This window comes from Ensifer sp. Root127 (assembly GCF_001425225.1).
Taxonomy (GTDB): Bacteria; Pseudomonadota; Alphaproteobacteria; order Rhizobiales; family Rhizobiaceae; genus Ensifer; species Ensifer canadensis.
Genome location: NZ_LMDX01000023.1, coordinates 516710 through 574380 on the forward strand (window position 1 = coordinate 516710; position 57671 = coordinate 574380).

The 57671-nt window shown below is 60.7% G+C and carries 47 protein-coding genes and 1 pseudogene (2 of these 48 running past the window's edge); 36 read left to right on the forward strand and 12 right to left on the reverse strand.

The genetic code is table 11. From position 1 onward, the window contains the following. Together ASD03_RS24590 and cysG are read left to right on the forward strand one after the other, a co-directional pair. Positions 1 to 435, forward strand: partial view of a nitrate reductase gene (locus ASD03_RS24590; protein ID WP_057217059.1) — the 3' end only. 2223 nt of this gene lie to the left of the window's left edge; the window shows 435 of its 2658 coding nt (coding positions 2224-2658); its start codon lies beyond the left edge, outside the window; it ends in the stop codon at positions 433 to 435. Beyond that, positions 407 to 1540 (forward strand): annotated as a pseudogene (cysG, locus tag ASD03_RS24595) (siroheme synthase CysG); the annotation flags it as partial. The gene ASD03_RS24590 and the pseudogene cysG, both read left to right, overlap by 29 nt. A 208-nt stretch (positions 1541 to 1748) precedes the next feature. Here cysG and nadE read toward each other — a convergent pair. Further along, positions 1749 to 2591, reverse strand: a complete 843-nt coding sequence (gene nadE / locus ASD03_RS24600) for an ammonia-dependent NAD(+) synthetase (protein ID WP_280137633.1) — start codon at positions 2589 to 2591, stop codon at positions 1749 to 1751. Between the two features lie 66 nt (positions 2592 to 2657). After that, positions 2658 to 3041, reverse strand: a complete 384-nt coding sequence (locus ASD03_RS24605; protein WP_057217064.1) for a GFA family protein — start codon at positions 3039 to 3041, stop codon at positions 2658 to 2660. A 456-nt stretch (positions 3042 to 3497) separates the two neighbouring features. On the opposite strand from ASD03_RS24605, the gene ASD03_RS24615 reads away from it, so the two are divergent. The 8 genes from ASD03_RS24615 to ASD03_RS24650 all read left to right on the forward strand — a co-directional run bounded on the left by ASD03_RS24615 (position 3498) and on the right by ASD03_RS24650 (position 16784). Beyond that, entirely contained in the window at positions 3498 to 5192 is a 1695-nt protein-coding gene (locus tag ASD03_RS24615) for a SulP family inorganic anion transporter (protein ID WP_057217068.1), read from the forward strand. A 290-nt stretch (positions 5193 to 5482) separates the two neighbouring features. Then, positions 5483 to 7174: an aspartate-alanine antiporter gene (gene aspT, locus ASD03_RS24620; protein ID WP_057217069.1), complete on the forward strand. Its 1692-nt coding sequence runs from the start codon at positions 5483 to 5485 to the stop codon at positions 7172 to 7174. A gap of 271 nt (positions 7175 to 7445) precedes the next feature. After that, the gene (locus tag ASD03_RS24625) at positions 7446 to 10172 is read left to right on the forward strand and encodes a decarboxylase (RefSeq protein WP_057217071.1); all 2727 of its coding nucleotides are present in this window, start codon (positions 7446 to 7448) and stop codon (positions 10170 to 10172) included. 216 nt (positions 10173 to 10388) lie between these two features. Beyond that, positions 10389 to 12080 (forward strand): aspartate-alanine antiporter, encoded by a 1692-nt coding sequence (aspT, locus tag ASD03_RS24630; protein ID WP_057217073.1) that lies wholly within the window; start codon positions 10389 to 10391, stop codon positions 12078 to 12080. A gap of 133 nt (positions 12081 to 12213) precedes the next feature. Next, on the forward strand, positions 12214 to 13395 hold the full coding sequence (locus ASD03_RS24635) for a porin (RefSeq protein WP_082557394.1): 1182 nt from the start codon (positions 12214 to 12216) through the stop codon (positions 13393 to 13395). Positions 13396 to 13510: 115 nt separating this feature from the next. After that, positions 13511 to 15115, forward strand: coding sequence for a bifunctional aspartate transaminase/aspartate 4-decarboxylase (locus ASD03_RS24640; RefSeq protein ID WP_057217074.1), 1605 nt, complete (start codon positions 13511 to 13513; stop codon positions 15113 to 15115). 311 nt (positions 15116 to 15426) lie between these two features. Continuing rightward, positions 15427 to 16575, forward strand: coding sequence for a DUF2092 domain-containing protein (locus ASD03_RS24645; protein ID WP_309141657.1), 1149 nt, complete (start codon positions 15427 to 15429; stop codon positions 16573 to 16575). Beyond that, positions 16572 to 16784 carry a hypothetical protein gene (locus ASD03_RS24650; RefSeq protein WP_057217078.1) on the forward strand — a complete coding sequence of 71 codons (213 nt, stop codon included), beginning with the start codon at positions 16572 to 16574 and terminating at the stop codon, positions 16782 to 16784. Before ASD03_RS24645 ends, ASD03_RS24650 begins: the two co-directional genes overlap by 4 nt. Positions 16785 to 16984: 200 nt before the next feature. Here ASD03_RS24650 and ASD03_RS24655 read toward each other — a convergent pair whose 3' ends face one another. Continuing rightward, complete coding sequence (locus ASD03_RS24655) at positions 16985 to 17908, reverse strand: LysR substrate-binding domain-containing protein (protein WP_025430158.1); 924 nt, start codon at positions 17906 to 17908, stop codon at positions 16985 to 16987. Positions 17909 to 18020: 112 nt separating this feature from the next. Here ASD03_RS24655 and ASD03_RS24660 point away from each other — a divergent pair, with 112 nt between their 5' ends. The 4 genes from ASD03_RS24660 to phnY all read left to right on the forward strand — a co-directional run bounded on the left by ASD03_RS24660 (position 18021) and on the right by phnY (position 23738). Further along, positions 18021 to 19679, forward strand: a complete 1659-nt coding sequence (locus ASD03_RS24660) for a Na/Pi cotransporter family protein (protein WP_057217080.1) — start codon at positions 18021 to 18023, stop codon at positions 19677 to 19679. Between the two features lie 101 nt (positions 19680 to 19780). Then, on the forward strand, positions 19781 to 20983 hold the full coding sequence (locus ASD03_RS24665; RefSeq protein WP_057217082.1) for a 2-aminoethylphosphonate--pyruvate transaminase: 1203 nt from the start codon (positions 19781 to 19783) through the stop codon (positions 20981 to 20983). A gap of 21 nt (positions 20984 to 21004) precedes the next feature. Further along, on the forward strand, positions 21005 to 22273 hold the full coding sequence (gene phnA, locus ASD03_RS24670) for a phosphonoacetate hydrolase (RefSeq protein WP_057217236.1): 1269 nt from the start codon (positions 21005 to 21007) through the stop codon (positions 22271 to 22273). 10 nt (positions 22274 to 22283) lie between these two features. After that, positions 22284 to 23738 (forward strand): phosphonoacetaldehyde dehydrogenase, encoded by a 1455-nt coding sequence (gene phnY, locus ASD03_RS24675; RefSeq protein WP_057217083.1) that lies wholly within the window; start codon positions 22284 to 22286, stop codon positions 23736 to 23738. On the opposite strand, the gene ASD03_RS39310 is transcribed toward phnY, so the two are convergent. Next, on the reverse strand, positions 23739 to 24074 hold the full coding sequence (locus ASD03_RS39310) for a hypothetical protein (protein ID WP_156408062.1): 336 nt from the start codon (positions 24072 to 24074) through the stop codon (positions 23739 to 23741). Positions 24075 to 24084: 10 nt separating this feature from the next. Between ASD03_RS39310 and ASD03_RS24680 the strand changes: the two genes are divergently transcribed. From ASD03_RS24680 to ASD03_RS24690, 3 genes are all read left to right on the forward strand, one after another. Then, a complete protein-coding gene (locus ASD03_RS24680) occupies positions 24085 to 25095 on the forward strand; it encodes a putative 2-aminoethylphosphonate ABC transporter substrate-binding protein (protein ID WP_200957356.1) in 1011 nt (336 codons plus the stop codon). Positions 25096 to 25263: 168 nt separating this feature from the next. Beyond that, positions 25264 to 26439 (forward strand): putative 2-aminoethylphosphonate ABC transporter ATP-binding protein, encoded by a 1176-nt coding sequence (locus ASD03_RS24685; protein WP_057207260.1) that lies wholly within the window; start codon positions 25264 to 25266, stop codon positions 26437 to 26439. A 2-nt stretch (positions 26440 to 26441) separates the two neighbouring features. Next, positions 26442 to 28448, forward strand: coding sequence for a putative 2-aminoethylphosphonate ABC transporter permease subunit (locus tag ASD03_RS24690; RefSeq protein ID WP_057217087.1), 2007 nt, complete (start codon positions 26442 to 26444; stop codon positions 28446 to 28448). Between the two features lie 78 nt (positions 28449 to 28526). On the opposite strand, the gene ASD03_RS24695 is transcribed toward ASD03_RS24690, so the two are convergent. Beyond that, complete coding sequence (locus ASD03_RS24695; RefSeq protein WP_057217089.1) at positions 28527 to 29576, reverse strand: GlxA family transcriptional regulator; 1050 nt, start codon at positions 29574 to 29576, stop codon at positions 28527 to 28529. A gap of 213 nt (positions 29577 to 29789) precedes the next feature. On the opposite strand from ASD03_RS24695, the gene ASD03_RS24700 reads away from it, so the two are divergent. The 7 genes from ASD03_RS24700 (at position 29790) to ASD03_RS24730 (ending at position 37359) form a co-directional block, all read left to right on the forward strand. Further along, positions 29790 to 30572, forward strand: coding sequence for a DeoR/GlpR family DNA-binding transcription regulator (locus ASD03_RS24700; protein ID WP_057207335.1), 783 nt, complete (start codon positions 29790 to 29792; stop codon positions 30570 to 30572). 83 nt (positions 30573 to 30655) lie between these two features. Beyond that, entirely contained in the window at positions 30656 to 33106 is a 2451-nt protein-coding gene (locus ASD03_RS24705; RefSeq protein WP_057217091.1) for an FAD-dependent oxidoreductase, read from the forward strand. Between the two features lie 291 nt (positions 33107 to 33397). Beyond that, positions 33398 to 33631 (forward strand): AbrB/MazE/SpoVT family DNA-binding domain-containing protein, encoded by a 234-nt coding sequence (locus ASD03_RS24710; RefSeq protein ID WP_057217093.1) that lies wholly within the window; start codon positions 33398 to 33400, stop codon positions 33629 to 33631. Continuing rightward, a complete protein-coding gene (locus tag ASD03_RS24715) occupies positions 33628 to 34038 on the forward strand; it encodes a type II toxin-antitoxin system VapC family toxin (RefSeq protein WP_057217095.1) in 411 nt (136 codons plus the stop codon). Before ASD03_RS24710 ends, ASD03_RS24715 begins: the two co-directional genes overlap by 4 nt. A 671-nt stretch (positions 34039 to 34709) precedes the next feature. Beyond that, a complete protein-coding gene (ppk2, locus tag ASD03_RS24720) occupies positions 34710 to 35549 on the forward strand; it encodes a polyphosphate kinase 2 (protein WP_057217097.1) in 840 nt (279 codons plus the stop codon). Positions 35550 to 35648: 99 nt separating this feature from the next. After that, the gene (locus ASD03_RS24725) at positions 35649 to 36119 is read left to right on the forward strand and encodes a hypothetical protein (RefSeq protein ID WP_025430143.1); all 471 of its coding nucleotides are present in this window, start codon (positions 35649 to 35651) and stop codon (positions 36117 to 36119) included. A 73-nt stretch (positions 36120 to 36192) separates the two neighbouring features. After that, positions 36193 to 37359 carry an AI-2E family transporter gene (locus tag ASD03_RS24730; RefSeq protein WP_025430142.1) on the forward strand — a complete coding sequence of 389 codons (1167 nt, stop codon included), beginning with the start codon at positions 36193 to 36195 and terminating at the stop codon, positions 37357 to 37359. Between the two features lie 192 nt (positions 37360 to 37551). On the opposite strand, the gene ASD03_RS24735 is transcribed toward ASD03_RS24730, so the two are convergent. From ASD03_RS24735 to ASD03_RS24745, 3 genes are all read right to left on the reverse strand, one after another. Continuing rightward, a complete protein-coding gene (locus ASD03_RS24735) occupies positions 37552 to 37785 on the reverse strand; it encodes a BrnA antitoxin family protein (protein WP_057217099.1) in 234 nt (77 codons plus the stop codon). A 506-nt stretch (positions 37786 to 38291) separates the two neighbouring features. Continuing rightward, entirely contained in the window at positions 38292 to 38969 is a 678-nt protein-coding gene (locus tag ASD03_RS24740) for a phosphoribosylanthranilate isomerase (RefSeq protein WP_057217101.1), read from the reverse strand. 19 nt (positions 38970 to 38988) lie between these two features. Next, positions 38989 to 39846 (reverse strand): MurR/RpiR family transcriptional regulator, encoded by an 858-nt coding sequence (locus ASD03_RS24745; RefSeq protein ID WP_082523560.1) that lies wholly within the window; start codon positions 39844 to 39846, stop codon positions 38989 to 38991. Positions 39847 to 39994: 148 nt separating this feature from the next. On the opposite strand from ASD03_RS24745, the gene ASD03_RS24750 reads away from it, so the two are divergent. From ASD03_RS24750 to ASD03_RS24790, 9 genes are all read left to right on the forward strand, one after another. Further along, entirely contained in the window at positions 39995 to 41248 is a 1254-nt protein-coding gene (locus ASD03_RS24750; RefSeq protein ID WP_156408064.1) for an extracellular solute-binding protein, read from the forward strand. 73 nt (positions 41249 to 41321) lie between these two features. Further along, positions 41322 to 42224, forward strand: a complete 903-nt coding sequence (locus ASD03_RS24755) for a sugar ABC transporter permease (RefSeq protein ID WP_057217103.1) — start codon at positions 41322 to 41324, stop codon at positions 42222 to 42224. Between the two features lie 3 nt (positions 42225 to 42227). Beyond that, positions 42228 to 43064, forward strand: coding sequence for a carbohydrate ABC transporter permease (locus ASD03_RS24760; protein WP_025430137.1), 837 nt, complete (start codon positions 42228 to 42230; stop codon positions 43062 to 43064). A 47-nt stretch (positions 43065 to 43111) separates the two neighbouring features. Beyond that, the gene (locus tag ASD03_RS24765) at positions 43112 to 44314 is read left to right on the forward strand and encodes an aminotransferase class I/II-fold pyridoxal phosphate-dependent enzyme (RefSeq protein WP_025430136.1); all 1203 of its coding nucleotides are present in this window, start codon (positions 43112 to 43114) and stop codon (positions 44312 to 44314) included. A gap of 10 nt (positions 44315 to 44324) precedes the next feature. Next, the gene (locus tag ASD03_RS24770; RefSeq protein WP_057217106.1) at positions 44325 to 45311 is read left to right on the forward strand and encodes a carbohydrate kinase family protein; all 987 of its coding nucleotides are present in this window, start codon (positions 44325 to 44327) and stop codon (positions 45309 to 45311) included. A 387-nt stretch (positions 45312 to 45698) separates the two neighbouring features. Then, the gene (locus ASD03_RS24775; protein ID WP_063963258.1) at positions 45699 to 46805 is read left to right on the forward strand and encodes a polyamine ABC transporter substrate-binding protein; all 1107 of its coding nucleotides are present in this window, start codon (positions 45699 to 45701) and stop codon (positions 46803 to 46805) included. Between the two features lie 36 nt (positions 46806 to 46841). Then, complete coding sequence (locus tag ASD03_RS24780; protein WP_210177772.1) at positions 46842 to 47912, forward strand: ABC transporter ATP-binding protein; 1071 nt, start codon at positions 46842 to 46844, stop codon at positions 47910 to 47912. Between the two features lie 12 nt (positions 47913 to 47924). Beyond that, on the forward strand, positions 47925 to 48809 hold the full coding sequence (locus ASD03_RS24785; RefSeq protein ID WP_057217111.1) for an ABC transporter permease subunit: 885 nt from the start codon (positions 47925 to 47927) through the stop codon (positions 48807 to 48809). A gap of 9 nt (positions 48810 to 48818) precedes the next feature. Further along, positions 48819 to 49613: an ABC transporter permease gene (locus ASD03_RS24790; protein ID WP_057217113.1), complete on the forward strand. Its 795-nt coding sequence runs from the start codon at positions 48819 to 48821 to the stop codon at positions 49611 to 49613. Between the two features lie 65 nt (positions 49614 to 49678). On the opposite strand, the gene ASD03_RS24795 is transcribed toward ASD03_RS24790, so the two are convergent. Then, complete coding sequence (locus ASD03_RS24795) at positions 49679 to 50575, reverse strand: helix-turn-helix transcriptional regulator (RefSeq protein ID WP_162250537.1); 897 nt, start codon at positions 50573 to 50575, stop codon at positions 49679 to 49681. A 201-nt stretch (positions 50576 to 50776) separates the two neighbouring features. Here ASD03_RS24795 and ASD03_RS24800 point away from each other — a divergent pair, with 201 nt between their 5' ends. From ASD03_RS24800 to ASD03_RS24805, 3 genes are all read left to right on the forward strand, one after another. After that, positions 50777 to 52498, forward strand: coding sequence for an amidohydrolase (locus tag ASD03_RS24800; RefSeq protein ID WP_057217117.1), 1722 nt, complete (start codon positions 50777 to 50779; stop codon positions 52496 to 52498). Positions 52499 to 52574: 76 nt separating this feature from the next. Then, positions 52575 to 52952 carry a cupin domain-containing protein gene (locus ASD03_RS39315; RefSeq protein ID WP_158268916.1) on the forward strand — a complete coding sequence of 126 codons (378 nt, stop codon included), beginning with the start codon at positions 52575 to 52577 and terminating at the stop codon, positions 52950 to 52952. 15 nt (positions 52953 to 52967) lie between these two features. Beyond that, complete coding sequence (locus tag ASD03_RS24805; RefSeq protein ID WP_156408065.1) at positions 52968 to 54362, forward strand: FAD-dependent oxidoreductase; 1395 nt, start codon at positions 52968 to 52970, stop codon at positions 54360 to 54362. A gap of 116 nt (positions 54363 to 54478) precedes the next feature. Here the strand turns inward: ASD03_RS24805 and ASD03_RS24810 are convergent, their stop codons facing one another. From ASD03_RS24810 to ASD03_RS24820, 3 genes are all read right to left on the reverse strand, one after another. Then, complete coding sequence (locus tag ASD03_RS24810; RefSeq protein ID WP_057217119.1) at positions 54479 to 56281, reverse strand: NAD(P)/FAD-dependent oxidoreductase; 1803 nt, start codon at positions 56279 to 56281, stop codon at positions 54479 to 54481. Between the two features lie 77 nt (positions 56282 to 56358). Then, positions 56359 to 57435 carry a 2,3-butanediol dehydrogenase gene (locus tag ASD03_RS24815; RefSeq protein WP_057217121.1) on the reverse strand — a complete coding sequence of 359 codons (1077 nt, stop codon included), beginning with the start codon at positions 57433 to 57435 and terminating at the stop codon, positions 56359 to 56361. A 161-nt stretch (positions 57436 to 57596) separates the two neighbouring features. Further along, positions 57597 to 57671: the end of a sigma-54-dependent Fis family transcriptional regulator gene (locus tag ASD03_RS24820; RefSeq protein WP_057217122.1), read on the reverse strand. 1824 nt of this gene lie beyond the right edge of the window; 75 of the gene's 1899 nt are visible here — the last part of the coding sequence; its start codon lies beyond the right edge, outside the window; it ends in the stop codon at positions 57597 to 57599.

The following is a 57671-nucleotide window of genomic DNA, read 5'->3' on the forward strand; positions in this document are numbered from 1 at the left end:
TGGGTGGCGTGGTGCCGACGCATCTTCGATATCCCGGCGGATATCGAACCAATCGGCTATGCCGACGGGCCGTCCGGCCATCGCCGGCTTGCCTTCTTCGATGGCGCCAAGCTGTTGCTGGCGCTTTATCTCGCGCTAGAACCCGTCGCCGTTGCCCGCAGCTGGGCGGTGGAGCAGCTCGGGGCCTCGCATGCCGATCTGCGACTTCGCTTTGCGCTCGTGGCCGGCCGACCGGGTGCGGATAAGCCCGATCCGGGAGCAACCGTCTGCTCCTGTTTCAATGTCGGGATCAACCAGATCGTTGCTGCCGTCCATGGCGGCTGCCGCTCGGTCGAAGCTATCGGCCAGACGCTGAATGCCGGAACCAATTGCGGCTCGTGCCGCGCCGAGATCAGGGGGATCGTCGATGGATGCCTTGCTGCTGCCGCGGAATGAAATGCGCCCGCGCGCGGACCCGCCGCGCATGATGCCTTTAGCGAAGCTGCCCGTGTTCTTTGCGCTCGAAGGCCGCCGTGTCGTTGTGGCCGGCGGCTCCGACGCCGCTGCCTGGAAGGCGGAACTGTTGGCCGCCTGCGGTGCCGAGGTGCATGTCTATGCACCGCCTGAGGAAATCGGAGAGGCCTGCGCCCGCCTGTTCGAGGGCGGTTCCTCTCACCCAGGCGGCAGGTTCACTCATCACCGCGAGGCCTGGACAAAGGAAGCGATCGCTGGCGCGGCGCTTGCGATTGCCGACTGCGAGGGCGATGAGGACGCGCGGTCCTTCTTCGAGGCGGCCAATGCGGCTGGCGTGCCGGTCAACATCATCGACAAACCGGCCTATTGCCAGTTTCAGTTCGGCTCCATTGTCAATCGCTCGCCGGTCATTGTCGCAATATCGACTGACGGCGCCGCGCCCATTCTTGCCCAGGCGATCCGTCGCCGCATCGAGACCTTGCTGCCGCCGGTTCTGAAAGATTGGGCGTCGCTGGCACAGGCGATCCGCGACAAGGTCAATGCGCGCCTCAAACCCGGCGCGGCACGCCGCGCCTTTTGGGAGCGTTTTGTCGATCGTGCCTTTCAGGAGACACCGGAGGAGGGTGTCGAGATGCGGCTGGTGGCGGAGATGGATCGCTTCGCGGCGAACCGGACCGACACCGGCCGCGTCACGCTCGTCGGTGCCGGGCCGGGTGACGCGGAACATCTGACGCTGAAGGCGGTGCGTGCTTTGCAAGCGGCCGATGTCATCCTTTTCGACGGTCTCGTTTCCGATGAGGTGCTGGAGCTTGCCCGTCGCGAGGCCAAGCGTCTGCTGGTGGGCAAACGTGGTGGGCGCGCGAACTGCAGCCACGAAGACCTCAACGACATGATGGTATCCTGGGCACGCGCCGGCAAACGGGTTGTCCGGCTGCAATCCGGTGACCCGGCGATTGTCGGCCGTGGCCGCGAGGAGATCGCCCGGTTGGAAGAAAGGGGCATTGCGGTCGATGTCGTCCCGGGCATCACGGCGGCGAGCGCGATGGCGGCACGCCTGTGCGTCCCGGTTGGAGACCGGGATCATAGCGGTCCCATCTCCCGTTGGGCGTGACGACGGAGACCGCCTTTATTGACAACGATCGCAAGGCGACAGTTGAGGGACGCATCCTACATGCGCATTCCGCACTGTGGTTCTATAGGCAGCAAACCGCCAGCAGCGTCGTCACTTCCTCTGGGACCGGCCGCTGCAGCATCTCTGTCATTCGCCCTGGGCGAAGCGCCACCATGAACTCTGATCAAGGCGCCGCTGCGGGATCCGCGACGAAAGCAGGGCCGATCGGCAGCGCACGTTTATGTCCGCTCCCCCGATACGCTGCAAGAATTCGCTCGGCGGCCGACTTGCTTATGGTCTTTCCTTCGAGGAAGTCATCGATCGCGTCATAGCCAATTCCATAGACCTCTTCATCGGGCTTCAGCGGGGCGTCTGTCTCCAGATCGGCTGTGGGGACCTTGGAGACGAGATCGGACGGTGCGCCCATGTAAGTGGCGATGGCGCGTACCCGTCTCTTGTTCAGCCCACTGAGAGGGACGACATCTGCGGCGCCGTCTCCGTGCTTGGTGAAGAAGCCCATCAGGGCCTCGGCGGCATGGTCCGTTCCAATCACCAGCCCGTTTGCGGCACCGGCGATCGCGTACTGGTAGATCATCCGCTGACGCGCCTTCACATTGCCGAGGTGGAAGTCGTCGCGCGCCGTGCCAAAAAGATCGCCAGCGGATTTTCGAACCTCAGTGAACAAAGCGTCGGCAGCCGGTTTGACATTTGCTTCCAGGCCAAGATCGGGGTTGATCACCGCCAGACATTCGAGAGCGGCCGCTTCGTCAGCCTGTGTCCCATAGGGCAGCCGAACGGCGATGAACTGCGCGAGATAGCCGTCCTCGCGCAACGCCCGGACGGCCGCTTGTGCAAGCAATCCGGCAGTCAAGGAATCGACCCCACCGCTGATTCCCAATACATAGGCCCGGGCATTTGCCTGTCGCAAATAGCCGGCCAAAAAAGCAATCCGCTCTCTTGCTTCCATCTCTGCATCGAACTCGTCCGGCACGCCGAGTGCCCGAATGATCTCGAATTGCTCGTCCACTGACCAATTTCCGGTCAAATCTGCCTCCCATTCGCCGCGTCCGCGTCAAGTGCTTTCATCGTCGGCTCATCTTTTGTGGCGGTCCTCCCAATGTTGCTCGGCGCCCGGCACTGGGGCAAGCCAGGGTTCACGTCTCTTCACCCACAATTCATAGGTCGGAACCAGGTTGGTCGGTGCATCGCTCAAGCTGCCAAGTTGGACCTCGGCTTCATCTTCGTCATAAGCAAACATGTGGGAGCTGCAGCGCGTGCAGAAACGCTGTCCGTTATGGGCAAGCGTTGTCTCCCCGGTAGCGTCGAAATCGACTCTGGCCCAAATGGCGTAGAATGTGAACGCCGATCCGCTCTCTCGGCGGCAATTGGCGCAATGACAGATACCAACTCGGATGGGTTCGCCTTTCACCTCGTATTTGACCTGCCCGCAGAGGCAGCTACCTGATCTCTTCGTCATGGTTGTGGCTCCGTTTCCTCCACAGGCGGGGGCTGGTTCGATCATCAATGACTCACCGGGATCCGGATTGCCATTGCTAAGGGCGTCGTACGTGTTTCCGCTGCCACCCTCATCGCGCGTAACGAACGCCGTCAAATCAATCAATGACCGACTGATGCAGCACGTACAACGGCACCGTGAATGGTGCGGAAAACAAGGAGCATCGCTTTCTGAAACTGAACCTGAGAGCGCTCGCCTCTGCCTTCTGCGCGATTCTCGCCGTAGTCTTCCTGATGGGCGTAATGGCGCGGATACTACAATTTGTGCTGGCCGCATTATTGTGGGCTTGGCGAACGATCGTGATAGTGTTGAGATTGTTGCGCGTGGGGATCTCCAGGATGGCGAGCGGATGATCCTGTGCTGTTGGGGCAGGCTTAATCGTTCCGACCTGGCACATAGCCGTATGAGGGCAAAGTCATGGTCCCGTTACCGCATACCGACCAATCCATCCAGCCATCGACCGGCACACTGCGACCGGATATCATCGCGGGCCTGACGGCCGCGGCCGTGGTGCTGCCGAAGGCCATGGCCTATGCGACCGTTGCCGGCCTTCCTGTCAGCGTCGGGCTCTACACCGCCTTTGTGCCTATGATCGTCTATGCCCTGCTCGGCACCTCGCGCGTGCTCAGCGTCAGTTCGACGACCACGCTTGCGATCCTGACCGCAAGCCAGCTCGCGCTCGTCGTGCCTGATGGGAACCCTGAGAAGCTGATCACCGCAACCGCAACGCTGACGGCGCTCACGGGCCTGCTTTTGATCGCGGCTTCGGCCCTTCGTTTGGGTTTCGTGGCAAATTTCATTTCGTCGCCGGTGCTCACGGGTTTCAAGGCCGGGATCGGCCTCGTCATCGTGTTGGACCAGGTGCCAAAACTGTTCGGGCTGCATTTTACCAAGGAGGGGTTCTTCCGGGATATCCTGAACCTCGTCCACCATTTGCCCGAGACGTCGCTCGTCACATTCGCGGTCGGGGCCACGGCACTGGTGCTTCTACTCCTCCTGGAAAGCCGTTGGCCGCATTCTCCGGCTCCGCTCGCTATCGTCGCAGCGGGAATTGCCGTTTCGTGGTTCGCAGGCCTTGGCCCGGCCGGCGTTGCCATCGTCGGGCACATTCCTCAAGCCCTGCCTTCGCTTGTGCTTCCGGATATCGACCTGATCGTGCAACTCATTCCGGGTGCGTGCGGCATCGCGTTGATGAGCTTCACCGAGACGATTGCTGCTGGACGGGCTTTCGCAGTCGCGGGTGAACCGCCCATCCGCCCAAACCGCGAACTGGTAGCGACCGGCGCCGCCAATTTTGCCGGCGGGCTTTTCGGCGCGATGCCGGCAGGCGGCGGCACATCGCAGACGGCGGTGGTACGCGCCGTCGGGGGACGCACGCAAAAGGCATCGCTGGTGACGGCGGCGGCGGCTGCGGCGACAATGCTCGTTCTTGCACCGCTCCTCGGGCTTTTGCCGCAGGCTGTGCTCGCGGCCATCGTCATCGTCTACTCCGTCGGCCTCATCCAGCCGGCCGAGTTCGTCTCGATCCGCAAGGTTCGCCGGATGGAGTTTCGCTGGGCACTCGCCGCCTTCCTCGGCGTGCTCTTGTTCGGCACGCTCCAGGGCATTCTCGTCGCTATCACCCTGTCGCTCGTCGGCCTCTCGGCGCAGGCGGCAAACCCTCGCATTCACATGGTCGGCCGAAAACGCGGCGCAGACGTTCTGCGGCCGCTTTCGGCTGAGCATCCAGACGACGAAACCTTCGAAGGCATGCTCATCCTGCGCCCGGAGGGGAGGCTCTTCTTCGTGAACGCCCAGCAGGTCGGCGACCGTATTCGCACGCTGGCTAATGAACAAAAGCCACGCGTTCTGATGCTTGACCTCAGCCGCGTTGTCGATATCGAATACTCGGCACTCCAGATGATCATCGATGGAGAACGAAGCCTTGCGCGCGGGGGCATCGAACTCTGGCTCGCAGGCCTAAACCCGGATGTGCTCGCCTATATCAGGGCGTCAGGGTTTGCCGACCAGCTTGGGCCTGACCGCATGTTCTTCAACACCCGCACTGGTATCCGCCGCTACCAGGACAGCCTTGCAGTCGCGCCGCCACAGCCCGGTGCGGCAACGACCTGATGTTCCGTTTGTTTTCGCGCGGAGAGTTCTGCAGCGCAATGCTAAGCTGCGGACCCGATATCTGATCGAGATTGTCAAGTAATGGTATCGACTATGTCGAACTGTCTGAAAATTATACAAAAAGGCACCCGTAGCTTTAGTTTTACGGCTCCTTTTAAAGTTTAGGATATAATATTATTTAATGCCGAATGGCACCTTGAAACGAGTGTGTAAGGGTGTATTCTCGCAGAAATAGCGATGAGCATTTAGTCAGATTTGGTTCCCGATTTCCGAGTAATGGGGAAGGCACTATGATTGACTGGTTCGTAAACACGCTTCGCACTTATCCTGAAATTGCAATATTTCTCTCCTTGGCGCTTGGGTATTACTTTGGGTCGTTCACGTACAAAGGCCTCGGCCTCGGTGCGGTGACAGCCACACTGATTGCTGCTGTCATCATCGGGCAGCTCGGGATCACCATATCGCCACCGCTCAAGGCCACGTTCTTTCTGATGTTCCTGTTTGCGATCGGTTACGGTGTCGGGCCGCAATTCGTGCGGGGCATCGCCAAGGATGGCCTCCCGCAGGCATTGTTCGCCGCGGTTGTCTGTGTCTTCTGCCTCGGAGCACCCTATATCGCCGCGAAGATAGCCGGCTACGATGTCGGCTCAGCGCTTGGGCTATATGCCGGTTCGCAGACCATCTCCGCGTCGATGGGTTTGGGAACGGACGCAATCAATCGCCTCGGTCTGGCGCCGGAAGAAACCAAGAAGCTGCTGGATGCGATGCCGGTCGCCTATGCCGTCACCTATATTTTCGGCACGATCGGATCGGCTATTGTGCTGGCCCTGATCGGCCCCGCGCTCTTGGGTATCGACCTCGAGGCGGAATGCAAACGCTACGAGGCGGAGCAGGGCGGCAAGAAGGAGACGGGCGGGGCGGGAACCGCCTGGCATCACTACGAGTTGCGCGCCTATCGCGTTCGGGAGGGAGGGCCGGTCGTCGGCAAGACGGCACATGACGCCGAATCCATGATCCCCGAGCAGCGGGTTTTCATCGAGCGTATCCGCCGAGGATCAAAGATCGAGGATGCAACGGCGGACACGGTCATCCAGGCGGGCGACGTCGTTGCCGTGGCAGGCCGACGCGAAGTGCTGGTGAGCCTGATCGGCCATGCGGCAGAGGAAGTCGACGATCGCGAGTTGCTGGCGGTGCCCGTCGAGGGTGTCGATGTCCTTGTCACCACCAAAGAGGCGAACGGAAAGACGCTGGCCGAACTGGCACAATGGCCGTCGTCCCGCGGCGTGTTCCTGCGGCGGATCGCCCGTGGTGCCACGGCGACGGAAATCCCGATCCTTCCGAACACACAAATCCATCGTGGCGATATCCTGACTATCGTCGGACGGACGCAAGATACCGCGGCTGCCGCCAAGGCACTTGGTGTAGCCGATCGTCCGAGCGACGTTGCCGACGTCGCGTTCATCGGCGCTGCGATCGCCATTGGCGCCTTGATCGGAGCACTCGTCTACAAGGTCGGCGATGTGCCGTTTACACTGTCCACGTCAGGGGGAGCGTTGATCTCCGGTCTCTTCTTCGGCTGGCTGCGCTCCGTGCGGCCGAAATTCGGACGGATTCCGACATCGACGGTCTGGTTCATGAATTCGGTGGGCCTCAACGTCTTCATCGCCGTGGTCGGCATCTCGTCGGGGCCAGGCTTTGTTGCAGGCTTACAGCAGCTTGGTTTCAGCCTGTTCCTTTGGGGCATATTCGCAACCACCGTGCCGCTGGTGCTGGCAATGTATGTCGGGAAGTATGTGTTCCGGTTCCACCCTGCCATTCTGTTGGGATGCTGCTCCGGCGCGCGCACGACGACTGCCTCCCTCGGCATGATCAATGATCGTGCCAAGAGCCAGATCCCGGGGCTCGGCTATACCGTTACCTATGCCGTCGGCAACACCCTGCTGACGATCTGGGGCATGGTTCTTGTGATGATGATGACCTAGAGCATTTCCAGGAAAAGTGTGAAGCGGTTTTCCGTCAGGAAATGCGTAAAAACAAAGAGATAGAGCGTTTCTGTGACTTCGTCTAAATCGGAAACGCTCTAGCGTTTCGGGCCGTCATGGATCGTCTTTCGAAGCTCGGATCGGCAGAAGCCGCGTCGGTTTTCGAAGTGTATCAGTCTCATTTTGCGACCGGAACTGTAGCTGCCACTGAGTGAGAACCGCGGGCTGGTGACAGCGGGCAGCCGATTCAGAACGGAGTTGGGAGCGCGTTATGCCAAACAAGACCACGCATGTTGATCAATTTCTGCTCATCCATTCGGCACGGGCCGATAATTGGCGCGAGATCACGACATTGGCCGATGCCTGGGCCGCTAACCGGGGCGAGCGGACAGCGCTGGAGGCGGCGATCGCCGAAGTGGCACCGGCCGAGGAGTACCACGCCTATCCGGGTGGGCGATTGCTTTCGGCGCTGGCCGAGCGCATCGCCACCAACGATGCCGGCGGGGCGGCGAAACTCGCGCGGCGCATCTCCAACGGGCTTCTTTCCCATTCCTATCGCGGGCGCCCGAGCGAGTGGGACGTTCATGACGAGATGTCGGCGACCGAAGTGGTCGACATCATGCCGCCCGGAACCGGCGAAGCGGGCGGCCGCCGGCCGTATTTCGAAGTTCTGTTCGTCAACAGCCAGCCGGCCGTGCGGTGGGAGGCGTTCGCAGCCGAGATCCGCAGGCTACGCCGGCCCGAGGATGGCTTCATCTACGAGCCTGTTCTGGTGGGATCCTTTGAGGATGCGTTCTGTGCGGCCGCATTGAACCCGGCCATCATTGCCGTCGTGCTCGCCGAGGGTTTTCCCTATCGCTCGCGTCACGACGCGCCGGTGCTCCGCTCCGTGCTTGATCCGCTTGGAGAAGCCGAGGGACCGGACATGTCGGCGCTGCGTCTGGCGCGCGGGTTGAAGCGGATCCGGCCGGAGCTCGACGTCTATCTGCTGTCTGACCGTCAGGTGGAAAAGATCGCCGGCGATCCGGCCGCAGATGCGGTTCGGCGTGTGTTCTACGCGGTCGAGGAACCGCTGGAGATGCATCTCGCCATCCTTGAAGGCGTGCAGGCGCGCTACGAAACGCCCTTCTTCGACAATCTGAAGAAATATGCGCGGCGGCCTATCGGCACATTTCATGCCCTGCCCATCGCCCGCGGCAAGTCCGTCTTCAAGTCGGACTGGATCCGCGACATGGGCGAGTTCTATGGGCTCAACCTGTTCCTGGCGGAAAGTAGCGCGACGACAGGCGGCCTTGATAGTCTCCTGGAGCCTACCGGCACGATCAAGCGCTCTCAGGAGTTGGCCGCACGCGCCTTCGGCGCTGACCACGTCTTCTTCGTGACGAATGGCACGTCCACCTCCAACAAGATGGCGGTGCAGGCGCTTCTGGCGCCCGGCGACATCGCGGTTGTCGATCGCAACTGCCACAAGTCGCACCATTACGGCATGGTGCTGACCGGTGCGCAGCCATACTACGTCGAAGCTTTCCCGATGACGGAGTATTCGATGTATGGCGCCGTGCCGCTCGCCACCATCAAGCGCGCGCTGCTGGCCTTGCGGGCGGAAGGGCGCCTCGACCGGCTGAAGCTGCTTGACCTCACCAACTGCACTTTCGACGGACATATGTACAATGTCAGGCGGGTGATGGAGGAATGCCTAGCCATCAAGCCAGACCTTATCTTCCTCTGGGACGAGGCGTGGTCCGGGTTTGCCCGGTTTTCGCCCTTCCTGCGTCCGCGCACGGCCATGGGGGCGGCAGCCGATATCGAGGATTGGCTGCGCGATCCGGCCTCGGTCGACGCTTATGAAAAGCAGCGCGCCGACCTCGGCAAGGATCCCTCCGATGAAGCACTGCTCGCCGCTCGCCTGATCCCAGATCCGCGCCTTGTCCGCCTTCGGGTCTACCAGACCAACTCGACGCACAAATCAATGTCGGCGATCCGGCAGGGCTCAATGTTGCTGGTCAAGGATGTCGATTTTCACAACGTCGAGGCCCAGTTCCACGAGGCGGTATTCACCCATGCCTCGACCAGTCCGAACCAGCAGTTGATCGCCAGCCTCGACATTGCACGCAGGCAGATGGAACTCGACGGTTACGGACTGGTGATGAACGCGATCGAGATCGCGCTCAAGATCCGCCGGGCGATCAACGAGCACCCGCTGATTTCGAAATACTTCCGTGTTCTTGGTGCCGATGAGATGATCCCGGCGGAGTACCGGCAATCAGGATTCAAGGACTATCTGGCGCCCGGCTCGACCTGGGCCACAGCGGTCAAGGCGATGAACGAGGACGAGTTCTACCTCGATCCCACGCGCATGACGCTGGTGTGCGGGACGGCTGGTTTTGATGGAACGCAGTTCAAGGGATTGTTGGCGAACGAATATGATATCCAGCTGAACAAGACGTCGCGCAACAGTGTGCTGCTACAGTCCAACATCAACAATACCCGCAGCGATATTGCGCATCTAATCCGTGTTCTGGTCGAGATCTGCCGTGGCATCGAGAAGCGCCTGGCCGACGGCGGGGAGGGCGAGCGTGCGGCTTTCGCGGCACGGGTAAAGTCGCTGATGACCGATGTGCCCGACCTTCCCAATTTCAGTCACTTCCACGAGGTGTATCGCGGAGATGCGGGGCGGACGACGCCGGAGGGCGACATGCGCGCTGCCTTCTTCAACGCTTATGACGCGTCTGTGTGCGAATACGTGCCCCTCATTGGTGCCGAATGCGACCGGCGCCTGAAGGACGGGCCGGAAATGGTCTCCGCCAATTTCGTCATTCCCTATCCGCCCGGGTTTCCGATCATGGTGCCGGGGCAGGTGCTGACGCAGGAGACGATCGACTTCATGCGCAAACTGGATGTGAAAGAGATCCATGGCTACGAGAAGGCGCGGGGACTGAAGCTGGTTAAGCCAGACGCAGTCGCCGCCAAGGCGAAGCGTCAACCAAAATCACGGTAGCGCCGGAATGTATCGGCGCTCGATTGTTTCGATTTGGTCATCCCCGTCGTGATCCAGCACGCACTGACGACTGGAGCGGCGGCCACAGCGAGTTGGCCGGGTGATTACGATCCGGCCTGTCACATCGGTTTTTTTGAGGCTTAACTTTTTGCATGAGCGTTTGGGGTTGGCAGTGAAGGCGTCGTCGTCCCGGGGCAAGGGGGAGCTAATCTGGACATGGTTTGGGTCGAGCAATTCCTGATCAAATATCCTGAGCTTGCCGTATTCCTTGCTATCAGCATCGGATATCTGATCGGCGATCTCAAGTTCAGCGGCTACAGCCTCGGACCTGTAACCGGCTCGCTGTTTGCGGGCATCCTGATCGGGCAGTTCGCCCATGTGCCGATTGCCGGGATGGCGAAATCGCTGCTGTTTCTCCTGTTCCTCTTCGGCATCGGCTACTCGGTCGGACCACAGTTCCTGCAAGCCCTGAAGCGGGATGGGATGAAGCCCGTGTTGCTTGCGGTCGTCGTCTGTGTGACCGGGCTGCTCATGGCCGTCGTGGTTGCCAAAATCCTTGGTCTCGACCCCGGTTTTGCGGCGGGACTGCTGTCGGGCTCCCTCACCGAAAGCCCGGCGATGGGCACAGCAACCGAGGCAATCAATGCGCTGCCGCTGCCTGAGGCGGATCGCGCGCGGTTCGTTGCGCACATCGCTGTGGCCGACGCTGTTTGCTACGTCTTCGGCGCGGTTGGCGTCATTCTGTTCTGCAGTGTCGTCGGCCCCAGACTGCTTGGCATCGATCTCGTTGCCGAGGCGTTGAAGCTGGAGAAGGAGTACGGAATTACCCGCAAAGCGGTCGGTGTCTCCTCCGCCTGGCACAGGTTCGAGATTCGCGCTTACCAGATCGCGGACGGCGCGCCAGCTGTTGGTCTGTCGATAGCCGCCGCCGAGGCGACGTATCCAGAACACAGGCTTTTCATTCAGCGCTTGCGTCGAGGGGAAGCAATCATCGAGGCGGCCCCGGAGGTCGTGATCAACCCCGGTGATATCGTTGCCGTATCCGGAACGAGGGAGGCGCTGGTCGGCGTCCTCGGACCGCGCGCCGAAGAGATCGAGGATCGCGAACTGCTCGATGTCCCGGTATCGGTTTCTGATGTGCTGCTGACAAGCCCTGATCTCAAGGGCCGAAGCATCGCGGCTGTCGCCAAGGAAAGCTGGACACGCAGCCTCTACCTGCGCGCTATTACGCGTGGGGGGCAGGATATACCCATCGCGCCGGGGATCACGGTGGAACGCGGCGATATCCTGCGCCTGGTGGGACCGGAGGCCGTCGTGTCAAGCGCCGCCAAGCGCATCGGTGTCGTGGTCGCGCCGACGACGGCGACAGACTTCCTGGTCCTTGGTTTTGCGATCTTCCTTGGCGGGCTTGTCGGCGTTCTCGTCACGTTTCCAATCGGTGACATGCGGATTTCGCTCAGCACCAGTGTGGGCACGCTCCTGGCTGGGTTAACGGTGGGGCACCTGCGCACGCGCTTCCCGCTTTTCGGCCGAATACCGGATGCCGCCGTGTCGCTCATGACCTCGCTTGGTCTTGCCGCCTTTGTCGCGATGACCGGTCTTCATGCCGGACCTGTGTTTGCATCCGCCATCGCCGAAGCGGGCGTCGGACTTCTGTTCGGCGGCATGATCGTCACCATGGCTCCGTTGATTGTCGGCCTATACTTCGGGCGTTACGTGCTTGGCATGAACCCCATTTTGCTGCTGGGCGGGCTCGCGGGGGCACAGACCATGACAGCCGGCATGGCGGCGGTTCAGGACAGGTCGGGAAGCACTGTTGCCGTCCTTGGCTACACGCCGGCGGTTCCCATCGGCCATATCCTGCTCACGACCTGGGGAACGGTGATCGTCGGTATCGTCTCGGGATGAAAAACGGCAAGTTTAATCAATCAGCGGCGACGCTGCTGCATGCTAGAATTCGCAACAGACTTTCATAGTAAAAAGACGAATACTGACTGCGAATCGACGATGCGAATCGCCAATGATCTGAAAGGTGCTTTTGATGCGACAGACACTATACATTGTTCCGCCTGCGCTTCTCATCGCTGCACTGGCGGGCGCAGGGCCCGTGTCGGCGCAGGAGGCGGTAAAACCGGCGGTGCAGCCCACGGAGGCCAGCAAGGCTCCGGAACACTGGATTCCCAAGCTGCGGGTCGGCGACGACAATGCCTATTTTGAATTCTACGGCCAGATCAACAAGGGCCTGCTGGTCTACGATGACGGCGGGGCAACGGATAACTACTTTCCGGTCGACAACGGCAACTCGTCCACGCGGGCGGGCTTTCGCGCATACACCCTCATGGAAAAGGGTTGGTCGTTCGGCGCCAATCTCGAATGGGAATGGAACCCTTATTCGACAACCAACGTCAACCAGTTGAACAAGGACCACTATGATTGGGGGACTGACCTGCTGCGCAAGGCGGAAATTTACCTCGACTCGAAGGAATACGGCAAGTTCTGGTTCGGCCAGGGCAGCATGGCGTCGGACACGACGGCCGAGGTCGATCTGTCCGGCACGGGCGTGGTCGGCTATTCGCTTGTTTCTGATATGGCCGGGGGACCGTTTTTCCGCAACGATGACGGGACGCTTTCGACGGTAAAGGTCAAGGACGCGTTCACCAACTATGATGGTCTCGGTCGCAAGTTCCGCGCCCGATATGACACGCCTTCGTATGGCGGATTCAGCTTTGCGAGCTCGGTCGGCACACAGGTCGTGCCCGAAGAAACCGACGTTACCGTGTGGGACATGGCGGTTCGATACGATGAGACCTATGATGCCTTCAAGGTCGGTGCCGCAGTTGCCTTTTCGAGGCCAGGCGACGGCAACTCGATTTACGACGCGTCCGTTTCCGTCTTGCATATTGATACCGGTCTCAGCCTCACCCTTGCCGCGGCCTATTCCGACAAGGAAACGGTCGATGGACACTATGGCTACGTGAAGGTCGGCTATCAGACTGATATTTTCGACGTCGGCAAAACCGCGTTTTCGGTCGACGCCTATTTCGGCAAGGACATTGCGGGCAAGGGCAGCAACAGCGATTCCTTCGGGGCACAGATTGTCCAGAATCTCGACTATCTGCAGACGGAACTCTATCTTGGAGCCCGGACCTACTCCTTAGATCAAGAGACCGCCGACCTCCAGGATAGCTTCGCTGTTCTGGGCGGCGCCAGAATAAAGTTCTGAAGCAACAGTCGGCAGCGTGCTGCCGGCCGTGCCACACGATCATCGTGCATTCGTTCACTATTGTTTCGACTTGGCCGCTTCGGCGGGCCTTGCAGTTCACAGGGAGGAATGACTCATGGCAGACATCGACTATCGCGAATACGAGAAGATGAGCCCGTTCGAAATCAAGGACGGCCTCATGAAGCTTGCCAAGCGCAGCGCACAGAAATCGACGAATGCTCTGCTCAATGCCGGCCGTGGAAATCCAAACTGGATCGCAACGACCCCGCGCGAGGGGTTCTTCCTCTTCGGCCAGTTCGCCCTGACCGAAAGCCGGCGGACCATGGACAACCCGGCGGCGGGCCTCGGTGGCATGCCCCAGATGAAGGGTATCGCGGCGCGCTTCGACGCGTGGCTGGCAAAACATGCCGAGGACCCGGGCGCCGACTTCCTGTCGAGGATGGTCGAGCACGGCGTCAAGATGTTCGGTTTCGATGCCGACGCCTTCGTTTTCGAACTGACGGACTCGATAATCGGCGACAACTATCCCGTCCCGGACCGGATGCTGGTGCATGCCGAGCAAGTCGCGCATCGCTACCTGATGTGGGCAATGGGCGCAAATGCGCCGATCGGCAAGTTCGATCTCTACGCCGTTGAAGGGGGAACGGCGGCGATGTGCTACATCTTCAAGTCGCTGATCGCCAATCGCATCCTCAAGAAGGGCGACACGATCGCGATGGGCACGCCGATTTTTACCCCCTATATCGAGATTGCGGAACTCGAGGACTATGCGTTCAAGGCCGTCCATGTCAGAGCGACGCAGGAGCACCGCTTCCAGTATTCCGACGAGGAGATCCGCAAGCTCGAGGACCCGAAGATCAAGGCATTCTTCGTCGTCAATCCGGGCAATCCGACGTCGATGGCAATCGATCCGCAGACGATGAAAAAGCTGGTCGATCTGGTCAATACCAAGCGGCCGGACCTCATCCTTCTGACCGATGACGTCTACGGGACGTTCGTGCCGAACTTCCGCTCGCTGATGTGCGAGCTGCCCTACAACACCATCTGCGTCTATTCCTATTCGAAGTATTTCGGCTGCACGGGATGGCGTCTCGGCGTCATCGGCATCAACGAGAAAAACATTCTCGACGATCTCTTGACCAAGCTCCCGGCCAAGGAACTGGAGGCGCTGGACAATCGATACCGCTCGATCACGCTCGAACCGCGCAAGCTCAAGATGATCGATCGCATCGTTGCCGATAGCCGCGACGTCGCGCTCAATCACACCGCGGGGCTCTCGTTACCGCAACAGGTGATGATGACCATGTTCTCGATCAGCGAACTGATGGACACGGACAAGGTTTACCAGAAGGCCTGCATGGCGATCTGCACCGACCGGGTGAACATGCTGCTTGAGGGACTGCCGCTCGACCTGCAGCCGAATGCAAACTTTGCCGGCTACTATGGAACGATCGATTTCGAGTTCTGGCTGCGCAAATATGTCGGCGAGGAGATGGTGACCTGGCTGAAAGCGAATGTGCATCCGCTCGATCTGGTCTACCGGCTGGCGGAGGATCATTCGATCGTGCTGCTCAATGGCGGCGGCTTCGATGCGCCGAACTGGAGCGTCCGCGTCTCCTTCGCCAATCTTCCAGACGATGTCTACGACGACATCGGCCGCGGGGTCCGTGCAGTCGGGCGCGGTTATGTGGATACGTTCAACGCGCTGAAAGGGAAGTAACACTCCCCTTCCGGCATGCCGGCAGATTTTCCAACAGCGGTTCGCAAATTACTGCGAACCGCTCTCGCTGCGCGAGTCACGGCCTCGGCTCGCTGCGGCGCAAGACGTCCGACGAGGTATCTACCGTCAGAGGTAGATGTTGTTCGTACCAGCAAGCAGTGCGCGATAGTCAAATTCACACGTCAGTGAGAAGGAGTCATTCGATGCTAAGCACATCCACAACGATGCTCAACTACAAGGAACACAAAGGTATCGGACAGAGAGCCGGCGGGATCACATCGCGGCATCGCGGGTTGGTCAGACGACTGCTCGTGACGGTCGCCCTTTTGGCGGCCGCCCCCACCTTGGCCCAGAACATGCAGGAGCCTTCCAAGCAATACAGCAAGGAAGAGATGCAACAGGCACTAGAGACCAGGGAACAGTACGACGTTCACGGTCTGCGCTTCGCAATGTCGGAAGCGACATTGCGACCTGGAGCGGAAGGACTTCTTGACGACATCGCTGCGGCGCTCAAGAACTTCCCTGAATGGGGCCTGAGAATTGTCGGCCATACCGATACCAGCGGTAATGAGGAGACCAACCTGCGCCTTTCCGCCGAGCGTGCAGAGGTCATCAAGGCGGCTCTCGTCGAACGCGGAATCGATGCCGCCAGGCTGACGACGGGAGGCGTCGGACAGGCCCAGCCGATTGCCAGCAACGATACGGCCGATGGCCGGGCTCTCAACCGCCGCGTCGAGCTCGTCCGGGTCACCGACTCGGCCGAAGCCAAGAAACTGCTCAAGGCCATGACCGACTACCTGGCGGCTCAGAATGCCCTGTCGTTCGGCTATGATTCCACCTTCCAGGTCGTCACCAACAGTGATCAGAAACTCGGACTGGCAAGCTCGGGGACAGTGACCCTCAGTCGGCCCGACAAGGTACACACGACCCGTTCGGGCGGCTTTGTCGACAGCGAGGCGCTGTTCGATGGAAAGACGCTGACACTCCTGGGCAAGAACCTCAACAAATACACGCAGGTCGAAATACCCGGGACAGTCGATCATCTGATCGACGAGCTGAAGGACAAGTACAACTTGCCTTTGCCGGCCGCCGACCTGTTGATGACCGGTGCATATGACGAATTGATGCAAGGGGTGTATGATTCTAAGGATCTGGGAAGCGGCGTCGTCAATGGCGTGGAGTGCGATTCTCTCGCCTTCCGCAAAGACGATGTCGATTTCCAGATCTGGATCGCGCACGGGGCAGAGCCCTATCCCTGCCGCCTGGTCATAACCTCCGGGCAGGTGAAGGGTGGGCCGGAATACAGCATCCAGATCAGGGATTGGAAATCCGGGGCGGCCGTTGCGCCGGGTGATTTCGACTTCAAGAATGCGTCGAATGCCGAAAAGATCGATGTGAACGACCTCCAGCACAACCTGGGTGAATTGCCAGAGAACTTCAAGGTAGGAGATAAAAAATGACCTTCCGTAAGCGCGCAGCAATTATCTGCCTTGTTTGGGCAGTTCTGTTTGGCATCGGCGAGCTGGCGAAGGATGCGCCAGTTCTCGCGATCCCCACCTTTACCTCTGAGGCCGTTGCCGTAGTCGGCCGGCCGTTGACGCCGGTCAGTGTGGCCGGTGCCGCGCGGCGCACGACCCGGCGCTGTGCCGCAGGCGTTTATAACTGCTAGAAGAGCGCGTGGCCGTTCGGCAGGCATGGCCGATTTCGGATAGGAATTCGGACGGTTGATGCTGTTCGGCCCGCACTATCTCGGCTCCAGCACATTCCGACACTTTTGCCGTCAAGGCTGGAGCGGGTCTTCTGCATGCCTCCAATTGCGTGGTGAACCGCTGCGAAGGCGTTGCTCCTAAAACTGCGGTCTATCGCCGGTCAGGCGCGAGTTGCTGCGCCCGACGGCTTGGCATCGCCTGCCGTGACGTCTTCTGCACTTTGTGTAAGTTTGCGCGCTATTTCATAGAATGCATGGACAAGTTTCCCGTTGCTGCGTTCGCGCAGGCAGATGAGCGCTTCGTCCATCAGCATTTCCGGGGCATCGATCTTGATCGGCACGAGACGCGTGTCCTGGCCGAACTCGGCGGATGAGACGAAACCCACGCCGCCGCCGGCAGCGACGATCTCGCGAACCGCCTCGCGGCCCTCGGCCTCGATCAGCGGCGTCAGCGTGACGCCGCATTGTGCGGCCATGGCCTCGAGCTTCTGGCGGGTCTTGGAACCTCGCTCGCGCATGACGAGCGGATGTTTTGCAAGCTCTGCGAAGGTGGCGCTCTGACATGTCGCCAAAGGATAATCGCGGCTTGCGAAGGCGACGATCGGCGTCGAATTGAGCTTCAGAACGTCGAAGTCGCCGGCCTGCGGGACTTCGCCGAGAACGCCGATATCCGCTTCATAGGCGTGCAGGCTGGTGATGACGGTTTCCGTGTTGCCCGCATCGATCGAAACCTGCACGGTCGGGTAGGCCCGCCGGAAGGCGGCCAGGATGTGCAGCAGATGGTGTGCGGCATCCGCGACGATCCGCAGCTTTCCAGCCCTTAATGCGCGCGACTCCGAGAGAAGATCGAGTGCCTGTTGCTCGACGTCGAACATGCGCCGGGTGACTTCGAGAAGCTGCTGGCCCGCCTGGGTCAGCGTCACCTGCTTCTTGTTTCGATTGAAGAGCAGGACGTCATACTCCTCCTCCAACTTGCGAACCTGATCGGAGACGGCGGGCTGCGTCAGGAAGAGCGCCTCGGCTGCCCGCGAGAAGCCGCCGTGGATGGCCACATTGTGAAAGGCACGGAGCTGGACATAGCGCACGGTAACATCCCCACAGATAAATTCTATCTATGGAACCATCAGAACGAACGATTTGATTTATGTAAAGGGGCAAAAGATAATTTCCGGAGTTAACCCTTTCCGGAGCGCGCCTATGAATCTTTCGGCTGTCGCCCTTGAACTTACCGCCGCAACAGTCCTGCTGCTTTATGCCGTCAGCCTCGTCAAGAAGGGCGTCGAAGCTGCCTGCGGCGACGTGGTCACCCGTGCCGTTGGAGGGGCTGGCGGCAGGCCCCGCGCGGCAGCCTACGGCTGTTTGATTGCAATTGCCCTGCAGAGTTCGACGGCGGTTGCGATGCTCGCCGCCAGCTTTGCCGTGAGCGGAGCTCTGAGCCTCGAAGTCGGGCTGGCGGTCCTTCTCGGCGCGGACCTGGGCTCTGCCCTTGTCGTCAAGATCTTGAGTTTTGATTTGCACTGGCTGGCGCCATTGCTGATTGCCGCCGGCGGCCTCCTGCATCTCAAGGCGTGCGCTCGCAAGCCGGTCGAGGCCGGGCGTGCGGTTCTCGGGATCGGCCTGTTGCTCCTGTCGCTGCAGATGATCGGCCATGCGACCCTTCCGCTTGGTCAAAGCCCATTGCTGCCGGCAGCGATCGACATGCTGAGCAAAGACCCTCTCACGGTCATGATCGTGGCTGCGGTCTTCACCTGGGGCCTGCATTCCAGCGTCGCGGCCATCCTTTTGATCCTGACCTTTGCCGCAAAGGGCCTGCTGCCGCTCGATGTCGGCATTCCCCTGATCCTTGGCGTCAACCTTGGTGGTGGGCTGATCGCCCTGTGGCTGACCCGAGGCCTGCCGGTGGAAGGCAGGCGGCTGCCGCTTGGCAATCTCGTCTTTCGCGCGCTGTTCAGTGCCGCAGTCTTTGCGCTGTTTTCCGCGCAGCTCTCTTTTGCGTGGCTGCCTGGCACGACGGTCGCTGCCGAGCTCGTCAATCTGCACGTGCTGTTCAATGCTGCACTGGTGCTCCTGGGTCTCATATCGTGTGGTCTGATGGCGCGCATCGTTCGCGTTCTCACGCCTGACAACGCTGGGGGAAAAGATGCCGGTCTTGCAGCGCATGTCAGTGCGCTCGACCGGTCTCTGATCGAAAAGCCGGCGCAGGCTTTGGCGGCGGCCGCTCGCGAAGTGCTCCATATGGGCAACCTGATCACGCGTTTACTCGAACCGGTCATGGGGGTAATCGCGTCGCCAACGCCCGAGACGGTCGATGCGCTGCGCCGCATCGACGGCGACATCCATCGCGCACATAGCGAGATCAAGCTCTTTATCGCCGCAGTTAATAGAGGTGTGCTGACGGAGGAGCAGTCCCGGCGCGGCATCGAACTCACCGAGGCGGCCATTCATCTGGAATATGCCGGCGACGTGGTGTCGAAGAGCCTGTTGCGCATGGCGGAGGAGCGGCTGGAAGGGGCGGGCGCCTTTTCGCAAGCCGGCTGGCACGAACTGACGGCGCTGCATGACGCAGTGTTTTCGAACGTGAAACTTGCCGCCAATCTGCTGGTCTCGCCCGAACCGGTGATTGCCCGCGAGATGGTGCGCCAGAAGGAACACGTGCGCCGGCTGGTGCAGGAAAGCAGTCAAAGCCACCTTGAGCGGCTGAGGCAGGGAATTGCTGCCAGCATCCAATCCAGCGACATGCATCTGGAGATCGTGCGTGCGCTGAAAGAGCTCAATTCACTGGTCACGACGATGGCCTATCCCCGTCTTCGCGAGACCGGGGATCTGCTCGAAAGCCGCCTCGTTCCGGCGGCATAGATGTATAAGTGAAGCTTATAGATTCATACAAAAGAACGATTTTACATATATATCCGTCCACCGCATTGTCGGTTCCGGAGACGCCAACGTGAGGACGGACAATGCCAAACACCGCTTCTGACAGAACCATCGCACCGCTGGAAACGCCGAGACTGGGCGAGCCCTATCTGCTGACGCCCGGTCCGCTGACGACGGCCTATGAAGTCAAGGAGGCTATGCTTAGGGACTGGGGATCATGGGACGGTGATTTCCGTGCGATGACTGCCGACCTGCGTCGCCAGCTTCTCGATATTGCCGGCGATGCCAAGGGCGAGTTCGATTGCGTTCCGATGCAGGGCAGCGGTTCGTTCTCGGTCGAGGCGATGCTGGGCAGCTTCGTTCCCCGCGACGGCAAGGTGCTGGTGCTGATGAACGGCGCCTATGGCAAGCGCATCGCCCAGACGCTCGCCTATCTCGGCCGCGACCACGTGACGATCGACAAGGGCGATTACATGCCGCCACGCGGACCCGAGGTTGCCGCTGCGCTCGACGCGGATCCGGCCATTACCCACGTGGTCGTCGTCCACTGCGAAACCAGCTCCGGCATCCTCAATCCGCTGAAGGAAATCTCCGAGGTCGTCTATGCCAGAGGCCGCAAGCTGCTGGTCGACTCGATGAGCGCCTTCGGTGCCGTACCGGCCGGCGTTGCCGACTTCCGCTACGAGGCGATCGTTTCCTCAGCCAACAAATGCATCGAAGGCGTGCCTGGCTTCGGCTTCGTCATCGCCCGCAAAAGCGAACTGGAGGCCGCCAAGGGCCGCAGCCACTCGCTCAGCCTCGACGTGCACGCGCAATGGGACTACATGAACAAGACCGGTCAGTGGCGCTACACGCCGCCGACGCATGTCGTCGCTGCATTCCTGGAGGCCCTTCGGCTGCATCGCGAGGAAGGCGGAGTCTCCGCCCGCGGCGCGCGTTATGCCCGCAATCGCGACGTCATGGTCGCCGGCATGCGCGAGGCAGGCTTCGAGACCCTGCTTGCCGACCGGTGGCTGTCGCCGATCATCGTTACCTTCTTCAGCCCTGCCGATCCGGCTTTCGCCTTTGATCGCTTCTACGACCTGATGAAGGAGAAGGGGTTCATCATCTATCCCGGCAAGCTGACGGTCGTCGACAGCTTCCGCGTCGGCTGCATCGGCCGCATGGATGAACATGTGATGCGCCGCGTGGTCGAGGCCGCGCGCGCATCCCTCACCGAAATGGGGGTCGCCAATGCTGCGCCTCCGGCGATCGCCCTTGCCGAACGCAGCCGTCTCGCCGCCTGAATGAACGATAGGATTTTCCCGATGAACCAGATGTCCAAGATCAACGTCGCCGTCACCGCGAACCGGCGCAGCTATCCCTGGCCAAACGTCCCAGCCATCGCCATCTGCCTCGATGGCTGCGAGCCGGCCTATCTCGACGAGGCCATCAACGCCGGGTTGATGCCGACACTTGCCCGCATGCGCCAGACGGGCACGGAGCGCACCGCGCTCAGCGTCATCCCGAGCTTCACCAACCCCAACAACCTCTCCATTGCGACCGGCCGTCCGCCGGCCATTCACGGCATCTGCGGCAACTACCTCTACGAACCGCAGACCGGCAACGAAGTGATGATGAACGATCCCCGCTTCCTGCGCGCGCCGACCATCTTCAAGGCCTTCTACGATGCCGGCGCGAAGGTCGCGGTCGTCACCGCCAAGGACAAGCTCCGTGCGCTTCTCGGTCACGGCCTCAAGTTCGACGAGGGCAGGGCGGTCTGCTTCTCGTCCGAAAAGTCCGACACGTCGACCAAGGCGGAACACGGCATCGATAATGCCTCGGCCTGGCTTGGGCGCCCGGTGCCGGAGGTCTATTCGGCGGAACTTTCGGAATTCGTCTTTGCAGCCGGTGTGAAACTGCTGAAGGAATTCGCTCCTGACGTCATGTACCTGACGACCACGGACTACGTGCAGCACAAATATGCGCCGGGCGTCCCGGCGGCGAACGCCTTCTACGAGATGTTCGACAAGTACCTGACCCAACTCGACGCGCTTGGTGCGGCGATCATCGTGACGGCCGATCACGGCATGAAGCCGAAGCACAAGGCCGATGGTTCTCCCGATGTCATCTACGTGCAGGACGTACTCGACGAGTGGCTCGGAAAGGACGCTGCCCGCGTCATCCTGCCGATCACGGATCCCTACGTCGTGCACCATGGTGCGCTTGGTTCGTTTGCGACCGCCTACCTGCCGGAACGCGCCGACAAGGAAGAGATCATCGAGCGGCTGGCAGCAATCGGCGGCATCGACCTCGTGCTTTCGCGACCCGAAGCCTGCATGCGTTTCGAACTGCCGGATGACCGCATCGGCGATATCGTCATCATCTCGTCCGAGAACAAGACGCTCGGCACCAGCGAGCATCGCCACGATCTTGCTGCGCTGAACGAACCGCTGCGCTCGCACGGCGGCCTCACCGAGCAGCAGGTGCCCTTCATCTCGAACCGCAAGTTGCCCGAACTTGTTTCCGCGGCCACGCTGCGCAACTTCGACGCCTTCTACTATGCGCTCGTCGCGGCGGCGCAGCCGGCAAACTAGGGAGCGGACGATGACCAAGGTGGAAACGACATTCGCCATTCGCCATGAGCCGATGCGTATCGCCGGCAGACACGTCGATGCCGAAGGGCTGATCGAGGTGCATTATCCCTGGAACGATGCCGTCATCGGCACCGTTCCGGCAGGCAACGCCGAACATGCTCGCAGGGCCTTCGAGATCGCGGCGGCCTACCAGCCGAAGCTGACACGCTACGAGCGCCAGCGCATCTTGCTAAAGGCGGCCGAAATGCTGGTCGCCCGCAAGGAGGAGATCTCCGATGTCATCACGCTGGAGCTCGGCATATCGAAGCAGGACTCGCTCTACGAGGTCGGCCGCGCCTTCGACGTTTTGACGCTGTCGGGTCAGATGTGCATTCGCGATGACGGCGAGATCTTCTCCTGCGATCTCACCCCACACGGCAAGGCGCGCAAGATCTTCACGATGCGCGAGCCGCTGACCGCCATCTCGGCGATCACCCCCTTCAACCACCCGCTCAACATGGTGGCGCACAAGGTTGCGCCGGCCATTGCCACCAACAACTGCGTGGTGCTGAAGCCGACGGAGCTGACGCCGATGACGGCGCTCATTTTCGCCGACATTCTCTACGAGGCCGGATTGCCGCCGGAAATGCTGTCGGTGGTGACCGGCTGGCCGGCGGATATCGGGATGGAAATGATGACCAACCCAAACTTCGACCTCATCACCTTTACCGGCAGCGTGCCAGTCGGAAAGCTGATCGCGGCGAACGCCCACTACAAGCGCCAGATCCTCGAACTCGGCGGCAACGACCCGCTGATCATCCTCAATGATCTGTCGGATGACGACCTGGCAAAGGCGGCGGACCTGGCGGTCGCCGGCGCGACGAAGAACTCGGGCCAGCGCTGCACGGCCGTCAAACGTATTCTGTGCCAGGAAAGCGTGGCCGACCGCTTCGTGCCGCTCGTTCTGGAACGGGCCAAGAAGCTGCGCTTCGGTGACCCGATGGATCGGGCAACGGAACTGGGCACGGTCGTCCATGCCCGAGCCGCCGAAACCTTCGAGCGTCGCGTGCACAAGGCTGCCGAAGAGGGAGCGGAGATCCTCTACGATCCCGGCCGCCGCGGCGCCCTGCTGCCGCCGATCGTGGTCGATCGCGTGCCGCATTCGAGCGAACTCGTGATGGAGGAAACCTTCGCGCCGATCATCCCGATCGTGCGGGCACCCGATAATGACGATGCCCTGATTGCGCTGTCCAACTCGACCGCCTTCGGCCTGTCGTCGGGCGTCTGCACCAACGACTTCCGCCGCATGCAGAAATACATCGCCGGTCTCAGGGTCGGTACGGTGAACATCTGGGAAGTGCCCGGTTATCGCATCGAGATGTCTCCTTTCGGCGGCATCAAGGATTCCGGCAATGGCTACAAAGAAGGTGTGATCGAAGCGATGAAGAGCTTCACCAACGTCAAGACGTTTTCCCTGCCCTGGTGATCAGGGCCCTGGTGATCCGGGTGTCCCCTGCCTGACCACCATTTCTGGGAGCTGTCGACCGACAGCTCCCTTTTTCTTGGGGCCTGTTGCGAGCCGCATTGTCTGCATCTGCCGCTCGCTGATGCAGGCGTTCGCTTCTTCATCAATCGGCAGCAGATGCCAGTGAGACGGCAGAAGACCTATAGATTTTACTTTGCTAATGATAAGAATAATAAATTTTACTAATTGAATGCACCCACGCAGAATGCCTCCTGAAGCGTGCAAGACAAGGGCAGCGACAGATTGCCCGCCATGCTTCCCGGATTTTTCCAGGCCTCCAGAGGAGATTTTCAGCATGACCAGACACATGTTTTTTATGCTTGCCGGCGCCATGTCTGTGGCTCTTCCCGTCATTGCTTCCGCCCAGACCGCGCTCACCGTTTACACCGCTGTCGAAGCTGTCGACCTTGATCGCTACAAGGCAACCTTCGAGAAGGCGCATCCCGATATCACGATCAACTGGGTCCGGGATTCAACCGGCGTCATGACGGCAAAACTGCTCGCCGAAAAGGACAACCCGCAGGCGGACGTCGTCTGGGGACTTGCTGCCACATCGCTGCTTCTCCTGAAGACTGAGGGCATGCTGGAGGCGTATCAGCCCAAGGGCGTCGAGGCGCTCGACAAGAAGTTCGTCGACGGTGACACACCGCCGAGCTGGGTGGGAATGGACGCCTATGTTGCGGCCCTCTGCTACAACACGGTCGAGGGCGCAAAGCTCGGGCTGAAGGCCCCTGCAAGCTGGGACGACCTGACGAAGCCTGAGTACAAGGGCCACATCGTCATGCCGAACCCGAGCTCGTCGGGCACCGGCTTCCTCGACGTCTCCGGCTGGATGCAGATGTGGGGTGAGGAGAAGGCCTGGTCCTTCATGGACAAGCTTCATGAGAATATCTCGGCCTACACGCATTCCGGCTCGAAGCCCTGCAAGATGGCCGGTGCTGGCGAGGCTGTCATCGGCGTTTCCTTCGAGTTCCCCGGCGCCAAGGCCAAGAGCGCCGGCGCGCCGATCGACATCATCTTCCCGAGCGAGGGCTCGGGCTGGGAAGCCGAGGCGACGGCGATCATTGCCGGCACGGCAAACCTTGAAGCCGCCAAGACCCTCGTCGACTGGTCGGTCACCAAGGAAGCCAACGAAATGTACAATGCTGGCTATGCCGTGGTCGCTTATCCGGGTGTCGCCAAGCCGGTCGAGCATCTGCCCACCGACATCGCTTCAAAGATGATCGACAACGACTTCGAGTGGGCCGCGAACAATCGCGCCACCATTCTGAAGGAATGGCAGAAGCGCTACGACGCAAAGTCGGAACCGAAGAGCTGATCGGCCCAGGCGGAGCGCATGCGCGCTCCGCCTGTCGCATTCTCTCCTTGGGTCGCATTCGATTTAAGGATGAAAACATGCAGCAATTCAAAGTGCTACAGTGACCTTAGTGCGTCCCTTATGACGCGCGGCGCTGCAGAAATCCCTGACAGCCAGCGGAGCTTGCAGATGAGACATGCCATGTCGATCGAACCGACACCCACGAGCATTCCCCGCGCCTCTGACCAGGAGACCACACCGTCATCCCCCTGTCTCGAAATCCGCGATCTCTGGAAGAGCTATGGCGATTTCACGGCGCTGCGCGACATCTCGCTCGATATCGGCAAGGGTGAATTCGTCTGTTTCCTCGGCCCGTCGGGCTGCGGCAAGACGACCCTTTTGCGGGCGATCGCCGGCCTCGATCTGCAGACACGCGGCGTCATTCGGCAGGATGGCCGCGACATTTCGGTTCTGCCCGCGTCGAAGCGCGACTACGGCATCGTCTTCCAGTCCTATGCGCTCTTTCCCAACCTCACCATCGAGCAGAACATTGCCTTCGGCCTGGAAAACACCGGCCGCTCGAAGGCGGACGTCGCGGCACGTGTTGCCGAACTGCTTGAAACGGTTGGGCTTTCGGCGCAAGCCAAGAAATATCCCGCCCAGCTTTCCGGCGGACAGCAGCAGCGCATCGCTCTTGCCCGCGCCATCGCCATATCCCCTGGGCTGCTTCTGCTCGACGAACCGCTGTCTGCCCTCGACGCCAAGGTGCGCGTTCATCTGCGCCATGAGATCAAGTCGCTGCAAAGGAAGCTCGGTGTCACGACCATCATGGTGACGCACGATCAGGAAGAAGCGCTCGCCATGGCCGACCGGATCGTCGTGATGAACCACGGCGTCATCGAACAGGTCGGATCGCCGACCGAAATCTATCGTCATCCCAAGACCCTGTTCGTTGCCGACTTCATCGGCGAGACCAACCAGTTCCAGGCAAAGGTCCTGCCGGATGGTCAGGTCGAGATCGGGAATTCCGCCTTCTGTTGTCCAACGGATGGCTTTGCCGTCGGGGATCCGACCACGGCGGTGGTCCGCCCTGTCGATATCATCCCGCACGGCGCCGACGCACACGCGGTCCATTCGCTCGATCGGCCGGCGACGCCGCAGAATCTGATCGATGCCGAAGTGCACGAGATGGAGTTCCTCGGCATGTTCTGGCGGACGCGGCTGACCGCGCCGCGGCTCGGAGATCGGCCCCTCGTCGCCGATTTCTCGGTCAATGCGGTGCGCCGGCTGCGGATCGAAACGGGCGGGGTCATCCAGGTCGAGATACCGCGGGAACGCCTATTGCTCTATCCGAGGGGCATCTGACAATGAGCATAACGATCGACTACGCCCCACCGGGCAAAAGACTGCGCCAGCAGGCCTCGCGCGACGACCTCGTCAAACTCGGCTTCATGGCCGTCATCGGGCTCTACCTGATCGTCGCACTGGGCGCGCCGCTTTTCGTCATGCTGTCGAAGTCGATGTCAACCTACCGCTTCGATCTGAGCGCCTTCGAATTTCAGGTGAGCGACGAGACGGGGAAGAATTGGGCGACGGCAGTCACTGCGGATGCGCTCAACCGGGAACTCGGCGTTGCCACCGAGAAGGACCTGGCCACAAATTCGGACGGCCGCCTGGCCGCTACGAAATTCTTCCCGCAGTTCAATTTTCGCAGCCCCGTCCATTACCGCATTCGTGGGATGACGGACGATACGGCGTTTCTCGCCGGCTCCACGCTGGAGAAGGGCACCGAGTGGCGCGAATATGATTCCGCCACCTTCCGCCGGGTTGTGTTGCGCCCGGCCAGCACCATCGGCGTCGAAAACTTCAAGACCTATTTCTCGACGCCGGCGCTCGCCCGTTCGATCTACAACTCGGTTCTGATGGCGTCGATCAGCACGGTGGTGACGGTTTCGATCGCGTTTGCGCTCGCCTATGCGTTGACGCGCAGCTGCATGCCGCTCAAGGGGCTGTTCCGGGGCATCCTCACCATACCGATCCTCGTGCCGTCGCTTTTGCCCGGCATTGCGCTGGTCTATCTCTTCGGCAATCAGGGCGTCTTCAAGGACTGGCTGCTGGGCTATTCCATCTACGGTCCGATCGGCATCGTCATCGGCTCGGTGTTCTTCACGCTGCCGCATGCCTTCCTCATCATTCTGACCGCCTTGTCCGTTGCCGATGCGCGCCACTACGAGGCCGCGGCATCGCTCAGGGCCAGCAAATGGCGTACTTTCACCACCGTGACGGTGCCGGGCGCGCGTTATGGCCTCGTGTCGGCCGCCTTCGTCGTCTTCACTTTGGTCATCACCGATTTCGGACTGCCCAAGGTGATCGGCGGGCAATACGGCATGCTGGCAGTCGATATCTACAAGCAGGTGATCGGCCAGCAGAATTTCGAGATGGGTGCTGTCGTCTCGGTCATTCTTCTGGTGCCGGCGGTGCTCGCTTTTGCCGTCGACCGCAGGATGCAGAAGCGCCAGGTGGCGCTGCTGTCGGCGCGGGCGGTGCCCTATGCGCCGAAGCGCAATGTCCGCATGGACGGCTTCTGCTTTGCCTTCTCGTGCCTCGTCAGCCTGTACATTCTCGGCATGATCGCCATGTGTCAGATCGCGGCACTGGTGAAGTTCTGGCCCTACGACTTGACGTTGACGACGAAGAATTTCGCCTTCGACCTGATGGATGGCGGCGGTTGGGCGGCCTATGCCAATTCGATCAAGCTCGCCTTGCTGACGGCATTCTTCGGCTCGGTGATCGTCTTTGCCGGCGCCTACATGGTCGAGAAGGCCGACGGGTTCCGCTTCGGTAGGGGCGTCTTTCATTTCCTCGCCATGATGCCGATGGCCGTGCCGGGCATGGTGCTGGGCCTGGCCTATATCTTCTTCTTCAACAACCCGGCCAATCCACTCAGCTCCATTTACGGCACGATGACGATCCTCGTCGTCTGCACGGTGACGCACTTCTACACTGTGGCGCACCTGACGGCGCTGACCGCGCTAAAGCAGATGGATCCGGAATTCGAATCCGTCGGGGCGTCGCTCAAGCAGCCCTTCCACCGGCTGTTCTTCCGGGTCACTTTGCCGGTCTGCCTGCCGGCGATCCTCAACATCGGCATCTATCTCTTCGTCAACGCCATGACGACGGTTTCCGCCGTGGTCTTTCTCTATTCAACCGACACCAAGCTTGCGTCGGTCGCCGTGCTCAACATGGATGATGCCGGCGACATCGCGCCGGCTGCGGCCATGGGCATGATGATCTTCTACACCAATGTCGTCGCCAAGCTCATCCATGCGGGGGTCACACGCGGGCTACTCGCGCGCACGCAGGCGTGGCGGTAGGCCTTACGGTGTCGGGACAGGGTGGCGTTCGGCTGCCGGGCTTCTCCCTTGGCAATGGGCTGAGGCCCCGCCGGTCGCCTAGGCGACCTTCATGTCGGGCAGCACACGACCAGGCTCTCCTGAGGTCGATCGCGAAGGCCGGCGGTGCGCCAGTTCTGCCAGGCGCGTGCGCTGCGGCGTACAGCCGTAGGTCTCCCTGTAGGTCCGGGAGAAATGCGAGGCCGAGGAAAATCCGCATGCCACGGCGATCTCGAAGACGGGAAGCGATGAATTGACGAGAAGCAGGTGCGCGCGCTCCAGCCGCAGCTGGAGATAGTAGCGCTTGGGGGAGCGCCCCATCTCGCGCCGAAACAGGCGTTCTATCTGACGGCGCGACAATCCAGTCGTGGGAGTTATGTGGGCAAGTTTCAATGGATCGGCGAGGTTCGCCTCCATCTGCTCGATGATGTCGATCAGCAGACGGTTATCGATGCCGACGCGGGTCTGAAGCGGCAGCCGCTGGCGCTCTCCGGCGCTGCGGACCCGTTCCGATAGAGCCAGCTCGCAAACGCGATTTGCTACGTCCCGTCCGAGATCATCTTCGACAATGCGCAGGAACATGTCGAACGGGGCATTGCCGCCGGCGCAGGTATAGAGGTCGCTGTCGATCTCGAAGGCCGTCTGGCGGGCTTTCGTCGTGAAGAACCGTTCGGAGAAGTCCGGAAAGTGCTCCCAATGCACGGCGCAGCGACGCCCATCGAGCACGCCGGCCCGTGCCAGGCTGTAGAGGCCGCCTGCGAGTCCAGCGATGGCAATGCTTCCCCGCCGGGACAGCCGCAGCCAGCCTTCGGCCTTTCCGTCGGCAGGGGGAATGGCGCGGCCGCCGCAGACTACGATCATGTGGGGACGCTCAGGTTGTTGCAGCCCGTCCCGCTCAGAGGTGAGCGCTGCGTCGGCCATCAAGCGCATGCCGCAGCTTGACAGCGCAGGCTGGCCGTCGCGTGTCACGGTACGCCAACAATAGTGAGGCCTGCCCAGGACATCATTGGCGAGGCGAAGCGCTTCAAGCGCGGAGGTGAATGCGTGCTGCGTGAAGCCGTCGAGCAGGTAGAAGGTAAATCGACGGCCTTGTGTGCATGCCTGTTGCACTGCCTGCCTCCCTTTGCGTCAATGAGTGCTTGAGATCAAGATGCAAAGAAGAGTTACATTATGAAACATAAATAGACATCTTTCATGCGTGATTATGCGCGGGCCCGTGGTTTGATGCGCTTCAGACCGGGAGAATGAAGGCGAAGTTGGGTTGCGGTGACGCGTTTTGCGACGCGTCTTGTCAAAACACCAAAAATGATCGCAGATATCCGCATGTCAGATACTCAAAGCGCTCGTGCCCTTGCTCCCCGCCGTCATGGCGAAATCCTCCGCCGTCTAGCCGCCGATGGCACGGTCAGCATCACCGAGCTTGCCGATTTTTTCGATGTGTCGCGCCAGACGATCCGTCGTGACTTGAAACACCTGGCGGAGCGAGGCCAACTTGATCTCGTTCACGGCGGCGCGACGCTGTTCGAGCCGACCGAGGCCGCCTTCACGGAGAGGCGTGGTGAAAATGCTGCGGCGAAGGCATCGATTGGCAGGGCTGCAGCGGGTCTCGTGCGCGACGGCATGGTCGTGTTTCTCGATTCCGGCACGACGACGCTTGCGGTGGCCCATGCCCTGTCAGAGCGAAAAAACCTAACGATTTGTACGACTTCCCTTTCGATAGCGCTGCAGATGTGTCGCCAGCCGCTGGTGCGGGTGCATATGCTTGGTGGTGAGATCGATCCGGCAGAGGAGGCGGCTGTCGGCATCGATGCACTTGAGGCGATCAGCCATTTCCGGGTGGATGTGGCTTTCCTCGGCGGCGGCGGATTGTCGCCGGACGGTGAGGTGACTGACTTTACCCGCAATGGTGCCGAGCAGCGCTCGCGCATGATCGCGATGGCAGCGAAGGCCTACTTCATTCTCGATAGCTCGAAGTTCGGCCGGCTGACGCCGCTGCGCATTCCGCGCTTCGAATTGGCAGCCGGGGTAATCGTCGATGCGCGACCGCCGCAGGCGATCTGCGAAGCGCTGGAGCGCCGAGGTCCAGGCCTGATTGTCGCGACGTAATGTAATATTTTGTAACTTATTGTCTTGTTATTTGCTCTTCCGTTGTTATGGTGTGGCCTTCCATGGCTTCGGGAGGCTGTTTCATGGCTCAGAATTTTCCAACGCAGGCACAGGTCGTCATCATCGGCGGCGGCATTATCGGCTGTTCGGTCGCCTATCACCTCACCAAGCTCGGCTGGACGGACGTCGTGCTCTTGGAGCAAGGGCAATTGAGCGGCGGCACCACCTGGCACGCAGCCGGCCTTGTCGGCCAGCTGCGCAGCCATGCGAACATGACCAGCCTGATCAAATATTCGACGCAGCTCTATAGCGAGCTGGAGGCTGAAACCGGGCTCGCCACCGGCTGGAAGAATTGCGGCTCCGTTTCCGTCGCTCGATCGGCCGACCGTATGACGGTGCTGAAGCGCACGGCCGCGTCAGCCCGCGCGCAGGGCGTCGCCATCGAGGTGATTTCGCCGAAAGAGGCCCAGGATCTCTGGCCGGTGATGGCCATCGACGACCTGGTGGGCGCCGTCTGGCTGCCGGGTGACGGCAAGGCCAATCCGACCGATCTGACGCAGTCGCTCGCGAAGGGCGCGCGCAATCGGGACGCGCGCATCATCGAGCGTGTGCGCGTCACCGGCATTGTCACTGCCGATGGCGCGGTTACCGGTGTGGAAACGGATCAAGGGACGATCGCCGCCGAGATCGTCGTCAATTGCGCCGGCCAGTGGGCGCGCAAGGTCGGGCTGATGTGCGGCGTGTCGGTGCCGCTGCATTCGGCCGAACACATGTACATTGTAACCGGCAGGATTGAAGGCGTTCACCCGGATCTGCCGGTCATGCGCGACCCCGATGGCTACATCTACTTCAAGGAAGAGGTGGGTGGCCTGGTCATGGGCGGTTTCGAGCCGGAAGCAAAACCGTGGGGCATGGCGGGCATTCCGGATGATTTCGAATTCGCCTTGCTTCCTGACGACTGGGACCAGTTCGAAATCCTGATGCAAAGCGCCCTGCAACGGGTGCCGCAACTGGCGACATCAGAGGTGAAGAAGTTCTATAACGGTCCTGAAAGCTTCACGCCCGACAACAACTTCATGCTCGGCGAGGCGCCGGAACTGAAGAACTTCTACGTCGGCGCGGGCTTCAACTCGATGGGCATTGCGAGCGCCGGTGGCGCCGGGCGTGCGCTGGCGGAATGGATCGTCAACGGCGCGCCGACCATGGACCTCTGGCCGGTCGACATCCGTCGCTTTGCAAACTTCAACAACAATCCGCGCTGGCTGCATGACCGCGTCAAGGAGACGCTCGGGCTGCACTATGCCATGCCCTGGCCCAATCGCGAGCTGGACACGGCGCGACCTTTCCGCCGCTCAGCCCTCTATGATCGGCTTGCGGCAAAGGGCGCCTGCTTCGGCTCGAAAATGGGCTGGGAGCGTGCCAACTGGTTTGCGGCCGAGGGCGAAAAGCCGGTCACGGACTATGCCTTCGGCCGGCAGAACTGGCACGAGGCGGTCAAGCGCGAGATGAAAGCAACGCGCGAGGCGGCCGGCATCTTCGACCAGACCTCCTTCGCCAAGCTTCTTGTCCAGGGGCGCGATGCTGCAGCAGCACTCAACCGCATCTGCGCCGCCGATATCGACGTTGCGATCGGTCGTTCCGTCTATACCGGGCTCCTTAATGTGCGCGGCGGCTATGAAAGCGACCTGACCGTGCTGCGGCTGGCGGCGGACCGCTTCCTCCTCATCACCGGTTCGGCGCAGCCGGTGCACGACGCCGACTGGATCCGCAAGAACCTGCCGGCCGAAGCGCATGTGACGCTGACTGACGTCACCTCTGCCTACGCGGTTCTGGCGCTCATGGGTCCGCGTGCGCGGGATATCCTGTCCCGGTTGACATCAGCCGATCTCTCCAATGCCGCCTTTCCCTTCGCGACGATCCGGGAGATCGATATCGGCTATGCCACGGCCTATGCCAACCGCATGACCTATGTCGGTGAACTCGGCTGGGAACTGATTGTGCCGACGGAGTTCGCCGTCGGCGTCTATGAGGCGTTGCACGACGTCGGACGGGATTTCGGGTTGAGCGATTGCGGCTACTATGCGCTCGAGGCGCTCCGGCTGGAAAAGGGCTATCGCGCCTGGAGCCGCGAGCTGACGCCGGATGTCAACCCTTACGAGGCGGGCCTTGCTTTCGCGCTCTCGCTCGACAAGCCGGACGGCTTTCTCGGCCGTGACGCGTTGATCGCCGCAAAGGAGAAGGGGGTGCCCACGCGGCGCATCGTGCAGTTCACCGTCGATGATCCGTCGCCGATGTTATGGGGCGGTGAGCTGGTTCTTCGCGATGGCAAGCCCGTCGGCGAAGTCCGTTCGGCGGCCTACGGCCACACGCTCGGCCGCTCCGTCGCCCTTGGCCTGATCGAACATTCCTCTGGCGTCAACAAGGAATTCCTGGAGGGCGGGAGATTCGAAGTCGAGCTTGCTGGTGACCGGTTCTCCGTGACCGCGCATCTGTCCCCGGCCTATGATCCAAAGGGTTTGCGCGTCAAGGCGTAAGGATATTCGCGGGTGAGCGGTTTCCCGATCATCCGCGAGCGATTTTGTTTGAAAACCGTGCACAGTGCTGCTGCACTCCGGAATGCGTATCGACTTGAACGCTTATACCCGCCACCGCCTCGGCGTCTGGATAATCCACGCACCTCACCGGGCTGAGATTGTGTCCCATTGCGTCGGCCGACCTTTAGCCTGAGGGGTGTGTCGCAACCAGACACTGTGCGGCCGCTCCTCTTGAAAGCCGGGCTGCGAAGTAATACCTTGATGAAACCATTCCTTACAACGGTACCGACAATGACCACGACAGTTACAGCCAAGGGGCAGGTTACGATCCCGAAGGCAGTGCGCGACCTCTTGGGTATCGTGCCTGGAAGCAAGGTTGATTTCCAGCGCGCCCCGGATGGAAGCGTCGTGCTCGTACATGCGGCCAAGAAGCAGCAGCCCAGCCGCTTCTCGAAGCTGCGAGGGCACGCCGGTAAAGGGCTGGATACCGACGCGATCATGGCACTTACGCGTGGCGAACCGTGATACTTGTCGACACGAATGTTCTTCTCGACGTTGTCACCGACGATCCGACATGGGCTGATTGGTCCATAACCCAGCTCGAAAACGCAAGTCTTCGTGGGAAACTGTGGATCAACGACATCGCCTATGCCGAGCTTTCCGTTCGCTACGACCGTATCGAAGATGTCGAAGCGTTCGTCGACCAGGCCGGCTTGGAACTGACATCGGTGCCTCGCGAAGCTCTCTTTCTGGCTAGCAAGGTCTTTACCCGATATCGCAAGGCGGGTGGGACGAGGACCGGCGTGCTCCCCGACTTTTTCATCGGCGCGCACGCGGCCGTCAGCGGCTTGCCGTTGCTGACGCGTGATGTCGGCCGCTATCGGACCTATTTCCCCACTTTGACGTTGATCGCGCCGCATTTGCCGACGTAGAGACGCGGCGCGCTCCGCTTCAAAATGGGGGCGCCGGGCAAGCCGTCGCGATTATTGGAACTGGATGCCGTGGGTGCGCTCTGAATGGTCCGTGTTGGCACAGAGGCTCCCGCATCACCATGTCCGACACGGTAATAACTTCCGGTCAAAGGTGCCGCCAAAGTGTTCCGGCTTGGAGCGACGTGGATCGTTAATGATAGGCATTATGGTCCGGACAAAACATTCGCATATGCATAGATAATAATGTAGCCTGACGTTGTGCGGCACGAGCGCAAACACGCGGCGAGCATACCGGCGGTGTTGGCTCGTGCGCCCTCCTTATGACTTTGGGAGGAAGAACATGGATTTTGGCATTGAAGGCGGCTCGGAGGCGGCTTGCGCGACAACGCCGACGGACGCTGAATTAGAAACACAGCTTACCCGTATCCAATCAAGTCCCGAATTCGATGCCCCGGACCGGGTGCGGAACCCTCAACTCGTGTCGTTGAGGAAACCCGCACAGGCAAGGGCGAGCGCAGCAAGTCTTATTCGGTCGCCAAGAAGGCTTTCGGGCAGGACGCGTTCCATTGACGCGCGAACTGATCCCTTCGTGTGCGCCTGTCCAGCCGGGCAAACGACGTGCTTTCGACAAGGCAATAAATCGAAGGGTGGAGAAACGTGAGGACAAAGAAATGGACGACATAACCGATAGGCCCATTGAGGCACAAAGTGAAAAAAAAACGAAGAAAGAGGCGCGTCGTTACGAAAAGCGCCTCGTAAAGTTGCAGGTCGAGTTGTCGTATCTGCAGTCCTGGGTGCAAAAGTCAGGAGCACGTATCGTCATCATCTTCGAGGGACGGGATGCCGCCGGCAAGGGGGGCGTCATCAAGCGCATAACCCAGTGGGTGAGCCCACGGGTCTTCCGTGTGGTCGCCCTGCCTGCACCCACGGACCGGGAGAAGTCCCAGATGTACATGCAGCGCTACATTGCTCATCTGCCTGCCGCCGGGGAAGTCGTGATCTTCGACCGCAGCTGGTACAACAGGCCGGGGGTCGAGCGCGTCATGGGGTTCTGTACGGAAAAGAAGGCGCGACACTTTCTCGAGGCGCTGCCGCGGTTTGAAGCGGCGATCGTCGAGAATGGCGTCACTTTGCTGAAGTATTTCCTGACAGTGAGCGAGGATGAGCAAGAGCGTCGCTTCCGCCGCCGTATCGATGACCCGTTGAGGCAATGGAAACTGAGCCCAATGGATCTGGAATCCTATCGCCGCTGGTGGGATTATACGCGTGCCTATGACGAGATGATCCGGATGACGGATAGCCAACTCGCGCCTTGGTGGATTGTTCCCTCGGACAATAAAAAGCGCGCGCGCATCAACTGCATCTCGCACATCCTCAAATCGATACCCTACGAGCGCGTGAAGTTCGAAGAACCCGAGCTCGGTAAGCGTCAGAAGCGGCCGTCGGGCTTTATTGAAGACACGAGCCCGCGTAATGTGGTGCCGGATATCCAGGGATCCGCCGGTCACTAGAAATGCAGGCAACGACGGAGCGATGGTGCTGGGACGCCTGCATTCCCCGTTCGATGCCTGAATCACTCGATGAGCGAACAATCTGTTGGAGATAAAGCGATGAGTGCGGAAAAAGATACAGGACAGCCCGCCGCCATTCCGACCGCGGCCGATCTGCGCAAGAACTTGCTCGAAAAACAGCTCGCCGCAATGGAACGCGACGACAAGATCAGGGATCGGGAGCGTGAGGAACGCGCGAAGTTCGCCGATGAATTCTTCAAGGATCACGTCGGCGAAGCGGAGCGGGCAATCATCCGCAAGGTGGTCATGCGGGCAGTTGCAGATGGAAAGATGGAGGCGCTCGTCTACACGTTTCCCTCCGATTTCTGCACCGACAACGGCAGGGCAATCAACAATGCCGATCCGCAATGGCCCGAGACGCTGCAGGGCAAGGCCAAGGAACTGTACGATCGATTTAAAGCTGCCGCGCAACCTCAAGGCTACAAGCTGAAGGCAATGGTGGTCACGTTCCCTGGAGGGATACCCGGGGATATCGGCTTCTTCCTGAACTGGGAAGCGCCAATAGCTTAGCTCGAAATGGTGGCAGGGCAGGATCTAACTGCCTTGCCATATGTTCGTCCTACGAGGGGGCGAGGGCGCTGTCATGGATGACGATCGACTTGGTAAAAGCAATAGCTTAGCGCCTGCTCCGGTGGCGACGGCCTCAATCGAAACACGGATCACGGACCTCGTCCGGTTCGGTATCGTTGGGCTGTTTGCCTATTGGTCGCTGACGCTAGTGGTACCCTTTGCCATTATCGGCATATGGGCCGCTATCCTGGCGGTCGCGCAGTATCCGCTTTATCGCAGGCTTGAAAAAATGCTTGGTGGTCGCGGAAAGCTCGCGGCCGTGCTCATTACGCTGGTGAACCTTTCCCTCATTATCGGCCCATTGTCGGCTCTCATCTTCGGTTCGCTCGACGGCGCGCAAGTGGTGTACGAAAAGCTCAAGGGTAGCGAGGCAATCATGCCGGCGCCGCCAGAGGCCGTTCGGAACTGGCCCATCATCGGAGAGCGGATCTACAATGCCTGGAGTCTTGCTTCAAACAATCTGGCGGCCGCCCTTAACCGGTTCCAACCGGCACTGCTGCAAGCCGGCAGCAAGGCCATCGGCGTTCTTGCCAGCATCGGGTTGGGATTTGTAGGTTTCATTGCGTCGGTGATTGTCACCGGCTTTCTGTTTCGCCCTGGCTTGAAGATCTCCGAGTTCTTGAATGTGTTTGCGCACAGGATCGCCGGAGAGCGAGGGCAAGGGTTCGTACGTCTTGCAACCGCCACGATCCGAAACGTCGCAAGAGGCGTCATCGGCGTGGCCTTCATTCAGACGATATTGTGCGCGTTGGTTCTGAAGCTCTTCGCGGTGCCCGCAGCCGGGTTGATCGCGTTTGTCGTGATGATCCTGTGTATCGTGCAAATCGGGCCGTTTCCTGTTTTCCTGCCCCTGATCGTGTGGGGATGGATGACAATGGAGTTCCAGTCAGCCTTGCTCATGACGCTTCTCCTCGTTCCGATCGCGTTGATCGACAACATTATGAAGCCCATTCTGGTCGCTCGTGGCCTTTCCACACCAATGCTCGTCATCCTGGTCGGGGTGCTCGGCGGTACGCTTGCCTATGGATTGATCGGCCTGTTTCTGGGCCCGATTGTGCTCAGCGTCTTTTATGACCTTCTTGCCGTCTGGATCCGTTCAGACAGGATAGCTGCGCAGCCAGATCAGCGCCCGGCCCGGCAAAGCGGCGGAGTCGTTTCTGACACCGGTATTCAAGGCTAGCCTATGATGCCGTTGGCGCCGTCGCGCTCCCCTCGCTATTTGGGCGTCCGGCTACCCGAAGCGCCTTCGCGGACGGGCGATGCCTTCCCAAAGGCGCCGGGGGGGCAGCAATAGCGCGCAGCGATGAGTGAGAGATCTGCGGTTCGATGACGCTCAAGGCGCGCTAAATTACGCCGCGTTCAGCGCCGACGATCAATCTGACGGTTTCATGGCGGCGCGCAAGGTATCGTTGATACGATCCTGCCAGCCGGGCCCGTCCGCCTGGAAATGGGCGAGCACATCGCTGTCGATCTTCAGCGATACGAGTTCCTTGGTGTTCGGGATCGCAGGTCTTTCGACGGCGGGAGCTGCCACCTTCTTCGCCGGCCTGAACAGCGCCTCGGCGGCATCTTTTGGATTGGATGGTCTTCGTGGTGTCGTCGCCATGGTCGCTTCCTTTCGTGGCCGATGGGGTCCTGTCGTCCCGCTCGTTCAACTAAGCGATACATTGCTTCAGTAACAGGCGGCAGACCGGCACGCCACTGAAACAGACCCATATGCGCGCGACCCGCCGTATTCTGTCCGTTTCGATGGTCTTGCTGCAGCGGCGTGCCAAGCGTTCGAAATTGCAGCGGCCGGCCAGGGCGTTCCCCCACAAGGTTCGTCAATACAATCGGGTGCCGGTCACCCTATTGCGCGGTGACAGCGGCGGATCGGCGGGCGCTGGTGGACCTGCAAGACGACCACGCCGGCGAAAGCTACAGCGCCGCCCGTCTTATTAGACGCGCAAAGGTCGCTGTAGCACTTTGAATTGCTGCATGTTTTTATCCTTAAATCAAAGACGATTTAAGGAAACATGCAGTAGGACAAGTCTCGTCTCTCCCGAACTGCCTGGCGGCCGAGGTGCTTGGGTTCGTCAAGCCATACCGGAAGATCGAGATGAAAGTATCATTTCAGGCGTGCTTCGCGGCAGCCACGAAGGTAGCAATCTTGTCGATGTCCTTGCGAAAGCCACCTTCGGGAAGAGCGCGATTCGTATGGGTGAGTGAGTCCACCGCCCAGGGCCGGACAGCCTCGATCGCAGCTGCGACGTTCTCCGGCTTGAGGCCGCCCGCCAGGATCACCGGCCGTTTGCTGCGTTTTACGATCTCGCGGCTGAGCGACCAGTCATGGGTGACGCCGGCAGCGCCAATGCCGCCGATATGGGCAGCGACGGAATCCAGGATGAAGATGTCCGCAAACGGCTCGAAGCGCGCTGCGTGATCAAGCGCCTCCGGCCCGGTCATCGGTATGGCCTGGAGGATCTTCAGGTCGGGGTATTTTGCCAGCAGCTTCGTGCGCAACGTCTTGACGTGCTCAGGGGTCACGAGCTCGATGTCGCCACACAGATGCAGCACATCAGGCTGCACCGCGTCCACCATCTCGGCGATCGCCTCGAGATCACTCTCCACCGACAGCGCCACCCGTTGTGCCTTGCCCTTAAGGGCATCGGCGATCTCGCGCGCAGTGGCGAAGCTGATCTCGCCGGGCAAGCCCCGGTTCGAAGGCGTGAGGCCGAGATAGTCGACGCCGACTTTCGCCGCAGCCAGGGCCTCGGCAACTGTCTGCATGGTATAGATTTGTGTTTTCAATGCCCTGCTCGTGTTTTGGCTAGATTGATTTCGGGAGGATCGCCTTGACCATGCGCTCCTCGGTGAGTTGAACCCGCTCGGCATTGCGTGCGGCAAAAACGGCATAGAGCGCATCGACCAATGTCATCTGCGCGATCTGCGCTGCCATCGGCTCGCTGCCCTGCTCATGCGAGACGCTGACGAGCACGACATCGGCGAGCCGCGCCAGCGGCGAGCTGCTATTTCCGGTGATGCAGAGCGTTGAGGCGCCGCGCGCCTTGGCTTCCTGCAGCACGAGAACCGGATCGCTTGTAATGCCGGAATAGGAAATGGCGACGGCGAGATCGCCCGGCCCAGTCAGCGCCGCATGCATGATCTGCAGTTGGGAATCGACTGGCGCATCGCATCGCAGTCCCAGCCGGATACAGCGTTGATAAAATGCCTGCGCGACGATGCCGGACCCGCCCACGCCGCCGACCAAAATGTGCTTGGCACCGGCCATCAGATCGATCGCCGCAGCCAGGGTCTTTTCATCGAGAACACCGAGCGTATCGGTCAGGGCCTGGCCAATTGCGCGAAACAATCGGCTTGCGGCCTGCAGGTCGCTTGTCTGCGGCTCGGACGACATTTCGGCTTGAACGATGCGCGGCTCCTGAGCCATCGCCAGCTTGAGATCGGTGAATCCCTCAAAGCCCGCGGTGCGGCACATGCGCAGCACGGTCGTATCACTGACATCCGTCGCCTGGGCGATTGCCGACATCGACTGGCGGATTGCGCTGTCGCTGTTGTCGAGCATCCAAAGCGCCACGCGCCGTTCGGAATCTGACAATTTCGGCAACACACTTCGCAGCCGGATGCTGGCGGGAATGCTGCTGTTGCCTCGCAAATCATTGACCATTGACGGGGCCTTTTTTCGGGTTGGCGGTGCGCCTTGGCGAAGAGGCTAGCATAGTCATGTTGTGGTGTCACTATAGACACGACTTATATGATGTGGCATCACTACATCAACGCGAGAAGATGCGCTGCTGGACTTCTGGGAGGATGTCATGGGACTGAAGCGTTTGTTGATTGCTGGTGCGGCCATGGTGCTGACCGCCCTTCCGGCCGCGGCCGGTGAGCTGTCCTTCTGGCACGCCTATGCGGGCCAACAGGACAAGGTCGACTTCATCAATTTCGCCCTGGACGAATTCGCCAAGGCGCATCCCGACATCAAGCTGGATGTCGTTGCGGCCGAGCAGTCGGCCTATAAGACCAAGCTCAACACGGCCATGGCGTCGGGCAACCCGCCTGACGTATTCTACACGCTGCCCGGCGGCTTTCTGAATGCCTTCGTCAATGGCGGGCAGATGTACGCACTCGACGCAGACCTTGCCAAGGACGGCTGGGGCGACAGTTTCCTCGAAAGCGCGCTCGCGCAGACAAGCAAGGATGGTCACGCCTATGCCGTTCCCGTCGATGTCGACTCCGTCGTCTTCTGGTACGACAAGGCGCTTTTTGCGGAAAAAGGCTGGACGGTGCCGTCAAGCTACGATGAGCTTCTGGCATTGGCCGAGACGATCAAGGGCGCGGGCATTGTCCCGTTTGCGCTTGGCAACAAGGATGCCTGGCCGGCGACGTTCTGGTTCCAGTATCTCGAGATGCGTCTCAAGGGGTCCGGCGTCGTTTCCGCATTCGTCAACAAGGATGCCAAGGCCGCGCTCGGCGACGAGGCGACCAAGGCGCTGGAACATGTTGCCGCGCTCTCGAGCAAAGGCTATTTCCCGATCGGCTTCAACGGCATGGGCGACCAGGAAGCCAACATGCTCTTTCTCAATGGGCAGGCAGCCATGATGCTGAACGGCACCTGGCAGATCGGCGCGTCCGCCGATGCGCCCGAAGGCTTCGAGCTTGGCTATTTCGCATTCCCGACGGTCAAGGACGGGTCTGGTGACCAGTCCGACGTCCTCGCCGGCGTCGCCGCCACGTTCGGCATTTCGCAGAAGGCCGAGAACAAGGCCGATGCCGTGACCTTGCTCAAGTTCCTGACGTCGAGCCAGGTCATGACCAAGTATGTCGAGCTTCGAAAGACGATGGTCACGGTGAAGGACGCAACGACCGAGGCAGCCGCAGGCCCTGTCCTGTTCGATATCAGCAGCAAGCTGATGGCGAAGGCAGGCCACCTCGATCCCTTCTATGACACCGCCATGCCGCCGGCTGCGACCAATATCTACTACACGTCGCTCCAGGGTGTACTTGACGGCTCGGTGCCGCCGGCCGATGCGGCCAAGCGCCTCGAGGATGCGCTGCGGGCCGACAAGTAGTTGGCCCCAGCAACATGACCAGTTTGCGCGGCAAGCCGCTCGCCGCGCGAGCCCTCCATGGAGCCCAAGAACGATGAGTACCAACAAGGGCTTTGCCAACAGCCACAACAGGGCGGCGCTCCTGTTTCTGTCGCCTGCATTCCTGCTCATTGCAGCCTTCATCGCCTATCCCGTCGTCTATGCCGGTTGGCTCTCGTTCTTCCGTTGGGACGGAGCGTCTGCGCCGGTATTTCAGGGAGCGGGCAATTTCGTCCGTCTTGCCGGCGACCCGATCTTCTGGCGGGCGCTTGGCCGCAACCTTCTCGTCGCGCTTTCGGCCATGGTCTTTCAGGTGTTTCTTGCGCTCTGCATCGCCTATTGCCTGGTGCGCATCGTGCCTGCGTTCAGCCGAATATTCCTGTTCTTTTATCTCGTGCCGGTGATGGTCAGCGAGATCTGCATCGGGCTGCTCTGGCGCTTCATGTACAATCCCTATTTCGGTCTGGTGAACGCGGCATTCGGTGCGCTTGGGCTGGATGGCCTGAAGCGCGGTTGGCTCGGCGAATCCGGCACGGCTTTCTCAGCCGTAGTGGTGGTGATGAGCTTCACCTATCTCGGCCTTTATGTCCTGCTATTCGTGGCGGCGGTCAGGAGTGTGCCCGAAAGCGTCTACGAGGCCGCCGAGATCGATGGGGCCGGCCATTTCACCAAGTTCTTCTCGATCACCATCCCAATGGTCGGCGACGCGGTTCGCGCCAATTCCCTGCTGGCGATCATCGGTTCGCTCAAGACCTTCTCGCTCGTCTTTGTGCTCACCAATGGCGGCCCGAACCACGCAAGCGAGGTGGTCTCCACCTACCTCTACAAGATGGGCTTCGGCAGTTTCGAGATGGGCTATGCGGCAACCATCGGCTTCACGCAGATGCTGCTGACGGCGGTCGGCGCGTGGCTCGTCTTCCGGTATCTGAAAAGAGCCGGCGTCGGCGGGAGAACTTGAGCCATGGCTGCCGTTCGCCGCTGGACAGTCACCAATACGGTGGTCCTCGTTCTCCTGACGCTGCATGTGCTTCTGGTTGTCTTCCCGTTCATCTGGATGATCTACAGCACCTTCAAGACCAACAAGGAGTTCATGCGCTCGGTCTGGTCTTTGCCCACGAGCTTCTCGCTTGACGCCTATGTCGGCGCCTGGAGCGGCGGCGCGCTTGGCGGCTACGCTGTCAACTCGCTGCTGATCATGGCCGGCGCGACGGTTCTCACCGTGGCGGTGTCAACCCTCGCCGGTTACGCGCTGGCAGTCTATCGGCCACGCTGGATGCCTGCCGTCGAACTCAGCCTGACGGCGGCCATGGCGATCCCCGCCTATGTCGCGCTCGTGCCCTTGGTGGTGATGCTTCGTGGCGCCGGACTGCTCGATACGCATATGGGTGTCGTGCTGCCGACTGCCGCCTTCAACGTACCGGTCACGATCTTCATCATGCAGGCCTTTTTCAACACGCTGCCGCGCGAACTCTTCGATGCGGCGCGCATGGATGGTGCTTCCGAGTGGTCCATCTTCGCCCGCGTCGCGCTGCCGATCGCGCGCCCGGCGATGTTCACCGCGGCGATCGTCAACATGATCTGGGTCTGGAACGATTTCCTGTTTCCGGTCGTCTTCATCAACAATCCGGCGCGCAAGACGTTGCCCGTGGGCCTCACGGATTTCGTCGGCGAGCACATCACCAATTATCCGGTGATGCTGGCGGCCATCCTGATCGCCGCCATCGCGCCGCTGGTTCTCTTCATCTTTTTCGAACGCCAGATCACCGCCGCTTTGCTCGGCGGTGCCGTCAAGGAATAGCCGTTAATGACCCGGCTCAAGTCCGGGTCCAATGCAGGAGAAGTTTCATGTCGCCTAAAGAGCTCGATTTTGCCAGCCGGGCAGTCTTCTACACGCCCGAAGAGCATTCCCAGTCGATCAGCTATCCGATCTACATGTCGGCGAATTTCCAGTATGGCGGCGACATCTACGACCAGATCGTCGCCGGTGCGCGCAAGGAAGTGAACATCTATTCGCGCTGCGGCAACCCGACCGAATACAAGTTCGAGGAACATATCGCCCAGCTAACAGGCGGCACGGCATGCCTGGCGACCGCTTCCGGAATGGCCGCGATCTCGCATGCGCTGTTCGGCATCCTGAAAGCGGGCGACCACATCGTTGCCGATCTCACCACCTATTCGAGCACGCACGAATTCTTCGATCACCGCGCTGGCGATTTCGGGCTGAAAGTGAGCCTTGTCGATTGCACCGATGTCCGAGCGGTCGAAAACGCGTTTACCGATGAGACCAAAGTTCTCTATGTCGAGGCGATCGCCAATCCAACCATGAAGGTGCCGCCGCTCAAAGCGCTGGTGGAGCTCGCCCATTCGCGCGGCATCGTGGTCATTTGCGACAACACCTTCGCGTCTCCGGCCGTTTGCCGGCCTCACGAATTCGGCGTCGACGTCGTGGTCGAAAGCGCCACCAAATTCATCGGCGGCCACAACGACGCGGTCGGCGGGGTGATCACGCTGAAGTCCGACATCCTGCCTGCGGATTGGCTGGAGGACGTCCGCTGGAATACGCTCAACAAGCTTGGCGCGCCGCTGTCGCCGTTCAATGCCTGGCTGTTGCTGCGCGGGGCACAGACGCTTGCGTTGCGCCTGGAAAAGCAGTGCGCCAATGCGCTTGCCCTTGCAAAACATCTTGAAGCGCATCCCAAGGTCAAACGTGTCTTCTATCCGGGGCTGCCCTCGCATCCGAACCATGCCTCGGCGAGCGAGCAGTTGCGCGGCGGTGGCGCCATGCTCTCCTTCTGCGTCGAAGACGAGGCTTCGGGCGTACGGCTCTTGAAGCGGCTGAAGCTCGGTTCGTTCGCGGCAAGCCTCGGCGGACTGCGCACCACGACGCAGATGCCGGCGACCATGGCCTTTCTCGATATTCCCAGCCAGGAGCGGGAGGCGATGGGCGTTGTCGATGGCCTGGTGCGCTTCTCGGTCGGTATCGAGCATGTTGACGACATCATCGCCGACGTAGATCAGGCGATAGAACAAATGCATCTCGATCTCTAGGGTTTGCGCAATGGCAGCGATCGTCCTCCTTGGCGATATCAATATCGACCTCGTGCTTGATATCCCCGAGTATCCGCTCGAGGGAGGAGAGGCGATCGCAACGGCCCAGCGGCACATGCTGGGCGGCTCAGCCACGAATACCGCTATCGCGCTGTCACGCGCCGGCCACGACTGCCGGCTGATCGGGCGCGTGGGGCAAGATGCCTTGGGAGAGCAGGCGCTGTCGTGGCTCGAGGACATCGGTGTTTCGACGGCGTGGATCGGCCGGGACCCGTCGGAGCCCACGCAAACGAACATCGTGACCGTCGGCAAGAGCGGTGAGCGAACGATGTTTGCCTATCGCGGGGCCAACGCACACCTGTCCCCGGCATCGATCGTCGACGCCCCGTTCGAGGATGCAGCGCTCTTTCATCTCTCCGGCTACGCCTTGTTGCAAAACCCGCAATCCGACGCAGCTTATAGAGCGATCGAGCTTGCGCAGCGGCACGGGATCCCGGTGACATTGGATATTCCGGCCGGTGTTGCGTTGTCGGTCGCGCCGCATGTGCGCAATCTGCTGCCGAAGCTCGATACCATCATGCTCGGCAGGGCCGATCTTGCACCGCTTGCGGGAGAAGGCTCCGAAATTCCTGTTGAAGAGGCGATCAAGTCCCTGTTGCGTCAGGGCGTGCGAAGGATCGCGCTCAAGCATGATGTCACGGGTTCGTCTCTCTACCAAAACTCCGGGGCTGAAAGCGCGCCGTGGTTTTCCGTCGCTACGGTCGACACGACAGGGGCAGGTGATGCCTTCGCGGCAGGACATATAATCGGGCGCGTGTCGGGATTGCCTGGATCCGAATGCTGCCGGCTTGCAAATGCGTTCGGCGCCGTTGCGGTGACCCGGCAGGGAGCAGGGTTGTCGATGCCCGCGCTGGAGGAAGTCATGAAGCTGATCTCCGTCAGTAACGGCAACAGACCTGGCATAGCGGGCTCCGACGAACAATTGGGACGACAGTAACTCTCGGCCCAAGTCCTGCAGGATTCACACCGAAACGGGCTGGCAGGCGTATGTCTCTGTTCGCTCGACGAGGCGCCCTTGCCCGTCACCTTTTCTGGCGGCTTCGGCCAATGACGCCGCTGGCGCAATGTCGCCGGCAACGCGCTCAAATCGGAGCCGCAGGCAATCTGTGCTTCGGCTGAAATCACTCCCTGCGTTCCTCTACACAGCATCAGGATCCGGCGCGACATAGTCGTGCTGAGCCCTTGGAAACATGGGCTTTTAAAGCTGAAGATCATGTGCAGCGGCATCGAACAGCCGCCCAGCCTAGCCAAAGGGAGTGTTGACCCATTGCGCCTGGCCCCGCAGTTTTCCCGAAACGAAGGCCATTCTGCCTTGGGAGGGAACATGTCTGGTTCGTGCCGTTCGCTGATGCACTCGGTTGCCATCGCTTCGATCGCCTTGCTCTATGGGCAGGGGGGAGCGAGGGCCGATGAGAAGCTGTTTATCTATAACTTCTCCGACTATTTTGCCGAAGACACTGTTTCTAACTTCGCAAAGCGTAGCGGCGTGGACGCGCGTGTCGATTTCTTCGATTCGCTGGAGGTCCTGGAGACACGCTTGCTGGCAGGGGGAAGCGGTTTCGATGTTGCCTTTCCAAGCGCGACTGTCGGCGAGCGGCTCATCCAATCGGGTGCACTGAAGCCGATCGATGCTTCCAGTCTCAAAAACTATAAGAATCTGGACAAGGATCTCCTGAAGCTCGTTGCCGAACACGACCCGGGCAATCAGTACCTCGTCCCGTACATGTGGCTGACGACAGGGATTGCCTACAATCCGAAGCTCGTTGAGGAGCGGGTCGGCGACGCCCCGACAAACAGCCTCGATATGTTCTTCAAGCCGGAACTGGCGAAAGAGTTTCAGGACTGCGGCATTGGCATCGTCGATGCGCCGAACGAGGTGGTTCCAATCGCTCTGAACTATCTCGGGCTCGATCCTTATTCGACAAAACAGGAAGATCTTGACAGGGCCAAGGACCTGCTCCTGACGTTGCGCCCCTACATCCGGCACATGCAGAGCGGCCAACTGGTGGCGGACATGGCATCCGGCCAGCTGTGCCTGGCGATGATGTGGAGCGGTGACGCGGGCATTGCTGCAGCGCGCGCCGAGGAAGCCAACAACGGCATCGCGGTCAATTATTCAATCCCGAAGGAAGGCACGATCATCTCCTTCGATACCATGGCCGTGCCCGGCGATGCGCCCGATCCGGAGCAGGCACTGGCCTTCATCGACTACGTTCTCGAGCCGAAGACAGTCGCCGACATCAGCAATCACGTGTTTTACGCCAACGCCAATGCTGCTGCCACGCCGCTGGTCGACGAGGCGATCCGCACGGACCCGAACGTCTATCCGCCCGCGGAAGTTCGCGCCAAGCTCTTCGTCGACAAGTCGCTGCCGCCACGCCAGGCGCGCGAGCGTACCCGGGTGTGGACTGCGTTTAGGGCCGGCAACTGAATGTCTTGCCTGAAAAGCGGGAGCAGAAGGACATCCGTGTTGCAATCTTACGTATCAATTGAGAATCTTTCCAAGTCCTTCGGTCTGTTCAGCGCCGTCGACAATATCTCGATCGGTATCGGGAAGGGGGAATTCTTCTCGCTTCTTGGTCCATCCGGATGCGGCAAGTCGACCCTGCTGCGCATGATCGCCGGTTTCGAAACGCCGACATCGGGGGTCGTCCGGCTCGACGGGGAAGATGTGACGGACGTTTCGGCCCATCGCCGACCAACGAACATGATGTTCCAGTCCTACGCGCTGTTTCCCCATCTGTCAGTGGGCAAGAATATCGCCTTCGGCCTGCAGCAGGACCGGCTGGCAGGAGCTGAGATCCGGCAGCGTGTGGGCGAGGTGGCCGAAAAGCTGCAACTGACGGCGCTGCTGGATCGCAAGCCGCAGCAGCTGTCTGGAGGACAAAGGCAACGGGTCGCGTTGGCGCGGGCACTGGTCAAGCGGCCGAAGGTGCTGTTGCTGGACGAACCTCTCGGTGCGCTTGACAAGAACCTGCGCACCGAAACCCAGCACGAATTGGTCAGGCTTCAGCGGGAGCTGGGGCTAACCTTCATCATCGTCACCCACGACCAGCATGAGGCAATGACCGTGTCGTCGCGCATCGCGATCATGCGGCAGGGCAAGGTACTGCAGATCGGGTCGCCGGCCGAAGTCTACGAAACACCGGTTTCGCGTTATGTCGCAAAGTTCCTGGGTGAGGCGAATGTGTTCGAAGGCGGCACTTCCAAACGTTCCGGCAACGAGCTGACGGTCGAAAGTGCTGAGGCAGGCGGTTCGATCATTGCCACCGCCAGTGACCATATCTCCGCCAATGGCCGCTTCTGGGTGTCGGTGCGGCCGGAGAGGGTCGAGCTCAACAAACAGGCCAGCGGTCTTGAGGGCGTCATCGAGCAATTCAGCTACGCCGGGGCAGGGCGCCACTATCGGGTGCGCCTGAAGAGCGGGGCAACGCTGGACGCGCTGCGCGTCAATCTGGGCGCTGAGGACGATCTGGCGGTCGGTGACACCGTTTATGCCTCATGGATGCCGCAGGCCGCCCGTCTGCTGGCCGACTAGGGGAACGACACGATGCAATCAAAACCTGATCTCGGCCGGCGCGCACTGGTGCTCGTGCCCTACGGCTGGCTGGCCGTCTTCTTTCTCATTCCGTTTCTGCTCGTGCTGGCGATCAGCCTCTCGTCCGTTCGCCTCGGCATGCCACCCTATGAGCCGCTATTTGCCTGGCAGGGATCGCTGCTCAGCATTCGGCTCAATCTTGAGAACTTCATTTTTGTGCTGGGTGAAAACACCTATCTCCTTGCCTATCTCACGAGCCTGAAGGTGGCGGCGATTTCGACGGCACTGATGCTGGCGATCGCCTATCCGCTAGCCTACGGCATCGCCAGTTGCGCGCCGGCGTCGCGCTCCTTCCTCATCTTCCTCGTGATCGTGCCGTTCTGGAGCTCGATGCTGATCCGCGTCTATGCCTGGATGAGCATTCTGCGCAACGACGGGCTGTTGAATTCGCTGCTCCTTAACCTCGGCATCATCTCCGAGCCGCTGCGGATCATGAACACCGAGACCGCGATCTATATCGGCATCGTCTACACCTACCTGCCGTTCATGGTGCTGCCGATCTACGCCAATCTCAGTGCCAGCGACCGTACCTTGATCGAGGCGGCACGCGATCTCGGTTGCTCGCGCATGGCGGCATTCTGGCGCGTCACCTTTCCACTCAGTTTGAGGGGTGTTGCCGCAGGATGTGCACTGGTCTTCATCCCGGTCATCGGCGAATTCGTCGTGCCTGACCTGCTTGGAGGTGCGGACACACAGATGATCGGCAGGACGATCTGGATCGAGTTCTTCAACAACCGGGACTGGCCGGTGGCCTCCGCCGTCACCGTGCTGCTTCTCGTCATCCTGGTGATACCCATCGTCCTGTTTCAGACACGTTTGTCTCGAACCTCTAAGTGAGGAGCGACTATGCCCCAGCCATCCTGGTTCAACCGGCTTTCCATTTTCACCGGGCTCACCTTCCTCTACCTGCCGATCGTGGTTCTGGTTGCCTACAGCTTCAACGCCTCGCGGCTGGTCACCGTCTGGGGCGGGTTCTCCACTCAGTGGTACACGGCCGCGATCACCAATCAGTCGATCGTCGAGGGCGCCAAGATCAGCTTTCTCGTGGCGGCGATCTCGGCAACATTCGCGACCGTTCTCGGATCGCTTGCGGCGATCGTGACTGTCAGAATTCGGCGCTTTCGTGGCCATCATATCTTCAACGGCATGCTGGTGGCGCCGATGGTGATGCCGGAGGTGGTAATGGGAGTGTCGATGTTGTTGATGTTCGTGACGTTGGGCATCGATCGCGGCCCTGTAACGATCACGCTTGCCCATGCCACCTTCACCATGTGCTTTGCGGCAGTGGTGATGCAATCCCGACTGGCCGAACTCGATCCGTCGCTGGAGGAGGCCGCAAGAGATCTCGGCTGCCCGCCATTCCTGGCGTTCGTGAAGGTGGCCGTGCCGAACATGGTTCCGGCCTTCGTCTCGGCCTGGCTGCTGTCGTTCACGCTGTCGCTCGACGATCTCGTGATATCGAGTTTCACGACCGGGCCCGGAGCCTCGACCTTGCCGATGAAGATCTATTCGCAGATCAAGTTCGGCGTGACCCCTGAGGTCAACGCCATCTCGACGATCATCCTTGGTGTCGTCGTCTTCGGCCTGGTGGCGTCACGCATCGTGTCCAGGCCATCGGCAAAGAGCAGTCTTGCCGTTTAGGCGTTCGGTCCGGTGGCGGAGCCCATAGCGTTAATAAGGCCTCAGTCGCCTGCAACGGACATCCGTCAGTTGCAGGCAAGTTCGCCCGTGAGCTGCCCGCGCTTGGCGAGGTAGCCGGATAGCGGGTCTTCGTAGACGTTCCTGGCCGAAGAGACTGCATCTATGAACAACGCAAACAGCGCCGTTTGTGACGTGATATCCAGCTTCGAGTAGAGATTTCGGCGGTGGAGCTTCACTGTTGCCGGCGAGATGCCGAGTCGCGCCGCAGCCCCTTTGACGGAGTAGCCGCGCAGAACGAGCTGAGCGACCTGGCATTCGCGCTCCGTCAGGACGCTGCGGCCGAAATTGCCTATCGCCTGGGCAAGCGCCTTCTGCAACGCGGAAGCCTCGCCATCAAGCGTCTCGGGTCTGAGGTCGCGGAAATGGCGGATGACTGCCGTGCGCAGGATCGGAGCGAGGCTCTCGAGCAGTTGCACTTCCTGTGCGCTGAACGCGATGCTCGACCGCTTGCGGCCGAGAGAGATCGCGATCTTCGAGGCATCGTCGAGGCTGACGATGAAGTTGAACTCGTCATGAAGTCCGGAATGCTGGTAGTATTCGCGGTAGTACTGGGTTCGATCGAACGAAGGCGCGATCTGGCTCAGGCGATAAAGCCCGTCATCTTCGTTCTCGACAGCGAGTTGATAGAACGGATCGAGCCGGTAGGGGCCCTGAAGGTAATGCCGGATGTCGGACAGGCCGCGATGCGTCTGCCAATCGTTGAAGAGTATCTTCGGCGCACTGTCGCCGCGATAGAGCAGGATCAGCCCCGCATCCACGGAAACGTGCTGCTTCAGTGCCTCAGTCAAGCGCTCCTGGAAATCAAGTCGACCGATATTGCCGATCAGTGACATTGCCAGTTCATTGATTGCAGGCGACTGCGTAACCGTGCCTGGCTCGCTCGTCGCGATACACCCGTTCATGAAAATGTCCTCCCTCGCGCGAGCGTAGGTGAGTTTCGAAACGGCCGCAAGACATGGCCATGGCCTGTTGCGGACATGGTCGGAACGCCCGCGCCAACCGCCGATCGGCGAACCTAGCCCTTTGGAGTATTCCGCATCCGGCCGCATTGCCGCTTACTCCATGCATCCGCTTCATCTGTTCGGACCTCGGGAGGGAAAGACGTGCGCACCAAGAAATCACCTGTTCTGCTGCACCAGCTTCTGGCTGGCACCATGCTCGCCGCGCTTGCGGCCGGATCATCGTCGACGGTTGCGAATGCAGCTGCCGACCTTATCGCCGTCAATGGCGACGTGCGGACCGTCGATCCGAATACGCCTCGAGCGGAAGCCTTTGCCGTCGAGGGCGGAAAGTTCGTGGCGGTCGGCACCAGCGCCGAGATCCGGTCGCTCGCCGATGGCAAGACCACGGTGCTCGATCTCGGCGGTAAGACTGTCACGCCCGGCTTCATCGATGGACATACGCATCTGACAAGCGGCACGGACTACGTCACTGGCGTCGATCTCTCCTACATCCCAGACAAGGAAACGTGGCTGAAGAAGATCAAGGAGGCGGATGAACGCCTGCCGCCAGGCGTGTGGATCACCGGAGGCGGTTGGGACTATACGCTGAAGGAGGGCGAGCTTCCGACGAAGGAAGACATCGACGCCGTGGTCAAGGATCGCCCCGTCGTTCTGCGCGATATCGATTTCCACTCGATCTGGGTGAACACCAAGGCATTGGAAATCGGCGGCGTCACCGCGAAATCCGAGGTGCCCGCCGGGGGCGAGATCGTCGTCGACGCCAAGACCGGAGATCCGACCGGGATCCTGCTAGAAGGCGCTGGCGACCTCATCACCAACAAGAAGCCGGCCTATTCCGACAAGGAACGCGCCGAAGCGCTGCTGCAGACCGTGAAGTTTGCCAACAGCGTCGGCCTGACCGGCGTTCATGACATGTCGTCCATCGCCGCTGTCTACGACTATCTGAAACTCGTCGAGGACAAGAACCTGTCATTGCGGGTCTGGTACGGTTTCTTCGAGGACAAGGCTGCAAATATTCCGGCGGCGGCAAAGGATCGTGAGACCGTCGACAGCCGCGTGGCTGCCAGCGGCGAGACCAAGGTGAAGGGGCCACTCCTGACGGTCGGTTACGCCAAGTCGGTCGTCGACGGGGTGCTGTCGACCCACACGGCCTACCTGCTTGAAAACTACTCGGATCGCACGGGATGGAAGGGAGAGCCCTTCCAGTCGGAGGCTGATCTCAGCGCACTGATCAAGGCTGCCAACGACAACGGTTTCCCGACCGCCGTCCACGCGATTGGCGATGCCGGCGTGCAGATGACGCTGAACGCATTCGAAAAGGGACAGTCACCCGGCAAATACCCCAATCGCGTCGAGCATATCGAAATCATCTCTCCGCCCGATATCGAGCGTTTCAAGAAGCTCGGCATCGTCGCGTCGATGCAACCGAACCACGCAACCGGCACGATCGGAAAATACATCACCGAGCGGGTAGGCCATGAGCGCGAAAGCCATGCCTATGTCTGGAAGTCGATGCTGCAGCACAAGGTTCCCGTCGTGTTCGGATCCGACTGGGCGACATCGCCGCTCAGCCCACTGACCCAGATCAACGATGCCGTTTTCCGCGAAAGCCCGTTCGGGCTCGGCGATGGTCCATGGCACCCCGAGCAGGCGGTCACTTTTGACGAGGCCCTGTTCGCCTACACCCAGGCCGGCGCCAACATGACGCCGTGGGCCAATGAGATCGGCTCGATTTCGACCGGCAAATGGGCAGACTTCGTCGTGCTCGACGCCAAGCTTCCCGACCCCGTCGACCGGTCCATTCGCAAGCGGCATGTCGAGGCGACCTATGTCGCCGGAACGGAAGTCTATCGGGCGAAATAGCAGCCCCAAACCGCATCCGGCGGGGCCGGGCAGCCTCCCGTCCCGCCAACCACTGACCATGCATTCAGGAGCATACATGTCCAAGGTAATGAAAATCGATCGCAATGGCGTCGGCCTGCGCGAGTTGGAAAAGTGCAGCGTCGTGCCCGTCGAAGCGATCCTATCGGGTTTTGCCGACGAGATGGGCGATGTCCACTTCGAGAGCGCCGACGGCTCGATCGTCGTCGGTACATGGCAATCGACGCCCTATGCCGAAATGCTCTCCTACCCTGACGGGGTGGAGTACAGCGTCATCCTCTCGGGAAAAGTCTCGATCACCAGCCCGGACGGATCGGTGGAGACGTTCCAAGCCGGCGAAAGCTACCTGCTGCCGCAGGGGGTTGAGGTCCGGTTCGAGGTGCTGGAGACGATGCGCAAAGTCTACGTCTTGCATACAGCAAAGACTGACGGGTGACCTATGGCACACCCAATGCAACGACCGTCGGTAGCGTCGCTTGCCGACGTGAAGATGTCGCCGTTCTGGCTGGATCGGCCGGATGCTCCCGAGGCGCTGCCGCCGCTGACGGCCCATCGAAAGGCTGATCTGCTGATCGTCGGTGGCGGTTTCACTGGCCTCTGGGGCGCAATCCAGGCCAAACAGGCGCAACCCGATCTCGATGTGGTGCTGATCGAAAAGAGCACCGTCGCAAACGGCGCTTCCGGTCGCCCGGGCGGCGTCGTCTCCACGTCGGTGATGCACGGCCTGTCCAATGCGGTGCGCGTGTTCCCCAACGACATCGCCGAGCTGGAGCGGTTGGGCAAGAAAAACATGCATGGGTTCATGCAGACCATTTTCGACCATGGTATCGACTGCCACGCCGAGTGGGGCGGCGAACTGACCGTTGCCGTGGATGCAGACCATCTCGAAGCTCTTCGCAGGGAGCATGAACTGCACCTTCAATATGGCCATCAGGCCGTGTTTCTAGATCAGGACGCGGTCCAGGCGCAGATCGGATCGCCGCGCTACAAGGCGGGGATCTGGTCAAAGGATATCAGCGGCACGGTGCACCCGGCCTTGCTCGCCTGGGGTTTGAAACGAACGGCCCTTTCTCTCGGCGTTGAGATCTTTGAGAATACGGAGTTGCTGGCGCTCGATGAGGTCGGGCCCAAGATCAAGGTCAAGACGCCCTTCGGCTCGGTGACCGCGCCAAAGGTGCTGCTGGCCACCAACGCATTCGCTTCCGGCCATCCCGGCATCAAGCGCCGTGTTGTCGCCGTCAGAGATCGGGTGCTCGCGACCGAGCCGTTGTCTGAGCAACAGCTGGCGTCGGTCGGCTGGAAGAACCGGCAGGGTGTTTACGATACCCGGACCCAGATGAACTATATGCGCCTGACGAAAGACAACCGGATCATCTTCGGGGGAAGGCTCGGCTATGCCTTCGCGGGCACGACGTCGCCAAGCGTGGATAGCGACGTCGAGACCTATGAGCCGCTGGCGGCCGCGTTCTTCGATACGTTTCCGCAGTTGCAGGGCCACCGTTTCACGCATGCCTGGAGCGGCCCGATCGATCTCAGCACACGCATGGCGGTGCATTTCCAGAGATACCACGCAGGCAAGGTGGTTTATGCCGGCGGCTACTCGGGTTTTGGGGTCTCCGCGTCGAGGTTCGGCGCACGCATAGCGCTCGACATTCTCGACGGCTCGAAGACTTCGGAGAGCAGGCTGGATTTCGCAACGCAGCTGCCCAACGTCGTGCCGCCGGAACCCTTCCGCTGGCTCGGGGCCCAGGTCACGATGTATGCGCTCGATACGGCCGACCAAAAGGGCGGATGGCGCAAGCCGTGGCTCAGGCTGGTTTCGGCAATGGGCTTTCCGTTGAGTTGAGTGGCAATCCTCTAGATAGGGCTCAGCTCGCGAACGCCTGGGCCTGCCTGATTTTTATGTAGCGCAAGCGATGGACGGGATTGGCCGAAGACTGGCTCCGGCCAATCCTCAAGGCGTCAGCCGCGGTGATGGCGCTCCTGCAAGCCGTAGACCGGCGTTTCGATGCCGGCTTGTCGGGCTTTCAATTGCAGCGAGAGGTACTGCGAATAGTGCCGTGACTGATGCAGGTTGCCGCCGTGAAACCAGAGGGCTTCCTGCTGTGTCGGCTTCCACATGTTGCGCTGCTCGCCTTCCCACGGTCCGGGGTCCTTTGGCGTGTCGGAGCCCAGACCCCAGCATTTGCCGACCTTTTCGGCAACTTCGCGGCTGATGAGATCGGCCGCCCAGCCGTTCATCGAGCCGTAGCCGGTGGCATAGACGACGAGATCCGCCGGTAGCTCCGTGCCGTCCTTGAGTACCACCGACGTTTCGGTCAGGTGATCAACGTCTGAGCCGGATTTCAGCTTGATCGAGCCGTCGATGATGAGGTCGCAGGCACCGACATCGATGTAATATCCCGAGCCGCGGCGTAGGTATTTCATGAACAGGCCGGAGCCGTCGGCGCCCCAGTCGAGCATGAAGCCCGCCTTTTCGAGATCCGCGTAGAACTTGGCGTCGCGCTCGCGCATCTTGTCGTAGAGCGGGATCTGGAACTCGTGCATGATCCTATAGGGCAGCGAGGCGAAGATGAGGTCTGCCTTGCGTGTCGTCATGCCGGCCGCAACCGCCCGCTCGGAATAGAGGTCGCCGAGCCCGATCTCCATCAGCGAATCCGATCGTACGATGTGGGTCGAGGAGCGCTGGACCATGGTGACGTCGGCGCCCGCCTCCCACAGTGCGGCGCAAATGTCGTGCGCCGAGTTGTTGGCCCCGACCACCACCACCTTCTTGCCCTTGTAAGCGTCGGGGCCCGGATGTTGGGAGGAATGCTGCTGCTCGCCCCTGAAAATCTCCTGTCCCATGAATTTGGGAACGTTGGCCTTGCCGGACATGCCCGTGGCGAGCACAAGTTGTTTGGGCTTCAGCACCACTTCCTCGCCATCGCGCTCGACAACGACGGTCCATTCCTGCTTGTCCTCATCATAGGAAGCGGATTTGCAGGTGGTCGAGTTCCAGTAGTTGAGCTCCATCACCTTGGTGTACATCTCCAACCAGTCGCCGATCTTGTCCTTCGGCGCAAAGACCGGCCAGTTCTCCGGGAAGGGGATGTAGGGAAGGTGGTCGTACCAGACGGGGTCGTGCAGGCAGAGTGACTTGTATCGCTTGCGCCAGCTGTCGCCGGGTCGCTCGTTCTTCTCGATGATGATCGTAGGTACGCCGAGTTGGCGTAGGCGCGCACCGAGCGCAATGCCGCCCTGGCCGCCGCCGATGATGACGACGTAGGGCTGCGTCTCGTAGCCGAGCCCGCCGGCTTCCGCCTGGCGCTTTTCGCTCCAGGTCTTGCGATTGGGGTCGTGGCCGTGTTCCGCCCCCATCGGTCGCTTCAGACCCTTGGGTTCCTCATGCCCCTTGAGCTCGCTCATCGTCGTCAACAGCGTCCAGATCAGGCCATTCTTCAGACGGATATGGCCATAGCCACGCGCAACATCCGTTTCGAATTCGAACCAGCCCTGCGTGATGCCGTCGCCGTCGCTTGCCAGTTCCTTCTCATCCTGGCGAAATCGCGATGGTTTGATTGTTTTCAGTTGCCTTGTCAGCATGTCGCGGATCTGGTCGTGGCCCTCCATCGTGCGCAGGTTCCAGGTGAACGTGACCAGGTCTCGCCAATAGCAGTCAGCCTGGAACAGGTTGACCGCGGCTTCGACATCTCCGCGCTCCAGCGCCTTGCCGAGCTTGGCAAGGGCTGCGTCTATCTTCGTGTTGGGGCTGTCTTCAAGCATGGTATCTCCTCCGTGTTGCTCGAGTGTCAGGTGGCAAACGCCGGGGAAGCTCCTCCTTCCCCGGCGTGCCCGGATGATCATTTTGTAAGGTCGATCAGGATCTTCAGTTGCTTGCCGGCCGGATCGAGCAAGGCGTCGAAGCCTTGGGCAACGGCCCGGTCGAGCGTGATGGTGCTCGTCACAACCTTGGCGGCCGGAAGCAGACCCGATGCGATCAGCCGGATGACGCGCGGCCAGTAGTGGGTCGGGTAGGCCCAGGATCCGCGCAGGTCGATGTCCTTGAAGGTCACCTGGAACCAGTCGAGCGGGTTCTCGTGCGGATGCAGACCCGTTTGCACGACGACACCCTGCTTGCGCACGGCATCGACGCAGGCTTTCAGCGCATGTTCGTTGCCGACGCATTCGATCGCGACATCGCAACCGACCTTGCCTTCCGAGGTCGCCCGAACGATGTCGCCGGGATTGTCCCGTTTGGGATTGATCGTGATCAGATCGGGCAGGATCGACATTGCGAAATCGAGCCGCGCATCGTTGATGTCGGAGACGAACAATTGTGCGGCGCCGGCTGCCCTCGCCGCCAGCAATGTCAGGATGCCGATTGGTCCGGCACCGGTAACGAGCACGCTGCTTCCCGCCGTCACGCCACCACGATCGCAGGCATAGACGGCAACCGCAGTCGGTTCGACAAGGGCTGCCTCCTCGTCGCTCATCGCATCGGGGATCTTCTGGACGTTGTATTCGTTGAGCGTGGCATAGTCCGCCATCCCGCCCCACTGCCAGCTGAGGCCCGCCAAGGCGAGGTCGGTACTGAGGTGGTAAAGACCGCGATCGGCAAAGTAGTCGCCGGATCGCGGCATGATCAGCGGTTGAACGGATACCCTGTCTCCGACCGCAATGGTGTTTACGCCGTCGCCGATCGCCTCGACGATGCCACCGAACTCGTGCCCGAGAATCTGTGGCGCCCGCGCGCCGGTGAACGGGTGCGGTTCGCTTGGAATGAAAATCGGGCCATAGGCGTATTCGTGCAGGTCCGTGCCACAGATGCCGACAAAGCGATTGCGGATGAGGACCTGGCCTGGCCCCGGATTGCGATCGGGTGGCGAGATCTGTTCAAGCCGCAGATCCCTGGCTGCATGAAATCTGAGTGCGCGCATGTTTCCTCCGTTCTGCCTTTTGTTGCGACAGTACGGAGCAAGGGGCGTGCCAGGGCTGGGTCAGGTTTGAATATCGTTGCTAATCAATGGCGTAGCTCGACCTGGTGGGCATCGTCCACCTGAGGCGGATGCAACAGGTGTGGTGCCACACCTGTTGCATGCTAGTGCTTGGCGCGCAGCCGGTGGCGCTTGATCTGACGATGGACGGTGGAGCGGTCGACACCCAGGCGTCGGGC

Bases quoted from the DNA above. Each gene is read 5' to 3' on its own strand.
- ASD03_RS39310 (WP_156408062.1), bottom strand. From the start codon at position 24,074: ATGCTGAAAATCTCCTCTGGAGGCCTGGAAAAATCCGGGAAGCATGGC.
- ASD03_RS24790 (WP_057217113.1), top strand. From the start codon at position 48,819: ATGCCCCAGCCATCCTGGTTCAACCGGCTTTCCATTTTCACCGGGCTC.
- ASD03_RS24640 (WP_057217074.1), top strand. From the start codon at position 13,511: ATGGCAGACATCGACTATCGCGAATACGAGAAGATGAGCCCGTTCGAA.
- ASD03_RS24690 (WP_057217087.1), top strand. From the start codon at position 26,442: ATGAGCATAACGATCGACTACGCCCCACCGGGCAAAAGACTGCGCCAG.
- ASD03_RS24725 (WP_025430143.1), top strand. From the start codon at position 35,649: ATGAGTGCGGAAAAAGATACAGGACAGCCCGCCGCCATTCCGACCGCG.
- ASD03_RS24685 (WP_057207260.1), top strand. From the start codon at position 25,264: ATGAGACATGCCATGTCGATCGAACCGACACCCACGAGCATTCCCCGC.
- ASD03_RS24810 (WP_057217119.1), bottom strand. From the start codon at position 56,281: ATGCTTGAAGACAGCCCCAACACGAAGATAGACGCAGCCCTTGCCAAG.
- ASD03_RS24700 (WP_057207335.1), top strand. From the start codon at position 29,790: ATGTCAGATACTCAAAGCGCTCGTGCCCTTGCTCCCCGCCGTCATGGC.
- ASD03_RS24735 (WP_057217099.1), bottom strand. From the start codon at position 37,785: ATGGCGACGACACCACGAAGACCATCCAATCCAAAAGATGCCGCCGAG.
- ASD03_RS24660 (WP_057217080.1), top strand. From the start codon at position 18,021: ATGAATCTTTCGGCTGTCGCCCTTGAACTTACCGCCGCAACAGTCCTG.
- ASD03_RS24710 (WP_057217093.1), top strand. From the start codon at position 33,398: ATGACCACGACAGTTACAGCCAAGGGGCAGGTTACGATCCCGAAGGCA.
- ASD03_RS24615 (WP_057217068.1), top strand. From the start codon at position 3,498: ATGGTCCCGTTACCGCATACCGACCAATCCATCCAGCCATCGACCGGC.
- phnY (WP_057217083.1), top strand. From the start codon at position 22,284: ATGACCAAGGTGGAAACGACATTCGCCATTCGCCATGAGCCGATGCGT.
- aspT (WP_057217069.1), top strand. From the start codon at position 5,483: ATGATTGACTGGTTCGTAAACACGCTTCGCACTTATCCTGAAATTGCA.
- ASD03_RS24755 (WP_057217103.1), top strand. From the start codon at position 41,322: ATGAGTACCAACAAGGGCTTTGCCAACAGCCACAACAGGGCGGCGCTC.
- ASD03_RS24765 (WP_025430136.1), top strand. From the start codon at position 43,112: ATGTCGCCTAAAGAGCTCGATTTTGCCAGCCGGGCAGTCTTCTACACG.
- ASD03_RS24785 (WP_057217111.1), top strand. From the start codon at position 47,925: ATGCAATCAAAACCTGATCTCGGCCGGCGCGCACTGGTGCTCGTGCCC.
- ASD03_RS24770 (WP_057217106.1), top strand. From the start codon at position 44,325: ATGGCAGCGATCGTCCTCCTTGGCGATATCAATATCGACCTCGTGCTT.
- ASD03_RS24775 (WP_063963258.1), top strand. From the start codon at position 45,699: ATGTCTGGTTCGTGCCGTTCGCTGATGCACTCGGTTGCCATCGCTTCG.
- ASD03_RS24625 (WP_057217071.1), top strand. From the start codon at position 7,446: ATGCCAAACAAGACCACGCATGTTGATCAATTTCTGCTCATCCATTCG.
- ASD03_RS24635 (WP_082557394.1), top strand. From the start codon at position 12,214: ATGCGACAGACACTATACATTGTTCCGCCTGCGCTTCTCATCGCTGCA.
- ASD03_RS39315 (WP_158268916.1), top strand. From the start codon at position 52,575: ATGTCCAAGGTAATGAAAATCGATCGCAATGGCGTCGGCCTGCGCGAG.
- ASD03_RS24750 (WP_156408064.1), top strand. From the start codon at position 39,995: ATGGGACTGAAGCGTTTGTTGATTGCTGGTGCGGCCATGGTGCTGACC.
- ASD03_RS24805 (WP_156408065.1), top strand. From the start codon at position 52,968: ATGCAACGACCGTCGGTAGCGTCGCTTGCCGACGTGAAGATGTCGCCG.
- ASD03_RS24815 (WP_057217121.1), bottom strand. From the start codon at position 57,435: ATGCGCGCACTCAGATTTCATGCAGCCAGGGATCTGCGGCTTGAACAG.
- ppk2 (WP_057217097.1), top strand. From the start codon at position 34,710: ATGGACGACATAACCGATAGGCCCATTGAGGCACAAAGTGAAAAAAAA.
- ASD03_RS24665 (WP_057217082.1), top strand. From the start codon at position 19,781: ATGCCAAACACCGCTTCTGACAGAACCATCGCACCGCTGGAAACGCCG.
- ASD03_RS24605 (WP_057217064.1), bottom strand. From the start codon at position 3,041: ATGACGAAGAGATCAGGTAGCTGCCTCTGCGGGCAGGTCAAATACGAG.
- ASD03_RS24730 (WP_025430142.1), top strand. From the start codon at position 36,193: ATGGATGACGATCGACTTGGTAAAAGCAATAGCTTAGCGCCTGCTCCG.
- ASD03_RS24705 (WP_057217091.1), top strand. From the start codon at position 30,656: ATGGCTCAGAATTTTCCAACGCAGGCACAGGTCGTCATCATCGGCGGC.
- ASD03_RS24760 (WP_025430137.1), top strand. From the start codon at position 42,228: ATGGCTGCCGTTCGCCGCTGGACAGTCACCAATACGGTGGTCCTCGTT.
- aspT (WP_057217073.1), top strand. From the start codon at position 10,389: ATGGTTTGGGTCGAGCAATTCCTGATCAAATATCCTGAGCTTGCCGTA.
- ASD03_RS24745 (WP_082523560.1), bottom strand. From the start codon at position 39,846: ATGGTCAATGATTTGCGAGGCAACAGCAGCATTCCCGCCAGCATCCGG.
- ASD03_RS24795 (WP_162250537.1), bottom strand. From the start codon at position 50,575: ATGAACGGGTGTATCGCGACGAGCGAGCCAGGCACGGTTACGCAGTCG.
- ASD03_RS24650 (WP_057217078.1), top strand. From the start codon at position 16,572: ATGACCTTCCGTAAGCGCGCAGCAATTATCTGCCTTGTTTGGGCAGTT.
- phnA (WP_057217236.1), top strand. From the start codon at position 21,005: ATGAACCAGATGTCCAAGATCAACGTCGCCGTCACCGCGAACCGGCGC.
- ASD03_RS24680 (WP_200957356.1), top strand. From the start codon at position 24,085: ATGTTTTTTATGCTTGCCGGCGCCATGTCTGTGGCTCTTCCCGTCATT.